Genomic DNA, 54,920 nt, shown 5'->3' with positions numbered 1-54,920 from the left:
CGAGGAACGCCGGGCCCGAGCGGGCATAGGCCAGGGCGGGGAGCCCCAGAATGCCCGGGCCCAGCACCGAGGCCACGATCAGGGCGGTGCCGAGGACCGGGCCGAGGCCGCGCGCATGGGTGGGGGAGGGGGAGGAGGCCATCCCCCTATCCTGGCGGTTTCCGCGCCCGCGATCCGCCGTATTACGTTCGGGTCGGCGGCACCGGCTACGCTCTGATCACGGGGGTAATCCGCCTCCCCGCCGATCCAGGAGATACCGCCGTGCCCTTTGCCGATGAACTGCTGGGAATGGACGCCGTACGCTCCCTGACCGCCGCGATCTCCGCCGCCGCGGGAACCCCCGTTCCCGCGCTGGAGGCCGTGACCGAGCCGGTGCTCACCCCGCTCACGCTGCGGGCGCGCACCGATCTGCTGCGCGATGCCCTGCTGAGCGATATCCCGGCGGACTATCGCACGCTCGCCGCGGTTTTTCGCGCGGCACTGGCCGCGCCCCTGCCGCCCGCCGGGTGGGCGATCTGGCCGCTCACCGAGGCGGCGGCCACCCGCGCCCTGTCCGTGGTGACCGCGGGCACGGATCCGGGGGCCTTCGAGGATGCCCTCGCGCTGCAGGCCGAACTCACGCCGCTGCTGACCGCCGAGTGGGGGATCCGCTCGCTGCTGATTTATGACCTGGATCGCGCGCTCGCCGTGATCGGCACCTGGACGGGCCACCCGGATGAGCACGTGCGCCGCCTCGCGAGCGAGGGCACCCGCGCCTATCTGCCGTGGGGCGTGCGCGTGCCGCGCATCCTCTCCGAACCCGAGGCGACGCTGCCGATCCTCGGGCGGCTCTACCGGGATGACAGCGAATATGTGCGCCGCTCGGTGGCCAATCATCTGAACGATCTGGCCCGGCATCGCCCGGACCTCGTGCTCGATACGTGCGCGGCCTGGCTCGCCGAGCCCGATGCACATACCAATAAGCTGGTGCGGCATGCGCTGCGCTCGCTCGTGAAGAAGGGTGATCCGGGCGCGCTGGCGCTCCTGGGCTTCGCCCCGGCAGCGGTCGAGGTGGGGCCCATCCGGCTCTCGGCCCCGGCGATAGATTTTTCCGGGACCATCGGATTTTCCACGACCGTGCGCAATACCGGTGCGGAGCCCGCGCGGCTCGTCATCGATTATGTGGTGCACCATCGCAAGGCCAATGGCAGCCTCACGACCAAGACGTTTAAACACAGCACGCTCTCGCTCGAGCCGGGGGAATCCGCGGTGATCGAGCGCGAGCACTCGTTCCGCCCGATCACCACCCGCCGCTACCACCCGGGCATCCACGCGATCGGCGTGCAGGTGAACGGCGTGGCCTCGGTGCCCGCCGAGTTTGAGTTGCGCGCTCCCCGCGATTAGCGGTGGCGCGCGGCGGCGGTGGCCAGGGCCGCGCGGAACTGGGCGCCGGTGCGCGGGTTTTGCAGCGGCACCCGGTGTTTGCCCGCGGCCAGCCCGAGGGCGCGGAACGCCTCGGCGCACTGGTATTCGGTGAGCAGCGGGTCCAGCGGCAGATAGATTTCGCCCACGCATGTGCCATCGGGCTGCGGCCAGCGGCGCACCTCGCGGGCGCTGCACTCGGGGGCTAGGTTTTCCAGCAGCAGCGTGTGGTCCCACACCACGATGCTGACCCCGAGCGAGCCGTAGCCGCTGAGCTTGGCGCGGCGTGCGCCGCCGCGCGCGGACGCATCGATCAGGAGGATCACACACATTTCGGCCCAGGGGATCTGACCCACGCTGTGCAGGGCGACCCCGCCCTCGTTTACAGCGAGTACCGGGGAATCCTCCTCGGCGCTGATGCGCTGGAAGCGGCGGCGGGCTGAGTGCAGCATCGGCAGCAGGCCAAAGAGGACGATGATGGCCAGCGCGAGGCATAGGCCCTGGCTGAGGAGCGAGCCCCGGGTGGTGCGCACGAGGAGGAACCCGCCGATGGCCATAAAGAGCGCACACCAGCTCAGGCACAGGACCACGGTATTGCCGCGCAGGAAGCTACGGCGCCGGCTCGGGTCAAAATGCAGGCGCAGCTTTTCCCGGGTGGGGCGTTTTGCGAAGCGCTGAGAGTGCATGACCGTGTCCAACAGAGAGAGCGGGTGCCGAAACGGCGGGCGCTGGGGGACGGGCGTTCGGCGGAGAGTATGTTGAGTTCCCGGTCGCATCGCGGGGGAGGCGGTGACTCTCGAAACGGCGGTACCGGGCCGAGAGTGGGCCGGGGGTAACGGGTGTTGTTAACGTAGCAACCGGGTGGGTGGTGGGCCCAGGCCGTGACGAAATGTGCATATACCCGTGTCGCGCCGGGGCCCGCAGATTTTCGCGGAATTTTGGGCGCGGGGCGCGGGGAAAAAACCCGGCCGGGCTGGCCGATTATGTCCGCGAAGGGGAGGGGGCGGGGCACCGCGGGTGGCTAAACTTATCGATCATGGAACACACTCAGGGCGGACCCCGCGCGGGCTGCGGCGCGGCTATTTTTCGCGAGGGGGCGCTGCTGCTCATTCGGCGGCGGCGCGCACCCGAGGCCGGGGCCTGGGGGCTGCCCGGCGGCAAGATCGATTTTGGCGAGACGGTGGCGGCGGCGATCGCCCGCGAGGTGGAGGAGGAGCTGGATATCCGGCTCGGTGCCACCACCCTGCTCTGCGTGGTGGACCAGATCGATGCGGAGGCGGGGGAACACTGGATCGCCCCGGTACATCTGGCGGAGTCTTTTGCGGGGGAGCCGCGCCTGGTGGAGCCCCAGAAGCACTCGGATCTGGGCTGGTTTGCGCTGGATCGGCTGCCCGCCCCGCTGACCGAGGCCACGATCCAGGCGGTGGCGGCGCTGCGCGCCTAGCGCGGCCCGCCCCGGGGGACGGACCGCGCGCACGGGCTAGAGCGTGCGGGTATCGATCACAAAGCGATAGCGCACATCGCTGCGGATCACGCGCTCATAGGCGGCGTTCACGTCATCCGCCCCGATGATCTCGATCTCGGCGCCGATATTATGCTTGGCGCAGAAATCAAGCATCTCCTGGGTTTCCGGGATGCCACCGATATTGGAACCGGTGATGCTGCGGCGCGCGCCGATCAGCGAGGCGCTGCGGAAGCGCTGCTTATTCTCGGGCAGGCCCACGTAAACAAACGTGCCGCCGAGCTTCAGCGTGGCCAGATAGGCATCGAGATCCAGATCGGCCGAGACGGTATTCAGCACGATATCGAAGTTTTTGCGCAGGTTGCCGAGGGTCTCGGGATCGGAGGTAGCGTAGAAGTGGTCGGCGCCGAGGCGCAGGCCGTCCTCCTTTTTGCTCAGGGTCTGGCTGAGCACGGTGACCTCGGCGCCCATCGCGTGGGCGATCTTCACGGCCACATGGCCCAGGCCACCCATGCCGATCACGGCGACGCGGGCCCCGGGGCCCGCGCCAAAGCGCTTCAGCGGGGAATACGTGGTGATGCCGGCGCAGAGCAGCGGGGCCGCAACATCCAGCGCGATGCCCTCGGGGATCGAGAGCACGTAGTTTTCATCGGCCACGATCTGCTGGCTATAGCCGCCGTGGGTGTCCTCGCCCGAGTATTCGCGGCTGTTATAGGTGGCCACAAAGCCGCGTTCGCAGTACTGCTGCTCGCCCGCGAGGCACGCATCGCACTCGCGGCAGGAGTCCACAAAACAGCCGATGCCCACGCGGTCGCCCACGGCATAGCGGGTGACGTCGGGGCCGATCTCGGAGACGATGCCGGCGATCTCGTGGCCGGGGACCATCGGGAAGATGGCCGCGCCCCACTCCTCGCGGGCCTGGTGGATATCGGAGTGGCAGATGCCGGCATAGGCGATATCGATGCGCACATCGTGGGCGCGCAGGTCGCGGCGCTCGATGGTGCCGCGTTCGAACGGGGCCCCGGCGGAGGGGGCAAGAAGGGCGGAAACGGTGGTGGACATGAGGAACTATTCCTTCCAGTGAAACTCGGGGGTCCGGGGAGCGTGCAACGCGGGCCCGGGAGATTGATCGTATACCCGACCCCCGACGACACGAAACGGCGGGGGATTCCTGTCCCGAGGGCCGTCGCGGGAGCGGGCGGGGAGCGCTAGGGCAGGCCCGGGGGCGGCGGGGGAGCCTCCCCCGCGCCGAGCCGCGCCCGGATCGCCGCATGCGGGCGGGCCCCGGGGTCCTGCCGGGATTCCTCCCCGAGCACCGTGAAACCGTGCTCGCGCAGGAGCTCACCGAGCCGCTCGGGCGCGAGCGTATAGGCACGGTGAACCCGGTGATCGAAGGGCTGCCCCCACGCGCCCTCAAAAAACCCCAGCAGCAGCCCGCCGCCCGGCGCCAGCGCCCGGGCAAAGCCCGCCAGCACCGCCGAAATCTGCGCGGGGTCGGTATGGATCAGCGAGTACCAGGCGAGGATTCCGCCGAGGTTATTCCCGAGGGCGGCGGGGTCCTCAAAGGAGCCCACCGCATAATCGGTGCCGGGATGATTATCGCGTGCCGCGGAAATAAACTCGGGTACCAGATCGATGCCGCGCGCCCGGATACCCAGCGCGCGCAGATAGGCCGTCCATTGCCCGGGGCCACAACCAGCGTCCAGCACGGGGCCGGAGAGTTCCCCGGCCCAGCGCGCGATCAGGTCGCGGTCCGCGGGGGAGGTGGCGGCGAGCGAGCCCAGCGCGGCCGTATATTCGGTGGCGCGGAGCGCATAGGCCGCCCGGATGGTTCGCGCATATGTCATGCCCGCACGCTATCGGGCGGGGTGGGCGCCGCGCTAGAGCAGGTCGCGGCGGTGGATCAGGGCGGCCGCGCCGATCAGCGGACCCTCATCCGAGAGGCCCGAACGGGATACGGTCACCTCGCGCGCATAATCAAAGATCGCGGCCTCGCGGATCGTGGCCGCGACGCGCTCGATATAGTCGGCGGCCACGTTCATGAAGCCGCCGCCGATCGCCACGTGATGCAGGTCGAGCAGGGTCGCGACGCCCGCGATGGCCTCGCCCACGGCGGTGGTGGAGCGCCGCACGGCCTCCCGCGCGAGCGGTACCCCCGCGGCATAATCGGCCGCGAGCTCCTCGCCCGATTGCCCGGCCCAGCCGCGCTCGCGCGCCCACTCCACGATCCGCGGCCCCGAGGCCAGCGCCTCCAGCGAGGCCCGGGCGGCGCTGTGTCCGGGCTCGCGCGTGGCCACCTGGACCTGGCCGATATGCCCGGCGTTGCCGCCGTCCCCGGAGAATAACCGGCCGCCCAGGATCAGCCCGCCGCCGACGCCGGTGGAGACGATCATCGCGAGCGAGTTGCGCGCCCCGCGCGTGGCCCCGAGCCAGTGTTCGGCCAGCGCGATGCAGGTTCCGTCCAGGCGCAGGGTGGTGGGTACCGCGAGGCGTTGCCCAATAAAGTCCACGAGGCCGAAGCCGCGCAGTGCGGGCAGGTTCAGGGGAGAGACGGTGCCCTCCCCGAGCGAGATGGGCCCCGCCGAGCCGATTCCACAACCCACGATTTCCGCCGCGTTCCCGGCGGTGGCGAGCGTTCCCGTGACCGCTGAATCGATAGCATGGAGCAGAGCCTCGCGCGTGGAGTCCCGTCCGGTCGCCACCCGAAACCGGCTCCCCGGGCGGAGTGCTCCCGTGTGATCCACGAGCGCCGCTTCCACCTTGGTCCCCCCGATATCGAGGGCCAATACGGTACCGGAGGGGGGTGTGGCGGACAAATTTTGCCTCCATTGGCATCAATGAATCAGATTCGATATACCCTAATACGTTAACTGCTTGAATACATAAAAAAGGATCGCGCCGTGAGTAAAGTTTTGGAGGGTTCCACAGCGGGACCGACCCGCGGGGTAAATCCCGGCTCCCAGGGCGCCCTGCGCCACCGCAATCAGCAGCGCGTGACCGATGTGCTTCTCACCACGGGTCCCGCGACCCAGGCCGAGCTTTCCCGGCAGACCGGGCTCTCCACCGCGACGATCTCCAATATCGTGAAGCGCCTCGAGGCCAAGGGCGTCCTGAAGACCTCCTCGGTCACCAGCTCGGGGCGGCGCGCCCTCCTGGTCAGCCTCGTGGACAGCGGTGCGGTGGCCGTGGGTGTGGACTTTGGCCGCCGCCACGTGCGGATCGTGCTGAGCAACCTCGGCTATGAGGTGATCGCGGAGGATCATCGCACCCTCGCGCGCGGGCATCGCGCCGAGGAGGCCATGCTGCTCGCCGTGGAGATGCTGGACGGCCTGCTGGAATCCGCGGGCATCGAGCGCTCCTCGATCCTCGGCGTGGGCGTGGGGATCCCGGGCACGCTTGAGCGCAGCACCGGCACGATCCTGCACGGCGATATCCTCCCGGAGTGGGTGGGCACCAATCGCGCGGACCTGGCCGAGCGCTTTGGGCTGCCCGTGATCATGGATAACGATGCCAACCTCGGCGCGCTCGCCGAGGTCACCTGGGGGGCGCATCGCGGCGTCTCCAACCTGGTTTTTGTGAAGGTGGGCACGGGTATCGGCGCGGGCCTGATCCTGAACGGCTCGCTGTTTTACGGCAGTCGCGGGGTCACCGGCGAGATCGGCCATACCTCCGTGGCCGAGAACGGGCTGGTCTGTTATTGCGGCAATCGCGGCTGCCTGGAGACCGTGGCCTCGGCCTCGGTCATGATCGAGTCGCTCGCGCGCGGGCATCACCGCCCGGTCTCGGCCGATGACATCGTGGCGCTGGGGATCGCGGGGGACTCCGCGACCGCGCGCGTGGTCGAGGATGCCGGCATGGCTGTGGGGCACGCCCTGGCCAATATCGCCAATGTGATTAACCCCGAGGTGTTTGTGGTTGGCGGCCCGCTTACCGGCCTGGAGGATCTGCTGCTTGACCCGATTCGGCGCGGGCTGGAGCGCAATAGTGTGCCGGTGGTGCGCGAGTCCACGGGGCTGTCGATGTCCTCGCTGGGGATGCGGGCGGAGGCCCTCGGGGCCGCCGCGCTGGTCCTGCAGGAGTCCAATATTCGCCGTGTGTAACCGAGTTGTTACGCAAAGCTTGCGTTAAACAGTTGACGGCATAGCCCTCAGTAGCGTTTACTTCATTTACGAGCTCGGGTGGACCGCCCGAACCCGGATACAGACGACGGAGTCGATCCGAGAGTGGAAGTAATGAACGTGCCGAAAAATTCACGGGATAGCCGCGCTGCCTCGCGCCGGGGGTGTGACCGTGCCCACTAGCCCGATCATCCTGGAGATGCGCTCCATCACCAAGGAGTTCCCCGGGGTCAAGGCACTGTCCAATGTGTCGCTCTCGGTGGCCGCCAATCAGATCCACGCGATCTGCGGCGAAAACGGTGCGGGTAAATCCACCCTGATGAAGGTGCTCTCCGGGGTATACCCCTATGGCACCTATGACGGCGATATCGTCTTCGAGACCGAGACCATGCGCTTTAAAGACATCCGCGCGAGCGAGGCCGCGGGCATCGTGATCATCCACCAGGAGCTCGCGCTGATCCCCGAACTCTCGATCACCGAGAATATTTTCCTCGGCAACGAGCCCGGCCGCGGCGGAGTCATCAACTGGGTCGAGGCCAAGAAGATCGCCGTGGAGCTGCTGGCCCGGGTGGGCCTGAACGAGGACCCCGATCAGCTGATTAAGCACATCGGTGTGGGCAAGCAGCAGCTGGTGGAGATCGCCAAGGCGCTGAATAAGAAGGTCAAGATCCTGATCCTCGACGAGCCCACCGCGGCGCTTAACGAAAACGACTCGCAGAGCCTGCTTGATCTCATCCTGGGGCTCAAGGGCAAGGGCATCAGCTCGGTCATCATCTCGCATAAGCTCAACGAGATCGAGCGCATCGCCGATGCCATCACGATCATCCGGGACGGCACCGTCGTGGAGACCCTGGACGTGAAGCGCGATGGCGTGAACGAGGACCGGATCATCCGCGGCATGGTGGGACGCACGCTGGAAAACCGCTTCCCCGAGCGCAACCCCAATATCGGCGAGGTCTTTTTTGAGGTCAAAAACTGGACCGTGCAACACCCGCTTACGGCCGAGCGGCTCGTGGCCAAAAACTCGCATTTCACCGTGCGCCGCGGCGAGGTTGTTGGCTTCGCGGGGCTGATGGGCGCGGGGCGCACCGAGCTGGCCATGAGCCTCTTTGGTCGCTCCTATGGCACCTATATCTCCGGCACGATTATTAAGGACGGCCGCGAGATCGTCCTCAAAAACGTCTCCGAGGCGATCGACCACGGCCTCGCCTATGTCAGCGAGGACCGCAAGGAACTCGGGCTGAACCTGCTCGACGATATTAAACGCTCCATCGTCTCGGCGAAGCTGGGCAAGATCGCCCACCGCGGGGTGGTGGATGAGGTGGAGGAGTTCCGCGTCTCCGAGGAATACCGCCGCGAGCTGCGCATCAAAACCCCCACCGTATTTGAGGGCGTGGATAAGCTCTCCGGCGGAAACCAGCAGAAGGTGGTGCTGGCCAAGTGGATGTTCACCGATCCCGACCTGCTGATCCTCGATGAGCCCACCCGCGGAATCGACGTGGGGGCCAAGAGCGAGATCTACGCGATCATCCGCGAACTCGCCTCCCGCGGCAAGGGAATCGTGATGATCTCCTCCGAGCTGCCCGAGCTCCTCGGCGTCTCCGATCGCATCTACACGATCTTCGAGGGCGCCATCACCAACGAAATTCCGGCCGAGCGGGCCGATCCCGAATCCCTCATGAGAAGCATGACTTCCGCGACACAGAGAGCCCCCCAAAAATGACCGCAGACGCACGCAAGACACCGAAGTCCGGCGGAATTCGCGACCTCAAGCTGATGTTTGGCGGGGGCCGCTCGAGTGGACGCCAGTTTGGAATCCTCGGCAGCCTCGTGGCCATCACGATCCTGTTCCAGATCCTGACCGATGGCCTCACCCTGGACCCCACCAACCTGATTAACCTCGTCAACCAGAACGCCTATGTCCTGGTGCTGGCGATCGGCATGGTCATGGTCATCATCGCCGGCCATATCGACCTCTCGGTGGGTTCGGTTGCCGCCTTTGTGGGCGTGATCGTGGCCACGTCGATGAATAGCTGGCAGCTGCCCTGGCCGCTCGCGATCCTGCTGGGCCTCGCCGTGGGCGCACTGATCGGCGCCTGGCAGGGCTTCTGGGTGGCCTATGTGGGCGTCCCCGCGTTTATCGTGACGCTCGCCGGAATGCTCATCTTCCGCGGCGGAAACCAGCTGATTGGTAACTCCACCTCGGTTCCCGTTCCCGAGGACTTCACGTTTATCGGCGGCGGCTATCTGCCCGATTTTGGCCCCGATTTTGGCTTTAGCAACCCCACGCTGATCCTCGGCCTGCTCGTGGTGCTCGCCGTGATCTGGTCCGAGTGGCGCGGCCGGAAGACCCAGGCCAAGATGGGCTCCGTGATGGTACCGCTCTGGGTCAGCGTGACCAAGGTGGGCCTGCTCTCCGCCGTGGTGGTCTGCGCCACGATCCTCTTTGCCACGGGCCGCGTGGGCACCAGCTTCCCGGTGGCCGGCATCATCCTCGGCGTATTGATCATCGCGTATTCGTTTATCACCCGGAACACCACGTTTGGCCGCCATATCTATGCGGTGGGTGGCAACTGGCGGGCCGCCGAGCTCTCGGGCGTGAAGATCAAGCGCGTGAACTTCTTTGTGATGATGAATATGTCGATCATCGCCTCGCTGGCCGGCATGATGGCCGTATCCCGCTCGGTGGCCTCGGGCCCCGGCGATGGCTCGGGCTGGGAGCTGGACGCGATTGCCGCGGTGTTCATCGGCGGCGCGGCCGTGGCCGGCGGTATCGGCACCGTGATCGGGTCGATCATCGGTGGCCTCGTGATCGCCGTCTTGAATAACGGCCTTCAGCTTTTGGGCGTGGGTACCGACCTGGTGCAGATCTTTAAGGGCCTGGTGCTGCTCGCGGCCGTGGCCGTGGACGTCTATTCCAAGCGCCAGGGCAAGCCCTCCCTGATCGGGCTGATGACCCGCCGCCGCCCGGCCGATCCGGCCGTGGCCACCCCCGCACCCGCCGTGGTGCCCACCAATCCGCAGGAGGAAACCTCGCGGTCCGAAACCACTACGCAGAACTAGCGTTCTCGTAGCCCCCGCGCGGGGCAAAGCCGCCCCGCGCAACACCAAGCAGTGCACCATTTAGACTCACAGAAAGTGAAATAAAATGCGTAAATTTGGCCTCACTCTCACGGCCGCCGCAGCCATCGCGGCACTCGCACTCTCGGGATGCTCGAGCCGTGCCGATGACTCGCCCGCCTCCTCCGGGGATGCCAAGGGTTTCCCCGCCGATTCCGTGATCGGCGTGGCCCTCCCGGCCAAGACCAGCGAAAACTGGGTGCTCGCCGGCGACCTCTTTGTGAACGGGCTTAAGGACGCCGGTTTTAAGGGCGACGTGCAGTACGCCAGCGCGACCAACGGTGCCGCCGATCAGCAGGCGCAGATCACCGCCATGATCGCCAAGAAGGCCAAGGTCATCATCATCGGTGCCGAGGATGGTGGAAAGCTCGGCGCCCAGGTGAAGGCCGCGAAGGAATCCGGCGCGACCGTGATCGCCTATGACCGCCTGATCCTGAACAGCCCCGATGTGGACTATTACGTGGCCTTTGATAACGAGAAGGTGGGCGAGCTCCAGGCGCAGTCGCTGCTCGATGGCATGGCCGCCAAGAAGCCCAGTGGCCCGTATAACATCGAGCTCTTCTCGGGTTCGGCCACCGATGCCAACTCGGCCGTGTTTTTTGACGGCGCGATGAAGGTGCTCCAGCCCAAGATCGACGATGGCACGCTCAACGTGGTCTCGGGTCAGACCGATATCAAGCAGACCGCTACCGATAAGTGGGCCGCGCAGAACGCCCAGACCCGCATGGACACGCTGCTCGCCGCAAATTACGCCACCACCGAGCTGGACGGTGTGCTCTCGCCCAATGACAACCTGGCCCGCGCCATCATCACCTCGGTCCAGGCCGCCGGAAAGCCCGTTCCCGTGGTGACCGGTCAGGACGCCGAGGCCGAGTCGGTCAAGTCGATCATGGACGGCGTGCAGTACTCCACCATCAGCAAGGACACCCGCGACCTCGTGGCCAAGTCGATCGCGATGGTCAAGGACCTCTCCGAGGGCAAGACCATCGAGGTGAATAACACCACCACGTATGACAACGGCAAGAAGGTGGTTCCCGCCTACCTGCTGGAGCCGATCATCGTGACCAAGGAGAACGCCGCCGAGGTCTTTGCCAACGACCCGAAGCTGGCCCCCCTCACCAAATAGCACGACCCGCTAGAAAACAGCCCTTCCGCCGGCCGGACCCCTCGGGGTGCGGCCGGCGGTTTCTGTATGGGCCCGCAGAAAACCTCATAACCCTTGTTCTGTGAGGTCCGGGTCGGATAGTTTGGGGGCACAGAATCAATCCACGTTGAGGTGAGGTGATATCCGCTTTTCCGCCGCAGAATCGTGCCGCGAACGGAACCCTCATTCCCCTAGTTTCGGGTCCTCCCTGGGTGCCGCTCTCGACACGGGTGCGCAGTACCGGCCGTGCGTGCGCGGCCCGCCACAGCCCCTTGAGTAGTGAGGAAGAATCTTGATCCATACCGATATTCCGACCCAAACCGATATTCTCCGCCTGGTGAATAGCCGGGAGCCCGCGAGCATTTCGATTTTCCTCGAAACCAGCCCGATCCCCGCGCAAAACGAATCAGCGCCCGTGGAGTTCACCAACCTCGCCAAAAACGCGATCGATCAGCTCGCCACCGCGGGCTTTGAGAAACGCGTGATCGAGGAGGTTGAGGAACAGATCGACGATCTGCTCACCGATGTGCCCTTCTGGCGGCACCTCTCGCATAGCCTCGCGGTATTTGTGACCCCCACCTCGGTGCGCACGTTCAGGCTTCCCAATCGGCTCAAGAACATGGTTGAGGTCTCCGACCGCTTCCATATTAAACCGCTGCTGCGCGCGGTCACCTTCCCGCAGACCGCGTTTGTGTTGGCCCTCTCGCAGAAGACCGCGCGGCTCGTGGAGGTGGCAGCGGATGCCCCGGCCCATACCCTGAACATTCCCAATATTCCGGAATCGCTGCTGCGTGACGGCGCAATCGACTCCCGCAGCGGCCGCTTCTGGAGCGGCCACGAGCAGGGCGATGAGGGCAAGAAGGTCTATATCCGGCAGTATGGCCGCGCGGTGGACTCCGCCCTGCGCCCCATCCTGGTGGGCCGCGAGGTGCCGCTGATCCTCGCGGCGGCCGAGCCCGTGGCCTCCATCTTCCGTTCCGTGAATAGCTATCCGCACCTGACCGAGCACGGCATCGACGGCAACCCCGAGGAGCTCACCGATGCCCAGCTGGACGCCCGGGTGCGCCCCATCCTCGATGAGGTTTATGCCGGGCAGCTCGCGGCCGTGCGCGCGCACTTCGAGGACCTCGTCTCCTCGGGGCGCACCGAGACCGATGTCAGCGCGGTCGCCCGCGCCGCCACCTATGGCTCGATCGAGACGCTGCTCTTTGATATGGACGAGGTCCTGCCGGGCACGGTGGACGAGGAATCCGGCGCGATCACGCTTAACGAGGTGGATGATGCCGTGAACTACGGTGTGATCGACGAGATCGTGCGCCGCGCCCTGCTCAGCGGCGCGAAGGTGCTCGCGGTGCGCCGCGAGGATCTGCCGCGCGAGAGCCCGGTGGCGGCGATCCTGCGCTTCGCCCAGGTGCGCTAACCCCGCCGCGGCGTGCCCGCCCCCGGTCCCCGCCCCGTGCGCGGGGCCGGGGGCCGGGACCGCGGCGCGGACTCCACTGACCCAGTAGGATCCCGCCGAGCACCAGGGCGAGCCCGGCGAGCTGCCGCCCGCCCAGGATCTCCCCGGCAATCAGGGTGCCCAGCAGCACGCCGGTCACCGGATTCAGCAGCCCGATCAGGCCCACGGTGCCCGCGGGAAGCCGGGCCAGCCCGGCAAACCAGAGCAGATAGGCCAGCGCGGTGGTGACCAGGCTGACATAGGCGAAGCCGAGGAGCGCCGGGGCATCCAGCGCGGGCGGTGCGCCCTCGATCAGCAGCGCACAGGGCGCGATGACCAGGCTCGCGGCGATCAGCTGCCAGGCCACAAGCGGCAGCGGCCGCACGCCCGCGGCCCAGCGCTTGGACAGCACAAAGCCCAGCGCCGAGAACAGCATTGCCGCCACCGCCGCGGCGATCCCGAGCGGGCTGAGCGCGCCCGTGCCGGTCAGGAGCAGCAGCGCGACCCCGAGCAGCCCCAGCACCGCCCCGATCAGCTGGGTGAGCCGGGGGCGCTCGGCGATCAGGGCCCAGGCGCAGAGCATCATCGCAATAGGGGAGGCGGCCATCACGGTCGAGGCCACGCTTGTGGGTAGCAGCTGGGCGGCCAGATAGATCAGCACAAAAAACGAGCCCATGTTCAGCGTGCCCAGGACCGCCGCGCGCCACCACAGGGCGCCGCGCGGTAATTCGCGCGCGATCAGCAGCAGGAGCAGGCCCGCGGGCAGGGCGCGCAGCAGCGATCCATAAAGCGGATACTCCGCGGGCAGCACCTGCCGGGTCACAAAATAATTGGTGCCCCAGGCGATCGGGGCGAGTGCCGTGAGGGCGATCCACCGCCATTTAGTTTCCATGGAAGCTAGTATAGCTTCCGTGGAAGGTATGCTGGGGTGATGACCCTGCCGCGCGATCACGTCACCCGTATCCGCGAGGAGTGGGCGCGCGAGCGCCCCGACCTCGATACCTCACCCGTGGGGGTGATCGGCCGGCTGCACCGCCTCGCGGGCCACCTCACCGAGCGGCTCGAAACGGTCTATCGCCGCTTTGGCCTGAGCGAGGGCGAATTTGATGTGCTCGCGGCGCTGCGCCGCGCGGGGGCGCCATTCGAGCGGGCGCCCGGGGAGCTCGCCTCGTTCACGATGGTCACCACGGGCGCGGCCACCAAGCGCGTGGATCGGCTCGAAAAAAACGGCCTCGTGACCCGCCGGGTGAGCGAGGCCGATGGCCGCGGCCGGGTCGTGGCGCTCACGCCCGCGGGACGCGACCTGATCGACCGCGCCTTCGCCGAGCATATGCGCAATGAGCGCGCACTCCTGGACGCGCTGGACCCCGCCGATGCCCGCGCCCTGGAACTGCTCCTCGCCGGATGGCTCGCGGAGTTTGAGGAGCCCGATCCGGCGTAAACTACCGGGAAACAAGGGAGCATCATGCTGGGCGAGGACGCGGTCACTTTTTTAAAGGGCACCACCGAGGGGACGCGGGTGGTTATCCGCTATCTGATCGAGGATGGCCGCGCCACCGATGCGCTCGGCTGGTTCTTTCGCGCCGATGATACCCACTGCGTGATCTCCACGATGCGCGGCCTGGAGACCATCGCGCTTGCCACCGTGGTGGCCGCCAAGGAGGTTCCGCCCCCGCCGGCACCGCGCCGCCGCCGCGAGGGCACGGCCTAACCGGCGCTGTCGGACCCGCGGGGGATAATCGGCCTATGGACACTCAGAGGGACATACTGCACGGCTATCTTGCGGCCCGCCGCGAAAACCTGCTGGCCAAGCTCCACGGTCTTGACGATTATGCGGTGCGCCGCCCGCTCACCCCCACCGGCACCAATCTGCTGGGCCTGGTCAAGCATGTCGCGCTTGTGCAGCTCGGCTATCTGGGCCTGGTTTTTGGCCGGCCCACCGCGTTTGACGAGGTGGGGATGGATATCCCCGACGCCGATCTCTGGGCCGGTCCCGAGGAGTCCCGCGCGGATATTTTGGAGCTCTTCCGTTTCTCCAGCGAGCACGCCGATACCACCGTGCGCGAGCTGCCGCTGGATGCCCGCGGCCGCGTGCCGTGGTGGGGCCCCGAGCGCGCCGATGTCTCGCTGGGCCAGATTCTTGTGCACCTCGTGGCCGAGGTCGCGCGCCACGTGGGGCAGGCCGATATCCTGCGCGAGGGCCTCGACGGAGCGGTGGGGGATTCCCCGGGGGATGCCAATATCACCGATCGCACCCCCGCGGAGTGGGCCGAACACGTGGCGCTGCTGGAGGCCGTGGCCCGCGCCGCCGGTCAGGGGGCGAGCGGTTCCCCCACCGGCCCGTAGAGCGCGTGCGGGGCGCTCGTAAGGTGCGCCCAATAGCGGTCGCCATAGCTCCAGTGCCACCACTCATGGGGATAGTTTTCCAGCCCGGCCGCGCCCAGCACCCGCGCAAGAAGAATGCGATTGCGGCGGGCAAGCGGCGAGATATTGGCCGCGCCAAATACGCAGGCCCCCGCGCTCTGCTCGGGGGTGGTATCGATCTCGGTGCCCAGGTCCAGGGGGGTGCCGGCGGAGTCCATCAGCGTGAGATCCACGGCGGCACCCGCGACATGTGGGGCCACGTTTACGGGGGCCACAAAGCGGGCGCTGAGCTCCAGCAGGCGCTCGGGCGAGGCCTCGGGATAGCCCTCGCGCAGCTGCACCAGATAATCGGCGATGATCGCCTCCTGGAGCGCGCGCGGGCGCAGGCCCTCCACGATGAGCAGGTGGATTCCCTCGGGAAGCGCGGCCTCGGCGGCGAGGAGCCGGGTGGCCAGCCCCTCGCGCACGAGCGCGGCCGCACCAATATTGGGGGCGCAGTGCAGGCCGCGGGAGGCCAGGTCGATGAGGGGTTCGCCGGAGTCAATCACGGGGATGCGGGCCACGTCCGGGTCGGAGATCAGGGTCATCATGGTCACCACTCTAGGGCCGGCGCGCGCGTGGCACATCGGCCCGCGGGTGGGGGGAATCTCCGTCCCGGGGATGATGTTTCCGTCGCGGTGGCGATCCCGCGCCCGCCAGCGCGGGAGGCTGGGTCCCCGCACCGTGAATACAATAGGATTTATGACTTCGCTCGATTCCCCGCTCCGCACCATCGCCACCCCGGGAGTCGATGATCTGCATGTGGTCCCCACCGATCCCTCCTGTCCGGCCGCGACCGAGATTCTGCACGAGTACTTCACGGATATCATCACGCGCTGGGATGCCACCACCGCGACGCCCGCGTTTATCGCCGAGGTGATGGCGGGAGCCCCCAGCGATAACCTGATCGGCGAGAGCGGCATCTTTGTGATCGCCTATCGCGGGGACGAGCCGGTGGGCTGCGGGGGCATGCGCTATCTGGACTCCGAGCTGGGTGAGCTCACGCGCATCTATACCCGCTCCTGCGCGCGCGGCCTGGGCGTGGCCGCCCGCGTGATCGGCGAGCTGGAGCTGCGTGCCCGCGCCTCGGGCCGTGCGCGCCTGCGCCTGGATACCCGCGAGGACCTGGTGGAGGCCCAGCGGCTCTATGCCCGGCTCGGCTTCACCCCGATCGCCCGCTTTAACGACGACCCGTTCTCGCACCGCTGGTTTGGCAAGGAGCTCGCGGACTAACCGCCACGCTGCCGCCGGGCCCCGCGCCCGCGGCCTAGACTGGCGGGGCAGCGCCCCCGCATCGGGTGCCGGAAACGGAGAACCATGCCCCAGAACCACGCCCCGGGCTCGCCCCGCAACGGCCTGTTCCGCCGCCGCCCGAGCCCCGATACTGCCGTGGCGGGTACCACGCGCCGCACCCGCTATTTTCATGACGGGCAGCTCGTGGAGGTGCCCGTGAATGCGAGCATCGCCGATACCGTGCATTTTGCGGCGGCCTCCCCGGAAAATATGGCGCTGTGTTTATTTCCCCGGCCCACCGCGGAGGACGTGGAGGAGCTGGCCGCCGCCTGGGATCTGCATCCGATCCTCGTGGAGGATCTTCAGCATGCCGGGCAGCGCCCCAAGCTGGAGCGCTATGGCGATGTGCTCTTCCTCGTGGTGCGCTCGGCCCGCTATCTTGACGAGACCGAGGACGTGGACTTCTCCGAGTTTCATGTGCTGCTGCGCCCCCGCGCCATCTCCGTGCTGTGCCAGGACGGGCGCTGGATCGACGGCACCGATGAGACCACGCTGCCCGATAATGCGCAGGACGTGGCCGATCGTGGCGACTCGGCGCTGCTAAATGATCGGCACCTGCTGCGGCTCGGGCCCGAGGCCGTGCTCTACCGCCTGCTGGATTCCATCGTGGATGGTTTTGCCCCGGTCTTGCGGGGACTGGCAGTCGATAAGGAGCAGATTGAGCGCCAGGTCTTCAGCGGGGATAAGGCTGTGACCGAGCGGATCTATCGGCTCAGCCAGGAGGTCATTGATCTCCAGCACGCCACCAATTCGCTCACCGATGTGGTGCAGGCCCTGCGCGGCGGCTTTGAGCGCTATGGCATCTCCGAATACTTGCGCTCCTATCTTCAGGATGTGGCCGATCACCTGACCCGGGTGGATACCCGGGTGACCGAGCTGCGGGATGCGCTCGCGCAGATCCTGAACGTGAACGCGACCCTCGTGGCGCAGCGCCAGAACGAGGATATGAAAAAGATCTCGGGCTGGGCGGCCATCCTCTTTGCGCCCACGCTGATCGGCGCGATCTACGGCATGAACTTTGACGATATGCCCGAGCTGCACTGGAGCCTGGGCTATCCGCTGGCGATCGGGGCGATGCTGGCGCTGGCACTGGTGCTCTATGCGGTATTCAAGATGAAGAAGTGGATGTAACCCAAACTCCTTACTTGCGCGGATAGCCCGCGTGTGCAACTATTATTGACGTGGCCAATCCGGCCACGCTCTTTGATAGTGAGGACATCCACCGATGACCACCCCCGTTCCCTCCCTCACGCTGAATAACGGCGTAGCCATGCCCCGCCTCGGCTTTGGCGTCTTCCAGGTCGCCGATGACGAGGCCACCGCCGCCGTCGCCACGGCGCTCGACGCGGGCTATCGCAGCATCGATACCGCCACCATCTACGGCAATGAGGCGGGCACCGGCCGCGCGCTCGCCGCCTCCGGGATTGCCCGCGAGGAACTCTTCCTGACCACCAAGCTCTGGAATGCCGATCAGGGCCGGGCCGAGACCCTCGCCGCCTTCGACGCGAGCCTGGAGCGCCTGGGCCTGAACTATGTGGATCTCTATCTGATCCACTGGCCCGCCCCCGCCAATGATCGCTATCTGGCGAGCTGGGAGGCGCTCGAGGAGATCTACGCCTCGGGCCGGGCCCGCGCAATCGGCGTCTCCAATTTTGAGCCCGAATACCTCGACCGCATCCTCGCGACCGGCGGCACGGTGCCCGCGGTGAACCAGGTGGAGCTGCATCCCGCGTTCGCGCAGTCCCGCGTGCGGGCCGCCAATGCCGCGCACGGCATCGCCACCGAGGCCTGGAGCCCGCTCGCCCAGGGTGGCGCGGTTCTCCGGGACCCGGCCATCGAGGCCATCGCCCGGCGCCTGGACCGCACGCCAGCGCAGGTGGTGCTGCGCTGGCATGTGCAGCAGGATCGCATCGCGATTCCCAAGTCCGTCACGCCGGCCCGCATCCGGGAAAACCTCGCGATCTGGGATTTTGAGCTTTCCCCCGCGGATCTCCTGGCGATCGACGCGCTGGACTCCGCTGGCCGGATCGGCCCGCACCCCGCGGATGTGAACTAAAAAAATGGCCGGGCCCCGCGGGGCCCGGCCATTTTGGTTTAGTCCACCAGGTAGGTGCGCAGATCGTCGAGGACCAGCCCCGCACCGATCGGGCCCAGCCCGAGGAACCAGACATCATCGTTGACCCGCTGCACGTGCCCGGCTTTAACCGCGCCGAGCGTGGGCCAGACCGGGCCGTTGAGCGCGGCGGTCTCTCCCGTGGCCTCGGGTGTGCCATAGCTGGTATAGAAGATCCAGTCGGAATCGGCCTCGGCGAGGGTCTCGGAGGAGATCTCCACCGCGAGGTCATCCACGTTCTGGTTTTCGGGACGCGCGAGCCCGGTGTCCTTGAGGATCACGCCGAGCAGCGAGGAGTTGGCATAGAGGCGGGTCTTCTGCGGCATAAACCGTAGCAGGGAAATCTTGGGATCGCCCTTAATATCGGCGCGCAGGGCATCGGCCTTATCCTGATACTCGTTCAGCAGCGTGACAGCGGCGTCCTCCTCGCCCAGGGCCGCACCCACGAGGCGCAGGTTTTCCTTCCACGGATAGCCCGGGCGGATCGAGAAGACCGTGGGGGCGATCTCGGAGAGCTGGGGGTAGAGCTTATCGGCGCGCAGCTGCGAGCCGAGGATCAGGTCCGGGTGCAGCGCGGCGATGGCCTCGGTATTCAGCTCCTGGATCGTGCCGATCGGCTTGGCGTCCTTGACGCGGTCCTCCAGATAGCTGGGGATCGCATTGGCCCCCTCGGTGGAGGGGATGCCCACGGGGGTCAGGCCCAGGGCGAGCACATCGTCCAGCTCGCCGGTATCCAGTACCACCACGCGGGTGGGCTTTTTGGGGATGCTGGTCTCGCCATTGGCGTGGGTAACCACGCGCGGGAAAACGCCGGGCGCGGCATCCGAGCCGAGCTTCGCTGTCTCCTGATCGGCGGTGGAGAAGCGCTCCCCGCCGATGGCCACATCGGTATTTCCCGCCTGGGAATCGAGGGAGGCGCTCTCGGAGCTGCACCCCGCGGCGGTCACCGCGAGGGCGAGGGCGAGGGCGGCGGCACCGAGGGTGCGCAGGATACGGGGCTGCGGGGTCTGGGGGAGGTTCACCCCTTAAAACTAGCATAGGCTTTGGTTAGGCTAGCCTTGCTCGCCGCGGCGCTGTATGCCGCCGCCCGCGTGCCGTAAGCTGGCTTGCATCCCTATTTTTCCTCAGGTCGAACGGAGACCGCCGCCCGTGGCCGAGCCGAGAGTATCCCGCGCGATATCGCGCCAGGAGGGGTCCGGCATCCGCGCGCACTCCTCCGGGAGGCGCTGGGCGCTGCTGCTGGGTTCGCTCCTGCTCCTGCTGATCGTGGCCGCGCTCTCGCTGGCCGTGGGCTCCAAGCCCATCCCTCCCGGAGTGGTCTGGGAGGCCCTGGTCTCCCATGATCCCGCGCAGGCCGATCATGCGATCATCATCGGCTCGCGTCTTCCCCGCGCCGTGCTGGGGCTGCTCGCGGGGGCGGCGCTGGGTGTGGCCGGGGCGCTGATTCAGGCGATGACCCGCAATCCACTCGCGGAGCCCGGGATCCTGGGCGTGAACGCGGGGGCCTCGCTGGCCATCGTGATCGCCGTGGGAACCCTCGGTGTCACGTCCTTTAGCGGTTATGTCTGGTTTGCCTTCGCCGGGGCCATCGCCGCGAGTGCAATCGTTTATCTGGTGGGGGCCTCGGGTAGGCGCGGCATGGACCCGGTGCGTCTTGTGCTCTCCGGGGTGGCTCTCGGCGCGGTGCTCTCGGGTATCGGCACGGGCCTTGCCCTCCTGCAACCCGCTGCCTTTGATCAGCTCCGGGCCTGGACCATCGGCTCGCTTGCGGACCGTAACCCCGAGATCCTGGGCCCGCTCGCCGTGACCCTGGCGGTGGGGTTGATCCTGGCCGCGCTGACAGGCCGCGACCTGAACGCGCTCGCGCTGGGCGAGGATACCGCCGCGAGCCTGGGCACCTCGGTGCGCCGCTCGCGCATCCTGATCCTGATCGCCGTCACGGTGCTCGCGGGTGGGGCCACCGCCGCGGTCGGGGCAATCGGCTTTCTGGGATTAATGGCCCCGCATCTTGCGCGCCGCTTCAGCGGCCAGGATCAGCGCTGGCTGCTGGCCTTCAGCGCGATAGCGGCACCCCTGATCCTGATCCTCGCCGATGTCCTGGGCCGGGTGGTGATTCCGGGCGAGCTGGAGGCCGGGGTCACCTGCGCGTTTATCGGTGCGCCCGTGCTGGTTTATCTGGCCCGGCGCCGGAGGGTGGCGGCGCTATGAGCGCGCCCCGGCTCCGGCTCGGCGGCGGCAGGCGCGAGGCGCTGATCTGCCTGGCCCTGATCTGTGGCGCACTCGCCGTCGCGGTTGTGGTGATCGGCAGCGGCGATTATCCGCTGAGTTTTGCGCGCGTGCTGCGCGTGCTTTTTGGCGGCGGGGAGGGTCTGGAAAACTCGATCGTCCTGCAGTGGCGCGCCCCCCGCGCGGCCGCCGCCCTGATCTTTGGGGCGGCGCTGGGCGTCAGCGGCGGTGTTTTCCAATCCCTCACCCGCAACCCGCTGGGAAGCCCGGATGTGATTGGCTTCAGCACGGGGGCCTATACCGGGGCCCTGATCGCGCTGGTTCTCTTTGGTGGCAGCTACCTGAATACCGCGGTTGGCGCGCTGATCGGCGGGCTGCTCACGGCCCTCGCGGTATATCTGCTCGCGTGGCGGCGCGGTTCCCACGGCTTCCGGCTGATCCTCGTGGGTATCGGCATCAGCGCGGCCCTCGCGGCCTTTAACCAGTGGCTGGTGCTGCGCGCGGAGATCGAGGTGGCAATGGCCGCCGCGGTCTGGGGTGCGGGCTCGCTCGGCGGGGTGTCCTGGGCGCAGGTGCTGCCGGCCGCCGCGGTGCTTATTCCGGTATTAATCCTCACCCTGGCCTCGGCCCGTACCCTCGGGATGCTGGAGCTCGGGGATGACTCCGCGGCCTCGCTCGGCGTGCGCACCGAGCGCAGCCGCCTGCTCCTGGTGGTGCTGGCGGTTCTGCTGACGGCCGCGGTCACCGCGGTGGCCGGGCCCATCGCGTTTATCGCGCTGGTGGCCCCGCAGCTGGCCAAGCGCCTGACCGGCGGCGCGGGGATTCGGTTGCTGCCCGCGGCCTGCATGGGGGCATTTTTGCTGGTGCTGAGCGATCTGATCGCCCAGCGCGCGTTTGCCCCCGTGCAGCTGCCCGTGGGGCTGGTCACGGTCTGTGTGGGCGGTATCTACCTGATCTGGTTACTCGCGCGCGAGGGGCGGCCCGGCTCCGGCCGCTAGCCGAAAATAACACCGCGGGCCCCCGGAAATCCGGGGGCCCGCGGTGCGCTTGGGGTGCGGTGGCCTAGGCCGAGGGGTACTTATAAAATCCCTCGCCCGTGCTGGTTCCCAGCTTGCCCTTATCGATATAGTTTTCCTTCAGGTACTCGGCGAATTTCTTCTGCTCGGGTCCGCCCGCTGAAGAGATGTTATAGGCGGTGGTGAGGCCCACGATATCGTAAATCTGGAATGGTCCCAGCGGTGCGCCGGTGCCGATGCGCCAGGTCTTATCGATCGTCTCGGGCTCGGCATAGCCGCCGGCCACCAGGGCGCCCGCGGCGTCCAGGAACGGTACCAGCAGGGAGTTCAGCAGATAGCCCGCCTTCTCCTTCTTGATCTCGATCGGGACCATTCCGATCCGCGAGGCGAAGTCCACCACCTCGGCGAAGATCGCGGGATCGGTATCCGTGGTGCCCATCACCTCGGCGGTATTCTGCTTCCATACGTGGTTGGCAAAGTGCAGCGCGAGGAATTTCTCCGGGCGGCCGGTGAAGCCCTTGAGGTCGCTCGGCAGCAGCGTGGAGGAGTTGGTGGCAAAGATGGTCTTGGCGGGGGCGACCTCGCCGAGGGTGGTATAGATCGAGCGCTTCAGCTCGAGGTTCTCCGGGACGGCCTCGATGACAAGATCGGCGTCGGATACGGCCGCGGCCAGATCGGCGGAATAGGAGATATTGGCCAGCGCGGCATCGGCCTGTTCGCGGGTCGCGCCGGGCAGTTCGGCCACGTAGATGGTGGCGAGTTCGGCGAAGCGCTTCTTGGCCTTCTCGAGTACCTCATCGTTGATGTCATAGGCCACCACGGAGAAACCGTGGAAGGCGGTCTGATAGGCGATCTGGGAGCCGAGGACTCCGGTGCCGAGGACGGTTACATTCTTCATGGTGGAAAAAGACCTTTCTTACCGCACAAGTTATGTAGGGCAAATGCTAATCCACTACATCTGTAATCTCTAGACTCCTCCGACCCCCAGAGCGAGTCAAGCGGTATTCGCTCGCGGCCGCCCTGACCGGGGCTTTTAGGCTCCGATCGGGGCGGTTCCGGGGGGAATCCCGGGCGTGGCGGGGTGCTAGGCCGGGGTCACCGGGAGCAGCACGGGGTGCGGATAGGCGGCCGAGCGATTCTGGAACTCGGTGATCGCCGGGTTCAGGATGACCCCGTCGCGGATCTCGATCGCCCGCGCCACGGTGTCCTCCGCGGCCCAGGCCTCGGGTCCGCCCAGGATCGTATCGAGGAACGGCAGGACGGCCTCGCTGATCTCCCAGGTGGCGGAGTTCCAGAGCCAGGAGGGGCTGTGATCCACCGCGTAATAGCCAATATTTGATCCCACCCGGAACATGGGGTCCCTAAAGGACGTGGGCCGGGCCCAGGAAAAGCCCATGCCCTCATCGCAGGACACATCCACGATCAGGCTCCCGGGGCGGAAGCGTTCCAGATCGGCATCCTCCAGGAACATCAGCGGGGAGTTGGGGTCCTGCAGGATGCAGTTGACCACGATATCGCTCTCGGCGAGGAACGCCGCGAGCGGCACCCGGCCGGCGTCCTCGGTGAGGACCTCGCCGTGCAGCGGCTCCTCATCGTGGTCAAATTGGAATATCTCGGCCGAGTGGATCGGTGCGGCCACGGCCGCCACGCGGCGATGGGTGAGCACCCGGACATCGTGGATGCCCTGCGCCTTCAGCGCGGTCACCGCCCCGCGCGCGGTGGAGCCAAAGCCGATCACCGTGGCCGAGAGCCGCCGGCCATAATCGCCGCTGACCCCGATCAGGCTGAGTGCATGCAGCACCGAGGAATATCCGGCCAGCTCGTTATTTTTATGAAATACATGCAGCCCGCCGGGCTCGCTGCCGTGATACATCGCCTCAAATGCGATCAGCGTAAGGCGGCGATCAATCGCGATCTGGGTGACCTCGGGATCCTGCACGCAGTGTGGCCATCCCCAGAGCACCTGGCCCGGGCGCAGCTCGCGCAGGTCCGCGGCCTGGGGTTTGGGCAGCAGGATAATATCGGCCGCCGCGATGAGTTCCTCGCGCGGGGCCACGCGCAGGCCATAGCCGCGCAGATCGGCATCGTGCAGACCAAACTCGGCGCCATAGCCGGTTTCGATGATCATCCGGGCGCGCAGGCCCGGGTCGATCCGCTCAAAATGCTCGGGGTGGAGGGGGAGTCGGCGCTCATCGGTTTTTCCGGAACGGCCGATCACCCCCAGGAGGGCAGGGTGACTGTGGACAGTCATAGTGGTTCCCGTCTTTGGGGTCGGGAGGCGACCCCGTAGTCCCGACACTACACGCCCGCGCCCCGATCGCCGCCCGGGAGAAAAAAGACCGGCCCCCGCTCCCCTCAATACGAGGGGAGCGGGGGCCGGTCCGGGGGAAAACCGGGCGCTAGTTGGCGGCGTAGTTTTCGAGGTCGCGCGGGCCAAACGCATCGGGCAGGAGCGCCTCGATGGTGACGGGCCCGGTGCTGGATTCGATCAGCATTCCGGGGGCGGAGTGCTCAAAGAGCAGCTGGCGGCAGCGGCCACAGGGCATCAGTGCGTTGCCCGAGCCGTCCACGCAGACCATCGCGAGCAGCTTGCCGCCGCCGGTCATCATGAGGCCCGAGGTGATCGCGCACTCGGCACACAGGCCGATGCCATAGGAGGCATTCTCCACGTTGCAGCCGGGAACGATGCGACCATCGTCCACGAGTGCCGCGGCGCCCACCGGGAAGTGCGAGTACGGCACATACGCGTTTTCCTTGGCGGCAATTGCGGCGGCGCGCAGCGCGGGCCAGTCCACGTCCTCGGTGCGGACCTGCGGGGTGATATTGGTGGTCATTGCTTTACGTATGCCTTTCCGGCCGCCGCGGGACCCACCGATTTGCCCACAAAACCGGCAACGGCGATCAGCGTGACCACATAGGGGATCATTTCGATGAAGTCGGCGGGAATGGCCGACCCCGACTGTCCCGCCCATACCTGGAAGATACGGGAGAAACCAAAGAGGAGTGCGGCGATCGATGCGTACCACGGGTTCCAGCGGCCGAGGATCACACAGGCGAGGGCGATATATCCCTGGCCGGCGCTCATATCCCGGACGAAGGGCCCCACGCTACCGATCGTGAGCGCGGCACCACCCAGGCCGGCCAGCAGGCCGGAGAGGGTCATCACCCAGAAGCGGGTGCGGTTCACGTTGATACCCACGGTATCGGCGGCGAGCGGGTGCTCACCCACCGCGCGCAGGCGCAGGCCGATGCGGGTGCGGTAGAGGATGAAGCCCACCACCGGCACGAGGATAAACATGGCATAGGTGGTGATGCGGTGATCAAAGAAGATCGGACCGATCACGGGGATCTGCGAGAGGCCCGGGATCGGCAGGAACGGCAGGGTTCCCGGGAAGTTGGTCTCCTTGGAGTTCTGCGTGAGCACGGCCGAGTAGAAGAAGCTCGTGATGCCGGCCACCAGCACGTTCAGCACCACACCCACGATGATCTGATCCACCAGATAGCGGATCGAGAACGCTGCAAGCACCATCGCCACGAGCGCCCCGGCCACCATGGCCGCGGCGATGCCGAGGAACAGGTTGCCGGTGATCGAGCCGATCACGGCCGCGAGGAACGCGCCCATCAGCAGCTGACCCTCGATCGCGATATTCACCACACCCACGCGCTCACCGAGCACGCCGGCGAGAGCACCAAAGACCACGGGCACCGCGAAGGACAGCGCACCGGTGGCCAGATAGATCACGGGAACCGTGCCATCCGCCCCGACCGAGGCGAGCAGCGCGGTGATAAACAGCAGGCCAAAGAGCACAATCGCCCAGACCGGGGTCTTCACCCGGTTCCAGGTGCGCCAGACCGAGAAGGCGGTGATCGCGAGCATCAGGATGCCCGTGACCACGCCGAGGGTCTGCGAGTTCGCGACCGTCTCGGGCAGCGTGACACCGGTATCGCGACCGGTCCAGGTGAATGTGACGGGCTTGGAGGCTCCGAGCACACCGAAGGCGATCAGCCCGAGCAGGGCAAAAACGGCCAGCGAGATGGCGGTCTTCCAGGTGCGCGGTACCGGGCGCGTGGCCTGGGCCGGCTCGGTGGACGGGGTTACGGTCGTGGCGCTCATTTGCCGTCACTCTTCCTGCTGGTCAGGCCGCGCCAGAAGGACCTGATCGGTCCGTCCGGGCTGGCGCTCGGGAGTCTAAAGATGGCCCGCACGAGCGGCGGGGCGGCGATGAACAACACGATCACGCCCTGAACCACCAGCAGAACCTCGGGGGAGACCTCGGCGATCTGCATCGTGGGGCTACCGGCCTTCATCGCCCCGAAGAGCAGGCCGGCGAAGAAGATACCCACCGCGCCACCGCCACCCAGCAGGGCCACGGTGATGCCGTCGAAGCCGATACCGGCGTCGATCGTGGGGGTCACACCGGTCGAGCGACCGAGGGTCTGGTTCACGCCGGCGATACCAACAAACGCGGCACTCGAGGCCATCGCGAGCACATAGATGCGCGGCACGTTCATGCCGGCTGTGCGCGCGGCATCGGGGTTGATACCCACGGCACGGAAGCGATATCCGATGGTCGAGCGCTCCATGAGCCACCAGTAGAAGATGGTGGCGGCGAGCACAATCAGGAACCCGGCGTGCAGCGGATACTCGGGGCCGAGGATCTGCGGCAGCTGGGCGCTGGGCAGCGGGGCGGTGGTCTGCGCGTGGCCGCCGGCGGCGGGATCGTGCAGGAAGCCCGAGCGCATCAGATAGGTCACGAGGTTAAAGGCTACGTAGTTCAGCATGATCGTGACGATCACCTCGTGGGCGCCGGTGGTGGCCTTGAGCAGACCCACGATCGAACCCCAGAGGGCGGCACCGAGGATACCAAAGACCACGGCCACGATCAGGTGGATGCCATAGGGCAGGGGCCACGCAAACGAGGCATAGCTGGCGAAGGCCACACCGATCAGGAGCTGGCCCTTACCACCGATGTTAAACAGGCCCACGCGGAAGCTCAGCGAGATGCCGAGGCCGGCCGCGATCAGCGGGGCACCCAGGCGCAGGGTCTCGGTGAACGGGCGAATGGCGCGCGCAAAATCGGGGGCGTCGGCGTTATAGATCGAACCGCGGAACAGGGCACCATAGCCGTTGCTGATCGCGGTCCAGGCGGCACCGAGGGTATCCCCGGGGCGCTGGAAGAAATAGCCCGCGGCCTCGATGACGTCCTCATTGGTTGCGGCGATCAGGATCGCCCCGACCACAAATCCGCAGAAGATTGCGAGGATGGTGCGCACGGCACCGCCGCCCATGATCTCGCGCAGGATCTGCGAGACGAGGTGCGATTCGTGGACGTGGGGGGCGCCGCGGCGGCCGCGGCGCTTCTCGGGTGCCGGGCCGGTCGCCTCGGCGACGGTGCCCGGGACGGGGTTATTCTCGGTCATGCTGGGATACCCGCTGTCTGGATTCCGGGGACGGGGGAGGTGGAGTGGCTCATGCGGCGATTCCCGCCATCATTTCGCCGAGGGTCGCGCGCGAGGTATCGGCCGGGACGATGCCCACGATCTTTCCGCGATACATCACGGCGATGCGGTCGGCCAGGCCCACCACCTCGTCGAGCTCGGTGGAGACGATCAGCACGGGGCAGCCGGCATCGCGCGTGGCGATAATGCGGTCGTGGACAAATTCAATCGAGCCCACGTCGAGCCCACGCGTGGGCTGCGAGGCGATAAACAGGCGCAGATCGCGGGCCAGCTCGCGGGCGAGCACCACCTTCTGCTGGTTACCACCACTCAGGCGTCCGGCAAGCGTCTCGGTGCCCTGCGTGCGGATATCAAATTCCTTGATCGCATCGCGCGCGAAGGTCTGCAGATAACCGCCCTTGATGGTTGCGGCCTTGGAGAAGGGCTCGCCATAGCTGCGGTCGAGCATGAGGTTCTCGGCCACCGAGAACTCGGCCACCAGGCCGTCCTTCTTGCGGTCCTCGGGCACAAAACCCACGCCGGCCTCGAGGACCTCGCGCACGGACTTGCCGAGGATCTCGCGATCATCAAGCTTAATCGAGCCCTGCACGCCGTGGCGCAGGCCCAGGATCGACTCGGTGAGCTGGGTCTGGCCATTGCCCTCAACACCGGCAATCGCGAGGACCTCGCCCGCGCGGATGGTGAAGGACACCTTATCCAGCAGCGGAACACCGTCGGCGTCCACGATGGTCAGATCGCTGACCACCAGCGCATCGGCACCCGGCTTGGCCGGTTCCTTATGCACGGTCAGGTCCACCGCGCGGCCCACCATGAGGGAGGCCAGCTCGGTGGAGGAGCTCTTCGGATCGGCGGTGCCCACGATCTTGCCGAGGCGGATCACGGTGATCCGGTTGGCCACCTCGCGCACCTCGCGCAGCTTATGGGTAATAAAAACGATGGAGGTACCGGCCGCGGCGAGCTGCTTCATGATGTTCATGAGCTCATCGGTTTCCTGCGGCGTGAGCACGGCGGTGGGCTCATCCAGTACCAGGATCTTGGCGTCGCGGGCGAGTGCCTTGATGATCTCCACGCGCTGCTGGGCGCCCACGGGCAGGTCCTCGACCACGGCATCGGGGTCGATTTCAAAGCCGAAGCGTCCGGAGATCTCGCGCACGAGGGCGCGGGCGGCGGGGAGGTCGAGGCGGCCACCGGATTTGGTGGGCTCGTGTCCGAGCATCACGTTCTCGGCGACGGTGAAGACGGGGATCAGCATGAAGTGCTGGTGGACCATTCCGATTCCGGCGGCCATGGCATCGCCCGGGCCCTCGAATTTCACAACGGTATCGTCGAGGAGGATATCGCCTTCCTCGGCACGGTATAGGCCGTACAGTACGTTCATCAGCGTCGATTTACCGGCGCCGTTCTCTCCAAGCAGACAGTGGATTTCCCCGGGCTCAACGGTCAAATTGATGTGATCGTTGGCGACGAGGGCCCCGAAGCGCTTGGTTATGCCGCGCAGTTCAAGTTTCATGCTCATCCGTATTTCTCAAGCGGGTGGGTGGGGGGAGGGAGAAAAATGGAGGGTTTAGCCAGGTGTTGCGGGGCGCGATTACTCGCACCCCGCAACCTTCAGGCTTAAACCGGCCGAAAGAAATACTACTTCAGGGGGTCGATGCTTCCGTCGATGATGCCCTCTTCGATCTTCTTCAGCGAGGCAACGATCTCGGGGGAGACCTTATCCTCGAACTTGTGGAAGGAGGAGAGCACGGTTCCCTTATTGGCGAGGGTTCCGAGGTAGGGCTCCGAGTTGAAGCCCTTATCGAGGGTCTCCTTGATGACGTCGTAGACGGCGTCGGTCATGCGCTTCTCAACCGAGACGAGTACCTGATCGGCGTACTCGGGGCTGGTGACGGCGATGTCCTTATCCACACCGATGAATACGGCGTCCTTACCGGACTCCTTGATGGCCTCCGAGGTGGCGCTGAACAGGCCGCCGGCCACGGGGTAAATCACGTCGGCGCCCTTTTCGAGCTGACCGGCGCTGATCGACTTGGCCTTACCGGAGTCGGCGAAGTTTCCGACGTAGTCTCCGGCGTCCTTATTGGCGGGGTCATAGCCGACGACGGTGATCGGCGTGCCGGTCTCCTTCTCCCAGGCCTTGGCTCCGTAGTAGTAGCCGTCCATGAAGATGGTGACGGCGGGGACGTTCAGTCCGGCATAGGTGCCGATGACCTTGGTCTTGCTATAGGCGGCGGCGAGGTAGCCGGCGAGGTAGCTGGACTGGTCGGAGGCGTACTCAACGGGCTTGAGGTTATCGTTGCCCTCGGAATAGCCGTCCACGGAGACGAAGTTCAGCTCGGGGTTGGCCTTAGCGGTGGCGTTAACCGGTCCGATCAGGTCGAAGCCCACGGCGAAGGTGATGTCACAGCCGGCGTTGACCATGGCGGTGAGGTTGGTATCGAAGTCCTCGGTGGAGTGCGACTCGGCATCGCTGAGCTTAATGCCCAGCTCGTCCTTGGCCTTGATGAGGCCACCCATGGCCGCCTCGTTGAAGCTCTTATCGTTCCAGCTACCCTCGTCCGAAACGGCGCAGGCCAGGAAGTTCTTCTTCTCGCCCGATCCCTCGGACTTTTCGGGGGCGGCTCCACAGCCGCTGAGGAGCAGCATGGCTGCGCCGGTGAGGGCTACGCCGGCAAGGGCGCGCTGACGGGTACTAATCTTCATTGAAAGTCCTCCAGGGGGGGTGGGGCTCGGGACACTTCCCGAATTGCTGTGTAGTCGTAATCGTATTCGCTTGAATACGGGTCCGGGCGCCATTGCCCAGGACCGAGTCCGATTCGTAAGAATCGGACCCGGTACGACGACCTAGATGAAGGGTCGGTTAGGCACGGTTTCCTGGCTGATCAGGCCCGTAATGTACTCATAAAAACCGTCCTCGCTCACGCTCTCAATAACGCGCGCGTTATTTTTGAGTCCGTGGACGCCCCAAGACATCGCGGAGTAGCCACGGGTGAGTTCGGAACCGGTCTCCACGTCAACCGCGTAATCCGAGGCGGCGGTGACCAGCTCGGGGTGCAGCAGAACGGCGGCGGTGAGGGAGTCGGGGTGGGTCGAGCCGGCGATGCCCACGCTCTCGTCGAAGTCGAGGGTGCTTCCCACGACGCGGCTGAAGAACGCGGCCAGCGGGGTGGTGATCTCGGCGATCTGCGCGAGGCGCTCGCGCGAGAACACGGCATCGCGCAGGGTCAGCGGGTCCCAGGGGATGATGGTGATATCAAAGCCGGCCTCAAATACGGTGCGGGCGGCCTCGGGGTCCACGTAGAAGTTGTACTCGGCGGCGGCGGTGATATTGCCGCGACCGTTATTGGAGCCGCCCATGATGTACAGGCTCTTTACGTTCTTTACGAAGTCGGGGTCCTTGACCGCGGCCATGGCCACGTTGGTGAGCGGGCCGATCGCCACGATGTTGACCTCGCCCGGGTTCTCGGCCACCACGCGAATCATCGCGTCCACGCCGTGCTCGGCCTCGGGGGCCAGGCCGGTGAAGTCCATCGAGAGTCCGCCGGCACCGTCGCCGTGGACGTTCTCGGCGGAGACCCACTCGCGCACCATGGGGCGGCGGCAGCCGAGGTAGATGGGAACCTCGCCGAGCTTGCCGGCGGCGTTCAGCGTGAGGTTGGCGTTCTGGAACTGGCGGTCAAAGCCGACGTTTCCGGCCACCATGGTGATGGCGCGCAGATCCGCGGTGGGATCAAGCAGGCCCACGAGGAGTGCAACGCAGTCATCCTGTGCGGTGTCCGTGTCGATGATCAGGGGGATACGGTTAGCGGTCATGAATATCAGTTCCGTTCAGGCGGGTCCGGGGAGAGTAAAGAGAGCTCCGGCCTGGAACGCCCGATTCCAAAAAGAATCCGGACTCAGCACCGTTGCGTAACTCATCGTATAACAGGTACGGTCTAGTTGTACATAAATGTATATAGACATAAGGGTCCCAATGAACATTGCGGTTGTGGGTAGTTATGGTGTTGGCCTCAGCATGCGCGTGGACGCCGTCCCCGGCGCCGGCGAGACGGTCGCCGGCGGAGTTTTTTCGGCCGGACACGGCGGAAAGGGCTCCAATCAGGCGGTCGCCGCCGCCCGGCTCGGCGGTTCCGTCAGCTTCCTCACGGCACTGGGCGATGACGCCTATGGCCGCGAGGCACGCGAACTCTGGGCCAGCGAGGGCATCGACGCCCACGTCGTGACCGGCGAGGGCGCCACGATGGTTGGCGTCATCCTGGTCGAGCCCGACGGGGAGAACCGCATCATCGTGGCCCCCGGGGTGCTGAACGAGCTGGTCCCCGAGGACGTCGAGGCATTCCGCCCGGCCCTCGCCGCCGCCGATATCGCCGTAATCTCGCTGGAAATCCCGGTGCCCGTGGCCATCGCCGCGCTGCGCATCGCCCACGAGGAGGGCACCCGCACCATCCTCAACCCCGCCCCCGCACACGTCCTCCCCGACGAGGCCTGGCTCTGGGTAGACGTGGTCACCCCGAATAACTCCGAGCTCAAGACGATGCTCGGCGTGACCCAGGAAGACCCGCGCTCGGTCGAGGAACTCGCCGAACTCTTCCAGGCCTATACCGCCGCCGATGTGGTGGTCACGCGCGGGGCCGATGGCGCCCTCATCGCCACCCCCGCCGGGCTGACCCCGATCGCCCCGATCCCCCCGAAAAAGCTCGTGGATACCACCGGGGCGGGCGATTCCTTCACCGGCGCGCTCGCCGTGGCCCTCACCGAGGGCAAGAGCCTCGCGGAGGCCGCGGGCTTCGCCTCGGTTGTGGGATCGATCACCGTGAGTGGCCCCGACGTGATCCCCTCGCTGCCGCACCGCAGCGACCTGCCCTAGAGTTTCTCCCCCCAAAAAATTACCCATCAGTAACACCGCACCACATACACAAAGGACAAAGCACATGACCGTTGACTTCCGTAGCCTCGCCCCCGCCGAGCTGGCCCCCTATATCCAGCACACCAAGATCGGCACCGGAATCACCCGCGACGAGATGACCGCCCACGTTCAGGAGGCCGTGCAGTACGGCTTTAACGCCGCGATGGTCCCCGGCTCCTGGGTCAAGCTCACCGCCGATATCCTCGCCGGAACCGGCATCGAGGTCGCCTCGGCCCTGGACTTCCCCGCCGTGGGCTGCATGACCAGCGCCGGCAAGGCCGCCGAGGCCGCCGAGCTCGTGCGCCTGGGCGCCACCCAGATCGACATCGGAGTCCAGGTGGGCTGGCTTAAGAGCGGCGACTTCGACGGATTCCGCGAGGACATCGCGGGCGTCGTGCGCGCCGCCGGCGTGCCGATCAAGGTCATGCTGGAGCTGCCCCTGCTCAACGACCAGGAGAAGGAAACCGCCGTGGAGCTGGCCATCGAGGCCGGAGCCCGCTACCTCAAGAACGCCTCGAGCGGCGCGGTGGAGACCGCATCCCCCGCCTCCGTGCGCTACCTTGTTGAGCGTGCACCCGAGGGTGTTCTGGTCAAGGCTTCCGGTGCCATCACCGGTTATGAGCAGACCATCTCGCTGCTCGAGGCCGGCGCCGTATGCGTGGGCACCAGCGCGGGAATCCAGATCATGCAGAACATCGACGGCGCCAAGAGCTACTAGTCGTCACCGTTTTTTAGTCGCAAGGGGGCGCGGAGCCAGTGAGTCCGGACAGTTTTGAGTTTGACCGGTCCCTGCCCGCGCCCCTACACGTCCAGGTCAGCGAGGAAATGCGTGCGCGCATCGCCTCGGGACGCTGGCAGCCGCACTACCGGCTGAAGGCCGAGCCCGATCTCGCCGTGGACCTCGGCATCAGCCGCGGCACGCTGCGCCGCGCCATCTCGACCCTCGTGGACGAGGGGGTCCTGGTGCATACCCGCGGGCGCGGAACCTTTGTCACCTCCGCCACGATTGAACCCGCGATCGCGCAGAGCCTGCGCAGCCTCGCCGAGGATTTTGCCGCGCAGGGCATCCCCTGGCATACCCGCGTGATCGGGGCCGAGGTGATCGATCCCCCCACCAATGCGGCCTCGCTCCTGGACTCGCCCACGGACTCCCGCGTCTTCCGGCTTACCCGGCAGGGCCTCACCGGGGACGCCCCCGTGGCCTATCTCGTGAACTATGTGCGCCTTGACCTCGCGCCGGGCATCCAGGACACCGATTTTGCCCACTCCACCCTCTTTGGTGCCCTCGAGGGCGAATTTGGCCTGCGCATCGGCTCCGGCCGCCGCACCTTCGCCGCCGTTGCGGCACCCGCCGAGGTGAGCGAATCGCTGGGACTGCCGGCCCATATACCGATGCAGCACCTCGAGCAGATCACCTATCTGGTGGACGGCACCCCCGTGGAGTTCTCCGAGGTCTGGATCAACTCGGCAAAGCTCCGGGTGTCCTCCCTGCTGTCCCGCGGATAGTATTTCTGGGGCGACACGCCGCGCCGCGCCCGATGTCCACCAAAAGGACGACTTGTGCGCCCGCCCCAAAGGGCCGATGGTGGAATCATGACCCAACACCTGGACACCCTGGAACCGGCGCGCACCAGCGCCCCGGTCGCCGCGCTGTCCGTGGACGGGTCCACCACCGCGAGGGTGCGCCGGCTGATCGTCATCAGCGCCGCCACGCTCTCGTTTGTGCTCATCCTCATGGTGCTCCTCGACCCGGGCCGCGCCTACGCGCGCCTCTACCTGGGTATCGCCCTGGTGCTCGCGCTCGGGGGAACCGCACTGCTCGTCTGGATCTCCCGCACCGATGTTGCGGCCGCCGCGGAGGAAGACGCCACCCAATAACCTGCAGCGCCGCGGGCCCGCCCTCCGTGGGGACGGAGGATGTACGGGCCCGCCGCGCGCACTTCTTTTTCTCTCAGTACCCTTCGGGGAGTTCGGGGCCGTGTCTCGTTCGGCGCGCGCACTTCTTTCCCCTACCCCTGCCTTCGGAGAGTTCGGGGGCCGTGTCTCGTTCGGCGCGCACTTCTTTTTCTCTAAGTACCCTTCGGGGAGTTCGGGGCGGTGACTCGTTCGGCGCGCGCACTTCTTTCCCCAACCCTGCCTTCGGGGTCGTAGCGTGTTCGGTGAGCGCACGTCTTTTCCCCGAGTGCCCTTCGGAGAGTTCGGGGTCATAGTGGGTTTAGTGCGGGCTCATCCCGTCCCGAGTCGCCCCTCGACCGGGCCGGGTGGGGCCGCTATGTGTTCCGCGCACGCCGGGGAAACCCGCTCATACCCGCATAAATCCACCTGGCCGACCGAGGCCGGGTCTGAAATTCGCAACCGTCATCTCCACCGGGCACACCGCCGGACGCTAGGAGGATTGGGGAGACTGGTTCAGGATCCGCGGCACCGTGGAGGTACGGCGCAATACCGACTCCAGGTCGCGATCGGGCATGCCCGCCAGCCGGAGACAATCCGCCGCCGCCTCGCCCACGGAAAGCCTGCGGCGCTGACCGCTCAGGGGAAACCCGTTGACGAGGGGCTCATGGTGGGCCACCCGATTGCGCAGATCATTCACGCGCGAGACCACCCCGTGGGCATAGTCCCGGTTCCAGCGGGCCGCATCCACCTGCGAAATGGCGCGACCACCCGGGAAAGCACGATCCAAAACCCCGCGCCACAGCACCTCATAATCGCAGCGCGCGCGGCGCGGAGGGCGGCCCACATGATCGCCCCGGTCCAGGAGCCCGCGCCAAAACCCCAGCATGCACGAGGACACCACCCGGCCGGGGGTGCGTTCCCCCGGCACCTGCGCCCAGGCCCGGGACAGCGCCGCCAGGGAGCGATCATCAAGCGGCATTTCCCTATTGTGATACCAGGTATCTTCCCAGCGCAGCGCGAGCTGTCTATTCATCGCATTACGCAATGCCACCTCCAGGAGGCCCAGATCGGCCAGGAACGCCCCCGCAAGCCGGCGGTCCCGGAGATAAAGCTCGCGGGCACGGCCGGGATCGCCCGCGGCGGCCGCGCGATACGCGCCCATCCGGGCCGGGGTGATCGACCGGTCCAACGCAAAAATCTCTTGCTCGGTAAAATCCACTGGACTATTTCCCTTCCTCTATGTACGCTTAAACACGAAGTCCCCGGTATATGCCTCTGTCGAACTTGAGTCGGCATGCTACCGGGGTTTTTTCTGCCCTCCCCATCCCTCGACACTAGATCCGCCGAGCCCGCCCGAGGCTGGCAGGTCGCTGTTTTTCGGGGCCGCCCTGCCCCGCGCGGCCCGGGCCCCACCCCCGGCGGGGCCGCCCGCAGCGTTTCCGTAGTGGGTCCTGGCCACATCGCGTGCATAACGGTAGGTTTGTCTTCGGGTTATTGCGGGGGCGCACCCGGCGCACCCCAACCGGTACGAGGGGGACGGACACATGATTCGCTATGTCCCGCGCCTGCCCACCCATCTCCTTACCCGCGATATTCCGCTTGGTGAGGCCGGACTCATCCTGCTCGAAGCCGGCCCCGGAGCGGGAAAAACCACGCTCGCCGCCCAGTGGGCAGCCCGGAACCGCGAGCTCGAGGGGGCCTGGATCGGCATCGGCCCCGGGCTCCACCGCCAGGAATTTTGGCGGATGATCGCGCGCCTCGTGGACCATCCCGAGCATCCCGGATTCGCGGGTGACGGCCCGGGCCGGGAGGCCCTGGTGCGCTGGGCGGGGGACCGCGGCGAGCTCACCCTGATCCTGCGCGATGCCCAATACATCCGCGAGCCCGAGTGGATCGCGGACCTGGTGGCCGTGGTGCGCGGCTGCCCCGGGCTGCGCGTGATCGCCCTCGGCAGCGATCTGGGCGGCCTGGCCCGGGCGGCGGACGATGCCAATCTGGATTTCTCCCGGCTCCGCGCCGGGGATCTCCACTTCAGCCCGGAACAGACCCGCGCCTATTTTGCCCTCCTGGGCGTGGCCGATCCCGCCGCCGCCGAGGCCGAGCTCCGCACGGTCCTCGGCGGCCACCCCGGGGCCATCCGGCTCGCCGCCCGCGCCCTGGCCGAGGGGGGACAACACGCCCCGAACGGCCGCGATGCCCTGATCGAATTTTCGCTCCTGCGGGCGCGCAGCGAGAGCTCCTCCACCGAGGAATACGCGCGCTTCCTCTCGCTTGCCCTCCCCGAGAAGCTGCCCCTCGCCCTCGCCGAGGTGCTGGTGGACGGGAGGGCGGGCGCCCTGGCGCTGCTGCCCGGCCTGACGCAACCCGGGAATCGGCCCGCAACGGGTCCGATGCAGGAGGATATTCTGGTCCTCGATCCCGCCGCCCGCGCCCGAATGACCACGGAACTCCAGCGTGATCACCGCGTATTCGCGGAGGAGGCCTCGCGGCGGCTGGTGGTCTGGAAGATGACACATAACCTGCCGGGGGAGGCCCTGACGCGCGCGGTATCCTCGGGCAATTATGAGTTGGCCTCCGAGGTGGTCTGGCGCAATTTTAACGAGCTGACCGCCGAGCACGGCGCCCTCCTGCGCGATCGTCTCCGCGAGATTCTGCTGCTGCGCATCCGCCGTTTCCCCGTGCTCTGTATGGCCCTCGCCCTCGTGTATAACGCCAACGGGCATACCCGCCTGCGTTCAGCCGAGTATTTCACCCTCGCGGTCACCGGGGTACGCGGGCGCTATGAGCGGGCCTCGATCAGCGAGAAGGTGATCCTCTCCTCGATCCAGGCGGCGGCCTACCGGGTGCTGGGTCGCTTCCCGCAGGCATTGCGCGCGGTGCGCGAGGCGGATGTGCGGATCGCGGAGCTGCCCGCCGGATCGGCCGAGAGCCTCGGCAGCATCCTCCCGCTCCTGTTTAACCATAATGCGATCACGCATCTCTACGCCGGGGATACCGCCCGCGCCCTGGAGCTCCTGGCCGCGTCGCTCGCGGCCACCCCGCCGCGCCAGCTCAGCGATCCCTATCATGGGCTCTCGCTGACCGCGGGGGTCTATGCGGTGCTGGGGGATATGGATGCCGCCGCGGCCTCCCTGCGCGAGCTGGATGCACTCCCTCCCTTCACCGGAAATACCCGGATCTATCTGACCACGCTGGGCGCTGTGGCCCGCGCGGCGCTGGAATTGGAACGGTTTGATACCGCGGCGGCCCGCGAGCATATCCACGAATACCTGCCGGAGATTGAGACGAGTGAGCACTGGGGTGGGCTCGTGGAAATCCTGGTGCTCTGTGATCTGATCGACGGGCGGCGGTCCGATGCGCTCCTTCGCCTGGAGACCCGGATGGGTGCGCGCCGCCAACCCGCGATCACCCGGGTCCTGCGCACCCGGCTGAGTGTGCTCCAGGCCGATCTGGAACTCGGCGCGGGCAATGTGGCGCGCGCGGATCGGCTCACCGAAAGGCTCGACCGCGGCCTGTCCTGTGTGGTCCTGTTTCATGCGCGCCGCGATCTCCTGATGGGTGAGCATCGCCGCGCCGCGGTCGCCCTGGCCGGGCTAAACTCCGCCGAGCTCTCCCCGCGCGAGCGGGCACTCTGCCACCTGCTATTTGCGGTGGCCCTGGCCGGGAGTGAGGAGGCTGAAAGCGCGGTTGCGGAACTCGGCAATGCGCTCCTGACGCTGCGCGAATGGGGCCTCTCCCTGCCGCTGCTGCAGGTGCCGCGCGGGGGCCTGGAGCGGCTCGTGGATCTCGCGGCCGAACACTCCGATCCCGCATCCGCCGCCGCGCTGGCCGCGCTGCTGGACACCCTGCCCGCGGTCTGGGCGCGCGAGACTCCCCGCGTGCAGCTCTCCGCGCGCGAGCTCCTTGTCCTGGAACATATCGCCCGCGGGCTGAGCGTGGCCGAGACGGCCGCCGAACTCACCGTCTCCCAGAACACCGTAAAAACCCAGACCCGTTCGCTGTTTCGCAAGCTGGATGTGGGCAATCGCCGGGACGCCGTGATGCGCGCCGCGAGCCTGGGAATCCTCACCCCGGAGGACCCCGCCTAGCCCGCCCACTCGCGCGGGGGTGAACCCCGGGGTGAAGTTCCTCTCACCCCCGGATCGGCGCCCGCCCGCCGCCCCTAGGCTGGGGTCAGACGCCGCACGTCGACGGTGGGAGCGGGCCCGAACCCGCTCCCACCACAGCGCGGTTGCGGACGGAGCCAAGGCCCGTCCCGCACCCTTCCTCCCCCCGAAGACCGGTTCCCCTTGCCCCGATAACCCGAATGTTGCGGTGAGGGGAGCCACCCGCGTGCCGCGGGTGTTCTAGGATGCTGTCACGCCAGGATTTGGCGTGGAAGGTGAGTGCCCGATGAGCGATCAGATTCTCGACCCGCGCCAGGAGCGCGTCATAGCCGAACCGGTGGAGACCGAGGGGCGGGAATCTCGCCCCTATCGCATCGATCTGGAGCGGCTGCGCTTCTCCCCGTATTTTTCCCGCCTCTCCGCGGTGACCCAGGTGATTCCGCAGGCGAGCGTGGGCCCGGTAATTCATAATCGGCTGACCCACTCGATTAAGGTCACATCGGTCGCGCGCGAGATCGCCGTTTCGCTGGTCCACTCCGATCCGCAGACCCGCGCGATCCTCGACTCCCTCGGCGGCTGCGATCCCGTGGTGGTGCAGGCCGCGGCCAGCGCCCACGATCTGGGGCATCCCCCGTTTGGTCACCTGGGTGAGCAGGTCCTGGACCGGGTGGCCCGCGAGCGGCTGGGGCTGCCCGAGGGATTTGAGGGCAATGCGCAGACGTTCCGCATCCTCACCGAGCTGGATACCCACGGTGCCGCACAGCCGGGCCTGAACCTCACGGCCGCGGTGCGTGCGGCGGTCCTGAAATATCCCTGGACGCGCCTGCCCTGGGCCACGGAAAATACCGAGCTGGCACCCGAGTTGCGCCCGCGAGGCGTGGGGGACGTGCTGTCCACGGGTGCCCATAAATTCTCGATTTATAGCCTGCATGAGCGCGAGATTGCCCGCGTGCGCGCCGCCTATCCCGCGATCGCGCCGTGGCAGCAGACGGTGGAGTGCTCGGTCATGGACATCGCCGATGACATCGCCTATTCGCTGCACGACCTGGACGATTTTTATCGCGCCGGTGTGCTCCAACACGCATCGGTGTCCTCCGAGCTGCGCACGTGGCTGCGCTCGCGCTCAGCGCTTGCAGCGCTGGACCGGCGCGAGCTGGAGGCCGATACCCGCACCCCCGGCAACGCGCTGGAGCTGCTGCGCCGGCGGGCGCTGTCCCGGGACTCCTGGATCGCCGATGACGAGGCGTTCCGCAATGCCGTGGACCGGGTGAACCGGGAGCTCGTGGACGGACTGCTCGCGGTGCCCTTCGACGGCGGCATTAATAGCGAACGCGCTCTCTCCGCCTTCATCCGGCGCTGGCTGGACCGTTTCCAGCGTTCGATCGTGGTCGAGGCCACCCCGCATGTGCGCAGCGGCCACGTGCGGCTGGAACGCCAGGCGTGGCATGACGTGATGGTGCTGAAATTTGTGCACTCCCGGTTTGTCTTGGATAACCCCGATCTGGCCACCGCCCAGCGCGGACAGGCCCGGCTCGTGGAATCGCTTGTGCTGGGCCTGGACGAATGGCTGCGCGATCCGCACGATGCCTTCCGTGCCCCGCGCCGGCTCCTGGAATCGGCCGAGGACGCCACCGAGAGCTATTTTGAGCTGCGCGAGAGCACCCCGGAATCGCTGTCAGGTCCCACCGATGACCTCAGCATTCACCGCCGCGGTCGGGGGCGCGCAATCGTGGACTATGTTGCCTCTCTCACCGATGCGCAGGCGCAGTCGATGGCCGCGCTGATGGGCACCTCCCGCGTCTAGCCGGGTACGGAAAAACCGCCGCCCTGCGATGCCGGGCGGCGGTTTTTAACGGGCCGGGGAGTTAGCGGCGCGCCTCAAGCTCGCGGGCGCAGTGGATGCACAGCTCGGCCTCGGGGCGCGCCTCGAGCCGCGCGGCACCGATCGGTGCCCCGTCGCGCGTGCAGATTCCATAGGTGCCCGCGGCGATCTTGGCGAGTGCCCCGTCCACGGTTGCAAGCTTGGGGGCGAGGTCATCGCGCAGGCCCGATAGCCGCGACCACTCATTGGTGAGAGTGGGGCCCTCGGGGTCGTGTTCATCATCCGTGGTGGAATCCTCGCGGGCCACACGAACGGCCTCCAGCGCCTCCTCGATGCGGGCGCCGTCCTCCTCCAGCTCGGTCCTGCGGGCGCGCAAAAGCGCCTCGAGATCAAGCAGCTCGGCCTCGCTGAGAGGCGCGACACCGTGTGTCTGTGTATTCATCGTTACCCCCGTCTGGTGACGTGTTGCCGTGCGGCTCCCCGCCCGCCCCGATTATCGGGGAGGGCACCGCATCTTCTGGCTCAGATCATATCGCGCAGGAGCGCCTCGGGGGTGATGCCGCGACTTCTTGCACGCTCGGCGAGTCGCGCATGCTCCCCGGGGGTTAGCGTGAGGCTCAGGGTGATGGGCTCGGCGGGCTCGTCAAAATCGAAGAGTCCCGGCTGCGCGGCGGGGGCCTCGGGCTCGGAAAACGCGGGGGTGCGCGGGGAACGTTCCGCCCGAGCCGTGCCCGGTGCGTCCACCCAGCCGGGGCCCGAGGGGATCGGCCGGCCGGCCTGATAGGCCTCGGAGACGGCGCGGGCGCGGGAATCGGCGGCCTCGTTCAGCGGATGGTTGGCGTGACCCTTGACCCACTCAAAGCGGTAGCGGCGGCCCACGAGTGCCTCGTCGATCTCGCGCAGCAGGTCCACGTTCAGCACCGGCTTTCCGTCGGCCTTGCGCCAGCCCTTCTTTTTCCATCCGGGCATCCACTTGGTCACCGAGTTGATCACATACTGGCTATCGCAGAGCACCAGCAGGTCCTCATCGAGGTGGGCGGTGGCGCGGAAGAGCTCCAGGACGGCCTTAAGCTCGCCCTGATTATTGGTGGCGTATTTCCATCCACCGGCGCCCCAGCAGGAATCATTGACGTACCAGGCCCAGCCGGCGGGGCCGGGATTGCCGAGGGCGGAACCATCGGCGGCGGCGGTGATCGTCATGGGGTGATCCTTTCGGGCGGGAACGCGGGCGCGGGGTAAACCCCGTACCTTAGTGTGGCATCCCGGGCCCCGGGAGGCGCCCGGGGCGCGGCCTAGAGTGGCGCGGGGCCGTCCGGGTCCTGAGCCTCGGGCGCGTCGTCCTCCACGTTTTTGCGGCGCTTCCGGGTGACCAGGAAGGCGGCGATTCCGCCGAGTACCAGGACCGCGGCGATGCCGATCAGGAACGGAACCCCCTCGGCACCGGTATCGGCGAGGACCCCGCCGGTATCGGCCCGGGCGGCGGCGGGCGCAAGCAGAACCAGGCCGCCGGTCGCGAGGGCGGTGAGTACGGTGGCACCCGGGCGGTGTGATCCGGGGGTGGGATTTTTAAGGGCCATGGGTTCCTCCACTGTTGATACCCACACGCTAACCCGCGTCCCCCCGGCAGGTCAAGAATCCTGACCGGCCCCGATGTCCGCCGGGCGGAAGCCCCGCCCGGCGGAGTGCTTAGGCGGCGAGGGCGGGATCCTCGGACACGCTCAGCACGCCGTCGTTCATGACCAGCACGCTGTCCATCCGCGGCAGGTGTCCGCGGTCGTGGGTGACCAACAGCGTCGCGGTTTCGCGGGTGCGGGTGAGGGTGATGATCAGGTCGATGATCGCGGAACCGCGCGCATGGTCCAGGGCGCTGGTGGGTTCATCCACGATCAGGACCTCGGGATCATTCATGAGTGCGCGGGCGATATTCACCCGCTGCCGCTGGCCACCCGAGAGCTGATGCGGACGCTTATTTTCCTGCCCCTCCAGGCCCACCTCGGCGAGCAGGCCCAGGGCCCGCTCGCGCACGGCCGCGCGCCGGGAACGGGAATGACCGCCCAGCTCGTTCATGACCGCGAGCTGATCGAGGCTCGTGAGCGAGGGCAGGAGGTTGGCCTGCTGGAAGACGATGCCGATCCGGGTGCGCCGCACCTCGGCTGCCTCCGCCCGGCTCAGGGTTCCCACGTCCACCCCGGCGATCAGGGCGCTGCCGCTATCGGGCCGGATCAGCGTGGAGGCCACCGCGAGTAGGCTCGACTTTCCCGAGCCCGAGGGGCCGGTGAGTGCGGTCACCGTGCCGCGCGGCACCTGCAGGGAGGCATGATCCACGGCGGTCACCACGGAGTCGCCATCGGGAAAGGTCAGCGTAATATCGGTCAGGTCAATCATCGGGTGCCTCCCAGGGCTGTCAGGGGATCGGTGGATAGGACGGAGCGCAGGGCAAATCCGGCGCCGGCCAGGCCGAGCAGGATCATCGCTAGCGCGGGGAGCAGCGTGGTGAGGGGGCTCAGCACAAAGGGCAACACGCTTCCGGCGAGGAGGCCGAGGCCCACGGTCACGAGCATGCCCAGGCCCACGCCGGCCAGGAGCACCACGAGGGCCTGGCCCAGCGCATCCCGGACGAGCCGGCCGGTGCCGGCGCCGAGCGCCTTCAGCACGGCGATATCGCCCGAGCGTTGGATGGTCCAGACGGTGAAAAAGGCGCCGATCACGAGCGCTGAAATGCCAAAGAGCATCCCCACCATGAGCAGCAGCGAACCGATCTCGGAGCGGAACGAGCCGATATTCAGGAGCGAGCCGAGCACATCCGCGGAAACCGTATCGGTGGCGGAGTCCAGGGCGGTCCAATCGGGCGAGCCGGAGGCGCTCACGGCGAGCACGCTCGCGAAGGGGGCCTCGCCGCCGCGGGCCATGGCCGAGCGCCAGTCCTCGATATTCAGCCAGGCCACGGAGGTATGGCTGAACCACTGATCGGGGACCACCGCGGATACCGTGAGGTCGTGACCCGAGAGCGCCACCGCATCCCCGGGCTCCACGGCCAGGTCCCGGGCGATGCTCTCCCCGAGCGTGACGGATCCGGCCGCGGGGGCGAGCTCACCAAACGAGGGCTGCACCCCAAAGAGCGAGACGCCCGAGACGCGGGCGCCGGCGGTGAGCCGGGACTGCACGATACCCAGCGGCTCCACGCGGGAGATGCCCTCGGCCCGGGCCCAATCCTCGGCCTGTGCGGCGGTGACCGAGGAATCGGCGAAGCTCGGATCGGCCGAGCTATCGGCGGGCTGGGAGAAAACGATGCGATCGGCATCGAGGCCGGTGATCGCGGAGATATTCTGATTGGCCAGCCCCGCGGTCAGGCCGCTGAGGAAACCGACCAGGATGGTGATCAGGGTGACCACGCTGCCGATCAGGACAAATCTGCCCGTGGCAAATCGAATATCGCGCCAGGCTACAAACATGGGTTGCGGCTCGCTTTCTCTGGAGGGGATCTGGCAAAGTGGCCAGGATTCCACTCTCCGCGCTTTTCCCCGTTCCCTCATCGGCCACCCGGGCATACCCGGAAGCGATGGATGTAATCCCGGTTACACCTTTTGAGGGATACGCGCGGGCGGCCGCGGAGCGTAGGGTGGGGGCATGGCCAATACGGTGAGTAGACCGGTCTCGGCGGGGCTGCGCACCGGGCTGCACCTTCTTGTTGTGGCGCTGAGTGTATTTGTGATCCTCCGCGCCGCGTTTGGTGTGGGCCGCGCACCCGTTCCCGTGCTGATACTGGGCATCCTGTTTCTGGGCCTCTATCTCGCGGGGATCTGGTGGGGCAGGCCCGAGGGCTATTCGGTGGCGGTGGCCGCCTGGCTGGGCACGCTCACCGCGCTCTGGGCCACCCTGATCTGGCTGAGTCCGGATGCCGCCTATCTGGTGTTCCCGCTGTTCTTTTTATATCTCGCGCTGCTGCCGCGCACCGGGGCGCTGAGTGCCGTGGCCGTGTCCGCGGTGGTGTCGATCCTCGCGATAGCGGTGCACGGTTCCTTCTCGATTGCCGGGGTGGTGGGCCCCCTGATCGGTGCGGGCATTGCCGTGGCGATTGGGCTGGGCTATCAGGGGCTTGTGCGCGAGGGGGAGAACCGGGAGCGGCTGATCGGGGAGCTCATGGCCGCGCGTGAGCGCCTGGCCGCAACCGAACGCGAGGCCGGGAAACTTGCCGAGCGCGAGCGGCTGGCGCGCGATATTCACGACACCGTGGCGCAGGGGCTCTCCAGCATTCAGCTGCTCTTGCATGCCGCGGAGCGCGAGGGCAGCGCGCAGCCGGAGCGCGCGATGACGCATGTTCGGCGTGCGCGCGAGGCGGCGGCGCTAGCGCTCGCCGAGACCCGCGGGTTGATTGATGAGTTGGCGCCCCCGGCGATGACCGGGGCGAGCCTGTCCGAGGCGCTGACGCGGCTGGCGGATACCACCGCGGCGCAGTCGGGGATCGCGGTGAACCTGCATGAATCGGGCGAGCCGAGCGATCTGAGCACGGTGGTGAAAACCGGCCTGTTGCGGATTGCGCAGGGTGCGCTGGCCAATGTGGTGCGGCATGCGCGCGCGGGGCGGGCCGATGTCACCCTCACGTATCTGAATGACGAGGTGATCCTCGATGTGGTGGACGATGGTGTGGGCTTTGACCCGGATGCCCTGGCCGAGCGGGCCGCGGGCGGCTCCTTTGGGTTGATCGCGATGCGGCAGCGCATTGCGGAGCTCGGCGGTACACTCACGGTGGAGAGCGCGCCGGGCGAGGGGACCTCGGTCACGGCGCGTTTTGGGGAATCCGAGTGAACGGGGAGAGCGTGGATCCACAGATCCGGGTGGTGATGGCCGATGATCACCCCATCGTCCGGGCGGGGCTTGCCGCGGTGCTGGGCACCGCCCCCGATATTCAGGTGGTGGCCGAGGCCGCCACGGTGCGCGAGGTGCTCGCGCATGCCGCACGCTTCCGGCCCGATCTGGTGCTCCTGGACCTGAGCTTCGGGGAGGGGCAGCCCACGGGGATCGACGCCACCCGGGAGCTTGCGGCGCTGGAGAATCCGCCGCGCGTGCTAATCCTCACCAATTATGATTCCGATGCCGATATTCTGGGCGCGATTGAGGCGGGGGCCGCTGGTTATCTCCTGAAGGATGCCCCTCCCGAGGACCTGCTGAGCGCGATCCGCAATGCCGTGCGCGGCCAGACGGTGCTGGGCCCCGCGGTGGCCGGGCGGCTCGTGGCGCGCGTGAGTGCGCCGCATTCGGCCCCGAGCACCCGCGAGATCGAGGTGCTTACGCTGGCCTCGGAGGGCCTGTCCAATCGCGAGATCGGCCGCGCCCTGCATATCAGCGAGACCACCGTAAAATCCCATCTGGCCCATATCTTCACCAAGCTCGGCGTGAGCAACCGCCAGGCCGCGGTGGTGGCGGCGCAGCGCGCGGGACATATCCGCCGCGCCTAGGGGTGGGGCGCGCCGACGGCGCTAGGTGGTGGGTTCCGCGGGCTCGCGCGATTCGCGATACGCGGCCAGGGCGGCCTCGCGCGAGGCCCGTAGATCCACGATCGGAGGGGTGCGCAGCCCGGCGTCCCACTCGGGGAGCCAGCGCCGCAGATAGGCCTCGTTGGGGTCGAATTTTTGGCGCTGAAGCTCGGGGTTGAAGATCCGGAAATAGGGGGCCGCATCGGCCCCGCTGCCGGCGACCCACTGCCAGTTAAACGCATTGGCCGCGGGATCGGCATCCACGAGGGTGTCCCAGAACCACTCCTCACCGTGCCGCCAGTGAATCAGGAGGTTTTTGGTGAGGAAGGAGGCCACGATCATCCGCACCCGGTTATGCATGGTCCCGGTCTGCCAGAGCTCGCGCATTCCGGCATCCACGATCGGGACCCCGGTGGTCCCGGTCTGCCACGCGCGCAGCAGCTCGGGATCCACCTCGGGCCACGGGAAACGGGCGAAGCTGGGCCGCCAGTTACGCACGGCAAGATCCGGGAAATGGGTGAGCTGATAGTGCGCAAACTCGCGCCAGCCGATCTCGGTCAAAAACTCGGTACCCTCGCCGGGATGAGCGCGCCGGTGATGCTCTACGGCCTCCCACACCTGGTGCGGGCTGATCTCACCAAACGCCAGGTGCGCCGAGAGCCGCGACGTGCCCGCACGAGCGGGTCGGTCACGATCCACCCGATAGGCGGCCACGCGCTCGTCGAGGAAATCCTCGAGGCGCTCGCGCGCACCGCGCTCACCCGGGCTCCAAATATCTTCCCAACCGGAGGCCCAATCGGGGCGGCTCGGGCGCAGACCCCAGTCCTCCAGCGCATCACCGGTCACGCGCGGTGCCGGGCCCACTACCGGGGGCGGCACGGGCAGCGGGGTGCGCGGCGGGTGGGCCGAAAGCTCCTCGCGGGCACGCCGCCAAAACGGCGTAAAGACCGAATAGGGGCGTCCCTCGCCAGTGCGCAGCACCTCGGGCTCCAGCAGGAGGTGTGCTGAATACTCCCGGCTCGCGATCCCGGCCGCGGAGAGCGCGGCGGCGACCGCGGCATCGATGCGCGCCTCGGCGGCCCCGTAGCGGCGGTTCCAGGCCACACCCGAACAGCCCAGCGCGGCGCAGAGCTCGGGAACGATCTGCACCGCCTCACCCCGCCGCAGGATCAGCGGAATATTCAGTTGTTCCAGCTCGGCGCGTAGCGCCCGCAGGCTGCCCTCAAGCCACCAGCGGGAGGCCCCACCCGGGGTGCGCGGGGCATCGCCGGGGGTATAACGGAGCCCACGCAGCGCCTCGGGATAGGGCTCGTCCGCGGCGGACGCGGGTGCGCCCGGGGCCGATTCGTCCAGATACAGGGCCACCACCGGGCCGCCGCGGCGAATCGCCTCGGTCAGTGCCGGGTTATCGGAGACCCGCAGGTCCTTCCGAAACCACAGCAGCGTGACGGGGCCCATTATTCGCAGGCCTCGGCAGACTCGGGGCAGCGCAGTCGATCGGTCAGCCCGCGCAAAACATGCAGCTCGGCGGGGGACAGCGCGGAGCCCAGAAGCTCACGGATGGTCTCCATATGGGCGCGCGCCGCCGGAACGTACGTGCGATAGCCCAGATCGGTCATGGCGATGATCGCGCCGCGCTTATCTTCCGGATCGATCACCTTGGTGACCAGCCCCTCACCCACGAGCTTTTCGATGAGCCGGCTCATGCTGGGCTGGCTCAGGAGCACCAGCCGGTTCAGGTCCCGCAAACGGGCGGTGCGCCGGGGCTCGCGCGAAAGCGTAAACAGCACGTCATAGGAGTTAAAGCTCAGCCCGTTCAGCGGGAACTCCTCCGCGAGGCGGCGCATGATGCCCACCTGCGCGCGGAAGAGTGACTCCCACGCCTCAACCGCGGGATCCTCGGGTGTACCCACGACTAGGCCTCCGGTTCGGTCGCGGGGGTGCGCGGAATCGCGGCGGTCAGCCCCCGATAGAGGAGGATCATGCCGTAGAGAGCGGTGCCCAGGCCCACGATGATCGCCAGAATACCCACCAGTAGAAGGGGCCACGGCCCGTTCAGGATCCCGAGCAAAATGAGCAGGATACCCACCGCGGTGATCAGCAGGCCGCCGCCAAAGCAGGCGGCACCCAAAAACTTCAGGGGTCGCGATTCGCGGGCTGCGCTCTGTTCGGTGGACATTATCTAAGGGTACCGGCTTCCGGGGGCGCCGCGGACATGCATAAGGGCCGGTCGTAGAGGCATACGACCGGCCCTTCCCCTTGCACCAAGAGTGTCCTGCAATCACATTTCGCGTGTCGTTGTCACAGCAAAACAACTAACGCTCTTTGAATATATAACGTCCCGGTAACGATTGCTAGGCCGAAGTGGTGTTTTCGGCTGAGAGTTCACCCAGTGTTTGCTCGTAGTCGTTTCGGGGCCGCGCGGGCGGCCGCCGGGGGCGGTGTTGCGCGGGGTGGGCCGGGGCCGGTCCGTGTGGTGGGCGCGAACGCGGGTGGCCACCCCCGTTTGGGGCAAAACAGGCGTTTCTTAAGGCCGAATCCCTTGTGTTTCCTCGGACCGGGGCCACAATTGACCTGTGGGGCCGTCCTCCCGCGACGACAGGGTGTCGCCGCAGGCCCGCCGCAAAGCGAGGTTTGAGATGAAAAAGAAAAACACTCCGCTCGCGTCCGGGTCTCCGGCGTCGAGCGCGGCGCCCGGGGTGGGTGACGTGCACGTGCTGGAGGAGCACGGATCCTCGGGTGTTCGGGTGAACTCCTTCCGTATCGGTCTGGTGGGCACCCTGGGTGTGCTTGTTGCACTGGTGATCGGCGGGGTCGTGACCCAGCTCAGCACGGTGCTGATCTATATCGGTATCGCCCTATTCCTCGCGCTTGGCCTGGACCCGCTGGTGTCCTGGCTGGAAAAGAAGATGCCGCGACCGGCCGCGATCTCCGTGGTGGTGCTGGTGGTACTGGGTGCCTTCGCCGGGCTGCTGCTGGCCGTGATCCCGCTGCTCGTGGAGCAGGCCTCCAATCTGATTCGCGATTTTCCGTCCATCGCGAATGAGTTCCAGAAAAATGACTTTGTGAAAAATATCCAGCAGCTGCTGGGTGACTCGGTGGATATTAACGAGGCCATTAAGGGAGTCACCGAGTTTCTGAAGGACCCCAAGAATCTGGTGGCCATCGGTGGCGGCATCGCACAGGTGGGCGCGGGAGTGGCCAGTGGCGTGACCGGGTCGATCATCGTGATGATCCTGACGCTGTACTTCATGGCCTCGCTGCGCTCGATGAAGCAGGCCGCCTACCGGTTTATCCCGGCCTATCAGCGCGCGGGCTTCGCCAAGATCTCGGATGACATCACCGGCGCGGTGGGCCGATACGTGGTGGGGCAGGTATCGCTGGCCCTGATCAACGGTATCCTCAGCCTCATTCTGTTCTCGGTGATCGGCGCCCCCCTGCCGTTCCTGCTGGCGTTCTTTGCGTTTATCGGCTCGCTGATTCCGCTCGTGGGTACGCTGAGTGCCTCGGTGGTGAATACCCTGATCTGCCTGGCCGTGGAGCCGCGGCTCGCGATCATCGCGGGTATTTACTACCTTATTTATCTGCAGGTCGAGGCCTATGTGCTGAGCCCGCGCATTATGAGCCGTGCCGTGGCCGTGCCCGGCGCAATCGTGGTGATTGCGGCGGTGGCCGGTGGAAGCATCGGCGGTGTGCTCGGAGCGCTCGTGGCCATCCCGGTGGCGGCCTCGGCAATTATTATCGTGCAGAAGGTGGTGTGGCCGCGTCAGGATAAGAAGCTGACATAGGGCACAACACACGTTCCACGGGGCGGTCGGGCCGGCATTTGGGGATGCCGGCCCGGCCGCCCCTGGCCTTTGCCGGGCGGCCGCGGGGCGCCGGGCTGCTACGGGTCATCGGGCGGCTAAGCGGCGTCGGGCGGCTCGCCGCCGGGCCCCGGTGGGAGCGGCGGACCCTCGGGTGTGCCCGGCCCCTCCACGCCCCCGGCGGGCGATTGCGTGCGGGAGGCACCCGCGGGGGGAACGGCCGGAGACTCGGCCGGCACCGGCACCGGCACCGGCACCGAACCCGGCACCGATACCGAGGACAACTCTGAATCCGATACCGGTACCGATGCGGGTGCGCGGGCGGCGACCGGGGGAGCGGCGGCATGAAGCGCGCGGCCCAGGCGGAGCGCGCTCTCCGGGGTGAGCTCCAGGAGCACCCCCAGTTCATCGGTATTGAGCACAACGGTGCCCTCGCCCGGGGGCTGGGCGGGCTGATGGAGGAGGTCTATCTCCAGGGCCGCGAGCTGCCGCGTGAGCGGGGAACGGGCGACAACCGGTACGGTGTCGAGCCACCGCGCAGCCTCGGGGGAGGCCTCGGGCGGGGCTTCGGAATCGACGGGCCGGGCGGCGCTGGGCGCTACCCGGGTGGTGCGGGACTGCGGGTGGTTCCGTGGTGAATTCATCATTGCCCTTCACCGGCACGGTTCCAGGATAGGGCGAACCCCCGACACTCGGGCCGGGCGGTGCGCCGGGGGCTACCTATCGCTGAGGTCGGGGGCCGCGGCGGGCAGGAGGTCAACCAGGTGCACCTGAAATACCTGGCAGAGCGCGAGGACGTTTTGGAGCGAGGGATTTGCCGGAGTGCCGGGCCTTGACTCGCCCTTTTCGAATTTTTGATAGGTATAGCGACTGAGGCCGGCGGCATAGGCCACCTGCTCCTGGCTGAGGCCACGCTCCATGCGTAGCCTGTGCAACGAGGTGCCCAGCTCGATGACATATTCCTGCCACGAGATCTGCTTCTTTTTCCTTGGCTTTTCCATGCCTTCAGCATGAAAGCCATCCTGACATGGTGAGGCCATATAGATGTGGCTTTATCCTTTGAGTTCGGTGCGAGAGACCGCCGTCGGCGAGCCTATAGTGCCACTCTAGTGTGACATTTTGAGAAGACCATCCAAGTCAATAAACCCGCGAAGATCGTTGCCGTCACGCCTGTCGGGGGTTCTGAAAAGTCTCATTAAGAAGTAACTCGCGCGCGCGTCATTGCCGCGATGGCGGGCGTATGGCGCCGGGGTGGGCTGGCGCAAATTGACGTAGATTCCTGGCGTACCGGACAGAGCCGTCCAGGTGAAGGCCGGGGGCACGCCCGCGGTGGATCCCTATTTGCCGGGTGGACGCAGCCGTGCGCCCGCGGGGCACGGTGTCCAGGTTGCCCGTGGGGGAGGAGCCGGGAGGGGTTTAGAACAGGTCGGGGCTCGGGGCGGTGGCGTAGCGGATGGTGACATCGGCGTGACGGTCAAATCGGTAGCCGACGCCGCGCACGGTGCGCACGATGTCCTCATAGCGGTTCAGCTTGGCGCGCAGGCGGCGAATGTGCACATCGATCGTGCGCTCGTTCGGGGCGGCCTCCTCGTCATCCGCGCTCCACAGTGCCGAGATGAGTTCGGTGCGCTCGATCGTGCGCCCCTCGCGCAGGACCAGGTACTGCAGCAGCTCAAATTCCTTGAAGGTCAGCGCAACCGAGGCGTTGTCCAGTGCGAGGCGCTTGCGGGAGAGATCGATGACCACACCGGCATGGGCGCGGTCGAGCTCCTCGTCCACCTCCTCGGCGTCGCGGTGGCGGGCCAGGGCCGCGGGCTCCTGCAGGGCAAGACGCACCACATCGATATCGCGGCCGCCGGCACCCTCGGGGGCGAGGGCCACCGCGGCATAGGTTTCCGAGGACGGGGCGAGCTGGGCGGCCAGGTCCTTCAGGGCCTGTACTACCGCGCCGAGGCTCGAGCCCTCGGCGAGGGCCTTGGCCTCATCCAGGCCAACGTAGAGGACAAAGCCGCGGGCCTCGGTGCCCTCGGGTACGGCGCGCAGTCGGGGTGCGGTGGGGGCCTGGGCCGGGGCAACCCGGGCGGCGGTGCGCGGGGCGGTGATATCCGGGGCGGCGATCACGGCGGGGCGGGTGGCGAGGTTCTGGGTAGCGTGAGCGAGAGACATGATGATGCGTCCTTTAAGGGTTTGTGTTGCCCGCGGGGTCCGGTAACGGGTTCCCGAATGGGCGAAATATTGTGAGAATGCCCGTCCGGCGGTGCTATGGCCGGGGCGGGGGGAGCGCGGGCTCTACGCGGAGTGCGGAGCGGCTGGCTCTTCTGGTGCTAGGAGACTAGCGACACATTCGACAACACATGACAGCGCTGCGGGGCATCATCATGCCCACAGTCCCATGAGACTCAACGGAGCTCCGGGTACGCGCGATATCAGTCATGGAACAGATTCAACCCGATACGGGTCCATATGTCAAGATATGACGAAATATTGCAAGAAAAAGGCGGCACATCCCGTAACCGGGATGTGCCGCGCAAGATTTATGACGGGACGTATCGCCTAGGCGAGGCCGTAGAGGCGGTCGCCCGCGTCGCCCAGGCCCGGCACGATATAACCGTGCTCGTCCAGGCGCTCGTCGATCGTGCCGAGGACAATATTTACATTGCGCCCCTCGGTCATCTTCTCGAGTGCGGCCACACCCTCGGGGGCTGCCAGGAGGCAGATCGCCGTAACGTCCTCGGCCCCGCGCTTAAACAGGAACTCGATCGCGGCGCCGAGCGAACCGCCCGTGGCCAGCATCGGGTCCAGGACAAAGCACTGCCGGCCGGAGAGGTCATCGGGGAGGCGCTCGGCATAGGTGACGGGTTCAAACGTCTCCTCATCGCGTGCCATGCCCAGAAAGCCCACCTCGGCGGTGGGAAGCAGCTTCACCATGCCCTCCAGCATGCCGAGGCCGGCGCGCAAGATGGGCACCACCAGCGGGCGGGGCTGGCTGATCGCCAGGCCCGTGGTGGTGGTGACGGGGGTCTCGATGGTCACCGTTTCGGTGCGCACCTCGCGGGTGGCCTCATAGGCGAGCAGGGTGACCAGCTCCTCCGTCAGGGCCCGGAAGACGGGGGACGGTGTGGTTTTATCCCTCAGCACCGTGAGTTTATGGGTGATCAGGGGGTGATCGGCTACGTGCACTCGCATAGGGTTAACAATACCTGCGTAATGAGGGGAAATGATCGTGATCTTAAACGTTCCCGAGGAGTATCGTCGCTGGATGGCCCTTGCCATCGAGCAGGCGCGGCTCACACAGAGCACGGCCGATGTGCCAGTGGGCGCGATATTGGTGGACCCCGCGGGGAATGTGGTGGCGGTGGGGCGCAATGAACGCGAGGCCCGGCACGACCCGAGCGCGCATGCCGAAATCGAGGCAATCCGGGCCGCGGCCGCCGCGCGCCGCGACTGGCAGCTCGCGGATCTCACGCTGATCGTCACGCTGGAGCCCTGCGTGATGTGTGCGGGAGCGATCGTGGCCGCCCGGATTCCACGCGTGATTTTTGGTGCCTGGGAGGAAAAGGCCGGGGCGGGCGGAAGCGCCTTTGACCTGCTGCGCGAGCGCCGCCTCCCGCATCGTGCCGAGGTGATCGGCGGGGTTGAGGAGGAGGCCTGCGCGGCTCTGCTCGTGGATTTTTTCCGCGAGACCCGCGCCGCTACATCCTAGGCCGGTGTGAGCGCGCGGATTGCCCCGCGCATCATCGAGTGCACCACCACCGGATGGGCCAGCCGCACGGGCCCAAAATAGAGCCGCCCGCGCCGGCCGTGCAGCGCGACCGTGGTGGTGACGCGGACGGTGCGGGTGAGTGTGTCCACGCCGACGGCCGCGCGAAACGAGAGGTGTTTTTCCTCGGCCGCGATCAGCGCCTCCTCTCCCTCCCGCTCCCGTACCGCAAATATCGTGGAGGGGGAGGGCTTGAGTCCAAGCAGGGGCACCAGCGCCTGGCGCAGGCCGAGGGCCGCCCTCACCCACAGCGGTGCGGCGGCGGGGCCAAAGATGGTTTCCGCCCAGAGCCCGGGGTCGGTGGGTGCCCCCGCGGGAATGGGCAGCAGGATGACATCGGCATAATCGGGTGCTGGGATATCGCGCAGGGCAAGCGAGGTGAAGCCCGGCGCGGTCATGCCAGCGGCCCGGGAACGCGGGGAGCGATCGCCTCGATGGTATCGGCGAGCCCCTGAATATCCACGGGGGTACCGGAGGTGGCGGAGGTCATGATGATGCCGTCCAAGAGGGCCAAAATCTGTGTGGCGCCCCATTCAGCGCGTTCGCCCAGGTGCGGGGTGAGGACCCGGATTCCCCAGTCCCGGAAATACTCGCGGTGGGCGCGGAAGGCGGCCCCGCCCTCGCCCTGCGTATGCGGATCGAGCAGCAGGATATAGCGGGCCCGGGCCGCGGCGGAGTGGGCGCTGGCCGAATTGGCGGCAAAATGCGCGAGGGTCAGCGGGAAATTATCGGGCGCCTGCGTGGCGATGTCCTCGATCGTGATGCGGTCCAGCTCGGCGAGGTGTGCCCCCAGGGCGTCCAGGAGCGCCTCCCGGGTGCGGTAGCTATTGGAGGTGGAACCGGGTGGGATGCCTGCCTCGGCATCCACGGCGCGGTGGGTGAGGCCGCGCGCTCCCTCGCGGGCGAGAATCCGGATGGCGGCCTCGGCGATGCGTTGTTTGCGTTCCATACCCAAACACTACACCTGTAGTGTTTGGGTGTCTAGTCCGCGCTCTTCAGTATGATCGTATCCGTGGCGGGTGCCGGATTACGCGGGACGCGATAAACATCCGGCTCCAGATAGATGCTGCGGGCCATCGGCTCGGCGGCCCGAATGCGCGCCTCCACCGCATCGATATCGGCCGCAACCTGGGCCAGGGAATTATCGCGCGGAAAGCCGATCTTTGCCGCGATGAGCAGTTCCTCCGGGCCCAGATACAGGGTCTTGATATGGATCAGCTTCTCGACCTCGGGGCCGGCCTCGATCGCCGCAATGATCGCGGCCGTCTGCTCCTCGGTGGCGCCCTCGCCCACGAGGAGGCTCTTGGTCTCGATGCCCAGCACGATCGCCACCAGGACCAGGAGCGTGCCGATAAACAGCGTGCCAATCGCATCCCACACCGCATTACCGGTGACCACGGTGAGGCCCACACCGATAAACGCGAAGACCAGGCCGATCAGGGCGGCCACATCCTCGAGGAGGACCACGGGCAGCTCGGGGGCCTTGGCCCGGCGCACAAACTGGATCCAGGACTGCGAACCGCGCGTGTGATTGGACTCGCGCACTGCCGTGCGCAGCGAGAAGCTCTCCAGCACGATCGCGATCGTGAGGACCACCATCGGAAGCCACCACATCTCCAGCTCATGCGGATGCTGCAGCTTATTAATTCCCTCGTAGATCGAAAATACGCCACCCACGGAGAACAGAATGATCGACACCACAAACGCATAAACATAGCGTTCGCGGCCATAGCCGAAGGGATGCTCCACATCGGCCACCCGCTTGGCCTTGCGGGCCCCCAGCAGCAGGAGCAGCTGATTGCCGGAATCGGCGAGGGAGTGCACACCCTCGGCGAGCATCGAGGCGGAGCCCGAGAAGAACCAGGCGATGAACTTCGTCAGCGCAATGCCGGTATTGGCCAGGAACGCCGCGATGATTGCCTTATTACCGCCGGAGGTGCTCATGAATCTCCCCTT

Annotated in this window: 57 protein-coding genes (1 of these 57 running past the window's edge); 25 read left to right on the top strand and 32 right to left on the bottom strand. The window is 66.9% G+C overall.

All coding sequences use genetic code 11. The annotated features are described in order from the left end of the window. On the bottom strand, positions 1 to 142 hold the 5' end (the start) of the coding sequence (locus KXZ72_RS08560; protein ID WP_226080237.1) for an APC family permease. Its footprint begins 1,094 nt before the window's first position; 142 of the gene's 1,236 nt are visible here — the first part of the coding sequence; its start codon is at positions 140 to 142; its stop codon lies beyond the left edge, outside the window. Between the two features lie 119 nt (positions 143 to 261). Between KXZ72_RS08560 and KXZ72_RS08555 the strand changes: the two genes are divergently transcribed. After that, positions 262 to 1,383, top strand: a complete 1,122-nt coding sequence (locus KXZ72_RS08555) for a DNA alkylation repair protein (RefSeq protein ID WP_226080236.1) — start codon at positions 262 to 264, stop codon at positions 1,381 to 1,383. On the opposite strand, the gene KXZ72_RS08550 is transcribed toward KXZ72_RS08555, so the two are convergent. After that, a complete protein-coding gene (locus tag KXZ72_RS08550) occupies positions 1,380 to 2,087 on the bottom strand; it encodes a hypothetical protein (RefSeq protein ID WP_226080235.1) in 708 nt (235 codons plus the stop codon). The genes KXZ72_RS08555 and KXZ72_RS08550 overlap by 4 nt on opposite strands. Positions 2,088 to 2,437: 350 nt before the next feature. On the opposite strand from KXZ72_RS08550, the gene KXZ72_RS08545 reads away from it, so the two are divergent. Further along, complete coding sequence (locus KXZ72_RS08545) at positions 2,438 to 2,845, top strand: NUDIX hydrolase (protein WP_226080234.1); 408 nt, start codon at positions 2,438 to 2,440, stop codon at positions 2,843 to 2,845. Between the two features lie 36 nt (positions 2,846 to 2,881). On the opposite strand, the gene KXZ72_RS08540 is transcribed toward KXZ72_RS08545, so the two are convergent. The 3 genes from KXZ72_RS08540 to KXZ72_RS08530 all read right to left on the bottom strand — a co-directional run bounded on the left by KXZ72_RS08540 (position 2,882) and on the right by KXZ72_RS08530 (position 5,679). Continuing rightward, positions 2,882 to 3,925, bottom strand: coding sequence for an NAD(P)-dependent alcohol dehydrogenase (locus KXZ72_RS08540; RefSeq protein WP_226080232.1), 1,044 nt, complete (start codon positions 3,923 to 3,925; stop codon positions 2,882 to 2,884). Between the two features lie 146 nt (positions 3,926 to 4,071). Next, positions 4,072 to 4,710 (bottom strand): methyltransferase domain-containing protein, encoded by a 639-nt coding sequence (locus KXZ72_RS08535; RefSeq protein ID WP_226080230.1) that lies wholly within the window; start codon positions 4,708 to 4,710, stop codon positions 4,072 to 4,074. A gap of 33 nt (positions 4,711 to 4,743) precedes the next feature. Then, positions 4,744 to 5,679 carry an ROK family protein gene (locus tag KXZ72_RS08530; RefSeq protein ID WP_226080228.1) on the bottom strand — a complete coding sequence of 312 codons (936 nt, stop codon included), beginning with the start codon at positions 5,677 to 5,679 and terminating at the stop codon, positions 4,744 to 4,746. 84 nt (positions 5,680 to 5,763) lie between these two features. Here KXZ72_RS08530 and KXZ72_RS08525 point away from each other — a divergent pair, with 84 nt between their 5' ends. From KXZ72_RS08525 to KXZ72_RS08505, 5 genes are all read left to right on the top strand, one after another. Then, positions 5,764 to 6,963, top strand: a complete 1,200-nt coding sequence (locus KXZ72_RS08525; RefSeq protein ID WP_226080226.1) for an ROK family transcriptional regulator — start codon at positions 5,764 to 5,766, stop codon at positions 6,961 to 6,963. A gap of 217 nt (positions 6,964 to 7,180) precedes the next feature. Then, on the top strand, positions 7,181 to 8,704 hold the full coding sequence (gene mmsA / locus KXZ72_RS08520; protein WP_226083490.1) for a multiple monosaccharide ABC transporter ATP-binding protein: 1,524 nt from the start codon (positions 7,181 to 7,183) through the stop codon (positions 8,702 to 8,704). After that, positions 8,701 to 10,044: a multiple monosaccharide ABC transporter permease gene (mmsB, locus tag KXZ72_RS08515; RefSeq protein WP_226080224.1), complete on the top strand. Its 1,344-nt coding sequence runs from the start codon at positions 8,701 to 8,703 to the stop codon at positions 10,042 to 10,044. Before mmsA ends, mmsB begins: the two co-directional genes overlap by 4 nt. A gap of 85 nt (positions 10,045 to 10,129) precedes the next feature. Next, complete coding sequence (locus KXZ72_RS08510; RefSeq protein WP_226080222.1) at positions 10,130 to 11,227, top strand: substrate-binding domain-containing protein; 1,098 nt, start codon at positions 10,130 to 10,132, stop codon at positions 11,225 to 11,227. A gap of 310 nt (positions 11,228 to 11,537) precedes the next feature. Next, complete coding sequence (locus KXZ72_RS08505; protein WP_226080220.1) at positions 11,538 to 12,665, top strand: baeRF11 domain-containing protein; 1,128 nt, start codon at positions 11,538 to 11,540, stop codon at positions 12,663 to 12,665. On the opposite strand, the gene KXZ72_RS08500 is transcribed toward KXZ72_RS08505, so the two are convergent. Continuing rightward, positions 12,574 to 13,575, bottom strand: coding sequence for a DMT family transporter (locus KXZ72_RS08500; RefSeq protein WP_226080218.1), 1,002 nt, complete (start codon positions 13,573 to 13,575; stop codon positions 12,574 to 12,576). The genes KXZ72_RS08505 and KXZ72_RS08500 overlap by 92 nt on opposite strands. A gap of 39 nt (positions 13,576 to 13,614) precedes the next feature. Here KXZ72_RS08500 and KXZ72_RS08495 point away from each other — a divergent pair, with 39 nt between their 5' ends. The 3 genes from KXZ72_RS08495 to KXZ72_RS08485 are packed head-to-tail and all read left to right on the top strand — an operon-like array spanning position 13,615 to position 15,029. After that, the gene (locus tag KXZ72_RS08495) at positions 13,615 to 14,124 is read left to right on the top strand and encodes a MarR family winged helix-turn-helix transcriptional regulator (protein WP_226080216.1); all 510 of its coding nucleotides are present in this window, start codon (positions 13,615 to 13,617) and stop codon (positions 14,122 to 14,124) included. Between the two features lie 24 nt (positions 14,125 to 14,148). Next, the gene (locus KXZ72_RS08490; protein ID WP_226080214.1) at positions 14,149 to 14,394 is read left to right on the top strand and encodes a hypothetical protein; all 246 of its coding nucleotides are present in this window, start codon (positions 14,149 to 14,151) and stop codon (positions 14,392 to 14,394) included. Positions 14,395 to 14,429: 35 nt separating this feature from the next. Continuing rightward, on the top strand, positions 14,430 to 15,029 hold the full coding sequence (locus KXZ72_RS08485) for a DinB family protein (RefSeq protein ID WP_226080212.1): 600 nt from the start codon (positions 14,430 to 14,432) through the stop codon (positions 15,027 to 15,029). Here the strand turns inward: KXZ72_RS08485 and KXZ72_RS08480 are convergent. After that, positions 14,996 to 15,637 (bottom strand): M15 family metallopeptidase, encoded by a 642-nt coding sequence (locus tag KXZ72_RS08480; protein ID WP_226080210.1) that lies wholly within the window; start codon positions 15,635 to 15,637, stop codon positions 14,996 to 14,998. The genes KXZ72_RS08485 and KXZ72_RS08480 overlap by 34 nt on opposite strands. Positions 15,638 to 15,788: 151 nt before the next feature. Here KXZ72_RS08480 and KXZ72_RS08475 point away from each other — a divergent pair, with 151 nt between their 5' ends. The 3 genes from KXZ72_RS08475 (at position 15,789) to KXZ72_RS08465 (ending at position 18,435) form a co-directional block, all read left to right on the top strand. Then, on the top strand, positions 15,789 to 16,319 hold the full coding sequence (locus KXZ72_RS08475) for a GNAT family N-acetyltransferase (protein WP_226080209.1): 531 nt from the start codon (positions 15,789 to 15,791) through the stop codon (positions 16,317 to 16,319). 84 nt (positions 16,320 to 16,403) lie between these two features. Beyond that, positions 16,404 to 17,510 (top strand): magnesium and cobalt transport protein CorA, encoded by a 1,107-nt coding sequence (locus KXZ72_RS08470; protein WP_226080207.1) that lies wholly within the window; start codon positions 16,404 to 16,406, stop codon positions 17,508 to 17,510. Between the two features lie 94 nt (positions 17,511 to 17,604). Continuing rightward, positions 17,605 to 18,435, top strand: coding sequence for an aldo/keto reductase (locus tag KXZ72_RS08465; protein WP_226080205.1), 831 nt, complete (start codon positions 17,605 to 17,607; stop codon positions 18,433 to 18,435). 38 nt (positions 18,436 to 18,473) lie between these two features. Here KXZ72_RS08465 and KXZ72_RS08460 read toward each other — a convergent pair whose 3' ends face one another. Next, on the bottom strand, positions 18,474 to 19,514 hold the full coding sequence (locus KXZ72_RS08460) for an ABC transporter substrate-binding protein (protein WP_404823647.1): 1,041 nt from the start codon (positions 19,512 to 19,514) through the stop codon (positions 18,474 to 18,476). Between the two features lie 127 nt (positions 19,515 to 19,641). On the opposite strand from KXZ72_RS08460, the gene KXZ72_RS08455 reads away from it, so the two are divergent. Further along, positions 19,642 to 20,700 carry an iron chelate uptake ABC transporter family permease subunit gene (locus KXZ72_RS08455; RefSeq protein ID WP_226080200.1) on the top strand — a complete coding sequence of 353 codons (1,059 nt, stop codon included), beginning with the start codon at positions 19,642 to 19,644 and terminating at the stop codon, positions 20,698 to 20,700. After that, positions 20,697 to 21,716: a FecCD family ABC transporter permease gene (locus KXZ72_RS08450; protein WP_226080199.1), complete on the top strand. Its 1,020-nt coding sequence runs from the start codon at positions 20,697 to 20,699 to the stop codon at positions 21,714 to 21,716. Before KXZ72_RS08455 ends, KXZ72_RS08450 begins: the two co-directional genes overlap by 4 nt. A gap of 64 nt (positions 21,717 to 21,780) precedes the next feature. Here KXZ72_RS08450 and KXZ72_RS08445 read toward each other — a convergent pair whose 3' ends face one another. From KXZ72_RS08445 to KXZ72_RS08410, 8 genes are all read right to left on the bottom strand, one after another. Further along, positions 21,781 to 22,632: a 3-hydroxyacyl-CoA dehydrogenase gene (locus KXZ72_RS08445; protein WP_226080196.1), complete on the bottom strand. Its 852-nt coding sequence runs from the start codon at positions 22,630 to 22,632 to the stop codon at positions 21,781 to 21,783. A 186-nt stretch (positions 22,633 to 22,818) separates the two neighbouring features. Further along, positions 22,819 to 23,985, bottom strand: coding sequence for a N(5)-(carboxyethyl)ornithine synthase (locus KXZ72_RS08440; protein WP_226080194.1), 1,167 nt, complete (start codon positions 23,983 to 23,985; stop codon positions 22,819 to 22,821). 148 nt (positions 23,986 to 24,133) lie between these two features. Beyond that, on the bottom strand, positions 24,134 to 24,568 hold the full coding sequence (locus KXZ72_RS08435) for a cytidine deaminase (RefSeq protein ID WP_226080192.1): 435 nt from the start codon (positions 24,566 to 24,568) through the stop codon (positions 24,134 to 24,136). Beyond that, on the bottom strand, positions 24,565 to 25,848 hold the full coding sequence (locus KXZ72_RS08430; protein ID WP_226080191.1) for an ABC transporter permease: 1,284 nt from the start codon (positions 25,846 to 25,848) through the stop codon (positions 24,565 to 24,567). Before KXZ72_RS08430 ends, KXZ72_RS08435 begins: the two co-directional genes overlap by 4 nt. Continuing rightward, positions 25,845 to 27,155, bottom strand: a complete 1,311-nt coding sequence (locus KXZ72_RS08425) for an ABC transporter permease (protein ID WP_226080189.1) — start codon at positions 27,153 to 27,155, stop codon at positions 25,845 to 25,847. Before KXZ72_RS08425 ends, KXZ72_RS08430 begins: the two co-directional genes overlap by 4 nt. A 49-nt stretch (positions 27,156 to 27,204) precedes the next feature. Further along, complete coding sequence (locus KXZ72_RS08420) at positions 27,205 to 28,704, bottom strand: ABC transporter ATP-binding protein (protein ID WP_226083486.1); 1,500 nt, start codon at positions 28,702 to 28,704, stop codon at positions 27,205 to 27,207. Between the two features lie 125 nt (positions 28,705 to 28,829). Beyond that, entirely contained in the window at positions 28,830 to 29,897 is a 1,068-nt protein-coding gene (locus tag KXZ72_RS08415) for a BMP family lipoprotein (protein ID WP_226080188.1), read from the bottom strand. Positions 29,898 to 30,038: 141 nt separating this feature from the next. After that, complete coding sequence (locus KXZ72_RS08410) at positions 30,039 to 31,007, bottom strand: nucleoside hydrolase (RefSeq protein ID WP_226080187.1); 969 nt, start codon at positions 31,005 to 31,007, stop codon at positions 30,039 to 30,041. 160 nt (positions 31,008 to 31,167) lie between these two features. On the opposite strand from KXZ72_RS08410, the gene KXZ72_RS08405 reads away from it, so the two are divergent. From KXZ72_RS08405 to KXZ72_RS08390, 4 genes are all read left to right on the top strand, one after another. After that, positions 31,168 to 32,061 carry a ribokinase gene (locus tag KXZ72_RS08405; protein ID WP_226080185.1) on the top strand — a complete coding sequence of 298 codons (894 nt, stop codon included), beginning with the start codon at positions 31,168 to 31,170 and terminating at the stop codon, positions 32,059 to 32,061. 64 nt (positions 32,062 to 32,125) lie between these two features. Continuing rightward, positions 32,126 to 32,818, top strand: coding sequence for a deoxyribose-phosphate aldolase (gene deoC, locus KXZ72_RS08400; RefSeq protein ID WP_226080182.1), 693 nt, complete (start codon positions 32,126 to 32,128; stop codon positions 32,816 to 32,818). Between the two features lie 38 nt (positions 32,819 to 32,856). Further along, a complete protein-coding gene (locus tag KXZ72_RS08395; protein WP_226080180.1) occupies positions 32,857 to 33,606 on the top strand; it encodes a GntR family transcriptional regulator in 750 nt (249 codons plus the stop codon). A gap of 87 nt (positions 33,607 to 33,693) precedes the next feature. Further along, on the top strand, positions 33,694 to 33,978 hold the full coding sequence (locus KXZ72_RS08390) for a hypothetical protein (RefSeq protein ID WP_226080178.1): 285 nt from the start codon (positions 33,694 to 33,696) through the stop codon (positions 33,976 to 33,978). A gap of 508 nt (positions 33,979 to 34,486) precedes the next feature. Here the strand turns inward: KXZ72_RS08390 and KXZ72_RS08385 are convergent. Further along, complete coding sequence (locus KXZ72_RS08385) at positions 34,487 to 35,215, bottom strand: hypothetical protein (protein ID WP_226080176.1); 729 nt, start codon at positions 35,213 to 35,215, stop codon at positions 34,487 to 34,489. A 325-nt stretch (positions 35,216 to 35,540) separates the two neighbouring features. Here KXZ72_RS08385 and KXZ72_RS08380 point away from each other — a divergent pair, with 325 nt between their 5' ends. Together KXZ72_RS08380 and KXZ72_RS08375 are read left to right on the top strand one after the other, a co-directional pair. Next, a complete protein-coding gene (locus KXZ72_RS08380) occupies positions 35,541 to 38,084 on the top strand; it encodes a LuxR C-terminal-related transcriptional regulator (protein ID WP_226080174.1) in 2,544 nt (847 codons plus the stop codon). A gap of 304 nt (positions 38,085 to 38,388) precedes the next feature. After that, positions 38,389 to 39,906, top strand: a complete 1,518-nt coding sequence (locus KXZ72_RS08375; RefSeq protein ID WP_226080172.1) for a deoxyguanosinetriphosphate triphosphohydrolase family protein — start codon at positions 38,389 to 38,391, stop codon at positions 39,904 to 39,906. 61 nt (positions 39,907 to 39,967) lie between these two features. Here KXZ72_RS08375 and KXZ72_RS08370 read toward each other — a convergent pair whose 3' ends face one another. From KXZ72_RS08370 to KXZ72_RS08350, 5 genes are all read right to left on the bottom strand, one after another. Next, positions 39,968 to 40,366, bottom strand: coding sequence for a TraR/DksA family transcriptional regulator (locus KXZ72_RS08370; protein ID WP_226080170.1), 399 nt, complete (start codon positions 40,364 to 40,366; stop codon positions 39,968 to 39,970). A gap of 80 nt (positions 40,367 to 40,446) precedes the next feature. Next, positions 40,447 to 41,124, bottom strand: a complete 678-nt coding sequence (locus KXZ72_RS08365) for an RNase H family protein (protein WP_226080168.1) — start codon at positions 41,122 to 41,124, stop codon at positions 40,447 to 40,449. Between the two features lie 92 nt (positions 41,125 to 41,216). Continuing rightward, positions 41,217 to 41,501, bottom strand: a complete 285-nt coding sequence (locus KXZ72_RS08360) for an LPXTG cell wall anchor domain-containing protein (RefSeq protein WP_226080166.1) — start codon at positions 41,499 to 41,501, stop codon at positions 41,217 to 41,219. Positions 41,502 to 41,610: 109 nt separating this feature from the next. Further along, complete coding sequence (locus KXZ72_RS08355) at positions 41,611 to 42,309, bottom strand: ABC transporter ATP-binding protein (protein WP_226080164.1); 699 nt, start codon at positions 42,307 to 42,309, stop codon at positions 41,611 to 41,613. Then, positions 42,306 to 43,376: an ABC transporter permease gene (locus KXZ72_RS08350; RefSeq protein ID WP_226080163.1), complete on the bottom strand. Its 1,071-nt coding sequence runs from the start codon at positions 43,374 to 43,376 to the stop codon at positions 42,306 to 42,308. The genes KXZ72_RS08355 and KXZ72_RS08350 overlap by 4 nt, the downstream gene beginning before the upstream one ends. A 175-nt stretch (positions 43,377 to 43,551) precedes the next feature. Here KXZ72_RS08350 and KXZ72_RS08345 point away from each other — a divergent pair, with 175 nt between their 5' ends. Both KXZ72_RS08345 and KXZ72_RS08340 read left to right on the top strand, forming a co-directional pair. Continuing rightward, entirely contained in the window at positions 43,552 to 44,730 is a 1,179-nt protein-coding gene (locus tag KXZ72_RS08345) for a sensor histidine kinase (protein WP_226080161.1), read from the top strand. 35 nt (positions 44,731 to 44,765) lie between these two features. Then, positions 44,766 to 45,380: a response regulator gene (locus KXZ72_RS08340; RefSeq protein WP_226083482.1), complete on the top strand. Its 615-nt coding sequence runs from the start codon at positions 44,766 to 44,768 to the stop codon at positions 45,378 to 45,380. 21 nt (positions 45,381 to 45,401) lie between these two features. Here the strand turns inward: KXZ72_RS08340 and KXZ72_RS08335 are convergent, their stop codons facing one another. Genes KXZ72_RS08335 through KXZ72_RS08325 form a run of 3 tightly spaced genes read right to left on the bottom strand, consistent with a single transcriptional unit; the run spans position 45,402 to position 47,577 of the window. Beyond that, positions 45,402 to 46,856, bottom strand: coding sequence for a cryptochrome/photolyase family protein (locus KXZ72_RS08335; protein WP_226080159.1), 1,455 nt, complete (start codon positions 46,854 to 46,856; stop codon positions 45,402 to 45,404). Continuing rightward, complete coding sequence (locus KXZ72_RS08330) at positions 46,856 to 47,311, bottom strand: MarR family winged helix-turn-helix transcriptional regulator (RefSeq protein ID WP_226080157.1); 456 nt, start codon at positions 47,309 to 47,311, stop codon at positions 46,856 to 46,858. The genes KXZ72_RS08335 and KXZ72_RS08330 overlap by 1 nt, the downstream gene beginning before the upstream one ends. Before the next feature lie 2 nt (positions 47,312 to 47,313). Beyond that, positions 47,314 to 47,577 (bottom strand): hypothetical protein, encoded by a 264-nt coding sequence (locus KXZ72_RS08325; protein WP_226080155.1) that lies wholly within the window; start codon positions 47,575 to 47,577, stop codon positions 47,314 to 47,316. Between the two features lie 460 nt (positions 47,578 to 48,037). On the opposite strand from KXZ72_RS08325, the gene KXZ72_RS08320 reads away from it, so the two are divergent. Next, complete coding sequence (locus tag KXZ72_RS08320; RefSeq protein ID WP_226080153.1) at positions 48,038 to 49,186, top strand: AI-2E family transporter; 1,149 nt, start codon at positions 48,038 to 48,040, stop codon at positions 49,184 to 49,186. A gap of 116 nt (positions 49,187 to 49,302) precedes the next feature. Here KXZ72_RS08320 and KXZ72_RS08315 read toward each other — a convergent pair whose 3' ends face one another. From KXZ72_RS08315 to upp, 4 genes are all read right to left on the bottom strand, one after another. Then, entirely contained in the window at positions 49,303 to 49,851 is a 549-nt protein-coding gene (locus KXZ72_RS08315) for a hypothetical protein (RefSeq protein WP_226080152.1), read from the bottom strand. Positions 49,852 to 49,920: 69 nt separating this feature from the next. Further along, on the bottom strand, positions 49,921 to 50,205 hold the full coding sequence (locus KXZ72_RS08310) for a helix-turn-helix domain-containing protein (protein ID WP_226080151.1): 285 nt from the start codon (positions 50,203 to 50,205) through the stop codon (positions 49,921 to 49,923). A 415-nt stretch (positions 50,206 to 50,620) separates the two neighbouring features. After that, entirely contained in the window at positions 50,621 to 51,370 is a 750-nt protein-coding gene (locus KXZ72_RS08305) for a winged helix-turn-helix domain-containing protein (RefSeq protein WP_226080150.1), read from the bottom strand. Between the two features lie 387 nt (positions 51,371 to 51,757). After that, positions 51,758 to 52,390 (bottom strand): uracil phosphoribosyltransferase, encoded by a 633-nt coding sequence (gene upp / locus KXZ72_RS08300; protein ID WP_226080149.1) that lies wholly within the window; start codon positions 52,388 to 52,390, stop codon positions 51,758 to 51,760. Positions 52,391 to 52,463: 73 nt separating this feature from the next. On the opposite strand from upp, the gene KXZ72_RS08295 reads away from it, so the two are divergent. Further along, the gene (locus tag KXZ72_RS08295; RefSeq protein ID WP_264159501.1) at positions 52,464 to 52,907 is read left to right on the top strand and encodes a nucleoside deaminase; all 444 of its coding nucleotides are present in this window, start codon (positions 52,464 to 52,466) and stop codon (positions 52,905 to 52,907) included. Here KXZ72_RS08295 and KXZ72_RS08290 read toward each other — a convergent pair. Genes KXZ72_RS08290 through KXZ72_RS08280 form a run of 3 tightly spaced genes read right to left on the bottom strand, consistent with a single transcriptional unit; the run spans position 52,904 to position 54,908 of the window. Further along, positions 52,904 to 53,362: a DUF2867 domain-containing protein gene (locus KXZ72_RS08290; protein WP_226080147.1), complete on the bottom strand. Its 459-nt coding sequence runs from the start codon at positions 53,360 to 53,362 to the stop codon at positions 52,904 to 52,906. The genes KXZ72_RS08295 and KXZ72_RS08290 overlap by 4 nt on opposite strands. Next, positions 53,359 to 53,913 carry a TetR/AcrR family transcriptional regulator gene (locus tag KXZ72_RS08285; RefSeq protein ID WP_226080146.1) on the bottom strand — a complete coding sequence of 185 codons (555 nt, stop codon included), beginning with the start codon at positions 53,911 to 53,913 and terminating at the stop codon, positions 53,359 to 53,361. Before KXZ72_RS08285 ends, KXZ72_RS08290 begins: the two co-directional genes overlap by 4 nt. 32 nt (positions 53,914 to 53,945) lie before the next feature. Next, entirely contained in the window at positions 53,946 to 54,908 is a 963-nt protein-coding gene (locus KXZ72_RS08280) for a cation diffusion facilitator family transporter (protein WP_226080144.1), read from the bottom strand. Between the last annotated feature and the right edge of the window lie 12 nt (positions 54,909 to 54,920).

This window comes from Mycetocola spongiae, from assembly GCF_020424085.1.
GTDB lineage: Bacteria > Actinomycetota > Actinomycetes > Actinomycetales > Microbacteriaceae > Mycetocola > Mycetocola spongiae.
This window is presented reverse-complemented; position numbering and strand designations above follow the sequence as displayed.

Bases quoted from the DNA above. Each gene is read 5' to 3' on its own strand.
- KXZ72_RS08550 (WP_226080235.1), bottom strand. From the start codon at position 2,087: ATGCACTCTCAGCGCTTCGCAAAACGCCCCACCCGGGAAAAGCTGCGC.
- KXZ72_RS08545 (WP_226080234.1), top strand. From the start codon at position 2,438: ATGGAACACACTCAGGGCGGACCCCGCGCGGGCTGCGGCGCGGCTATT.
- KXZ72_RS08540 (WP_226080232.1), bottom strand. From the start codon at position 3,925: ATGTCCACCACCGTTTCCGCCCTTCTTGCCCCCTCCGCCGGGGCCCCG.
- KXZ72_RS08535 (WP_226080230.1), bottom strand. From the start codon at position 4,710: ATGACATATGCGCGAACCATCCGGGCGGCCTATGCGCTCCGCGCCACC.
- mmsA (WP_226083490.1), top strand. From the start codon at position 7,181: ATGCGCTCCATCACCAAGGAGTTCCCCGGGGTCAAGGCACTGTCCAAT.
- mmsB (WP_226080224.1), top strand. From the start codon at position 8,701: ATGACCGCAGACGCACGCAAGACACCGAAGTCCGGCGGAATTCGCGAC.
- KXZ72_RS08510 (WP_226080222.1), top strand. From the start codon at position 10,130: ATGCGTAAATTTGGCCTCACTCTCACGGCCGCCGCAGCCATCGCGGCA.
- KXZ72_RS08500 (WP_226080218.1), bottom strand. From the start codon at position 13,575: ATGGAAACTAAATGGCGGTGGATCGCCCTCACGGCACTCGCCCCGATC.
- KXZ72_RS08495 (WP_226080216.1), top strand. From the start codon at position 13,615: ATGACCCTGCCGCGCGATCACGTCACCCGTATCCGCGAGGAGTGGGCG.
- KXZ72_RS08490 (WP_226080214.1), top strand. From the start codon at position 14,149: ATGCTGGGCGAGGACGCGGTCACTTTTTTAAAGGGCACCACCGAGGGG.
- KXZ72_RS08485 (WP_226080212.1), top strand. From the start codon at position 14,430: ATGGACACTCAGAGGGACATACTGCACGGCTATCTTGCGGCCCGCCGC.
- KXZ72_RS08480 (WP_226080210.1), bottom strand. From the start codon at position 15,637: ATGATGACCCTGATCTCCGACCCGGACGTGGCCCGCATCCCCGTGATT.
- KXZ72_RS08475 (WP_226080209.1), top strand. From the start codon at position 15,789: ATGACTTCGCTCGATTCCCCGCTCCGCACCATCGCCACCCCGGGAGTC.
- KXZ72_RS08470 (WP_226080207.1), top strand. From the start codon at position 16,404: ATGCCCCAGAACCACGCCCCGGGCTCGCCCCGCAACGGCCTGTTCCGC.
- KXZ72_RS08465 (WP_226080205.1), top strand. From the start codon at position 17,605: ATGACCACCCCCGTTCCCTCCCTCACGCTGAATAACGGCGTAGCCATG.
- KXZ72_RS08450 (WP_226080199.1), top strand. From the start codon at position 20,697: ATGAGCGCGCCCCGGCTCCGGCTCGGCGGCGGCAGGCGCGAGGCGCTG.
- KXZ72_RS08445 (WP_226080196.1), bottom strand. From the start codon at position 22,632: ATGAAGAATGTAACCGTCCTCGGCACCGGAGTCCTCGGCTCCCAGATC.
- KXZ72_RS08440 (WP_226080194.1), bottom strand. From the start codon at position 23,985: ATGACTGTCCACAGTCACCCTGCCCTCCTGGGGGTGATCGGCCGTTCC.
- KXZ72_RS08435 (WP_226080192.1), bottom strand. From the start codon at position 24,568: ATGACCACCAATATCACCCCGCAGGTCCGCACCGAGGACGTGGACTGG.
- KXZ72_RS08430 (WP_226080191.1), bottom strand. From the start codon at position 25,848: ATGAGCGCCACGACCGTAACCCCGTCCACCGAGCCGGCCCAGGCCACG.
- KXZ72_RS08425 (WP_226080189.1), bottom strand. From the start codon at position 27,155: ATGACCGAGAATAACCCCGTCCCGGGCACCGTCGCCGAGGCGACCGGC.
- KXZ72_RS08420 (WP_226083486.1), bottom strand. From the start codon at position 28,704: ATGAAACTTGAACTGCGCGGCATAACCAAGCGCTTCGGGGCCCTCGTC.
- KXZ72_RS08415 (WP_226080188.1), bottom strand. From the start codon at position 29,897: ATGAAGATTAGTACCCGTCAGCGCGCCCTTGCCGGCGTAGCCCTCACC.
- KXZ72_RS08410 (WP_226080187.1), bottom strand. From the start codon at position 31,007: ATGACCGCTAACCGTATCCCCCTGATCATCGACACGGACACCGCACAG.
- KXZ72_RS08405 (WP_226080185.1), top strand. From the start codon at position 31,168: ATGAACATTGCGGTTGTGGGTAGTTATGGTGTTGGCCTCAGCATGCGC.
- deoC (WP_226080182.1), top strand. From the start codon at position 32,126: ATGACCGTTGACTTCCGTAGCCTCGCCCCCGCCGAGCTGGCCCCCTAT.
- KXZ72_RS08390 (WP_226080178.1), top strand. From the start codon at position 33,694: ATGACCCAACACCTGGACACCCTGGAACCGGCGCGCACCAGCGCCCCG.
- KXZ72_RS08380 (WP_226080174.1), top strand. From the start codon at position 35,541: ATGATTCGCTATGTCCCGCGCCTGCCCACCCATCTCCTTACCCGCGAT.
- KXZ72_RS08375 (WP_226080172.1), top strand. From the start codon at position 38,389: ATGAGCGATCAGATTCTCGACCCGCGCCAGGAGCGCGTCATAGCCGAA.
- KXZ72_RS08370 (WP_226080170.1), bottom strand. From the start codon at position 40,366: ATGAATACACAGACACACGGTGTCGCGCCTCTCAGCGAGGCCGAGCTG.
- KXZ72_RS08365 (WP_226080168.1), bottom strand. From the start codon at position 41,124: ATGACGATCACCGCCGCCGCCGATGGTTCCGCCCTCGGCAATCCCGGC.
- KXZ72_RS08360 (WP_226080166.1), bottom strand. From the start codon at position 41,501: ATGGCCCTTAAAAATCCCACCCCCGGATCACACCGCCCGGGTGCCACC.
- KXZ72_RS08355 (WP_226080164.1), bottom strand. From the start codon at position 42,309: ATGATTGACCTGACCGATATTACGCTGACCTTTCCCGATGGCGACTCC.
- KXZ72_RS08350 (WP_226080163.1), bottom strand. From the start codon at position 43,376: ATGTTTGTAGCCTGGCGCGATATTCGATTTGCCACGGGCAGATTTGTC.
- KXZ72_RS08345 (WP_226080161.1), top strand. From the start codon at position 43,552: ATGGCCAATACGGTGAGTAGACCGGTCTCGGCGGGGCTGCGCACCGGG.
- KXZ72_RS08340 (WP_226083482.1), top strand. From the start codon at position 44,766: ATGGCCGATGATCACCCCATCGTCCGGGCGGGGCTTGCCGCGGTGCTG.
- KXZ72_RS08335 (WP_226080159.1), bottom strand. From the start codon at position 46,856: ATGGGCCCCGTCACGCTGCTGTGGTTTCGGAAGGACCTGCGGGTCTCC.
- KXZ72_RS08325 (WP_226080155.1), bottom strand. From the start codon at position 47,577: ATGTCCACCGAACAGAGCGCAGCCCGCGAATCGCGACCCCTGAAGTTT.
- KXZ72_RS08320 (WP_226080153.1), top strand. From the start codon at position 48,038: ATGAAAAAGAAAAACACTCCGCTCGCGTCCGGGTCTCCGGCGTCGAGC.
- KXZ72_RS08315 (WP_226080152.1), bottom strand. From the start codon at position 49,851: ATGATGAATTCACCACGGAACCACCCGCAGTCCCGCACCACCCGGGTA.
- KXZ72_RS08310 (WP_226080151.1), bottom strand. From the start codon at position 50,205: ATGGAAAAGCCAAGGAAAAAGAAGCAGATCTCGTGGCAGGAATATGTC.
- KXZ72_RS08305 (WP_226080150.1), bottom strand. From the start codon at position 51,370: ATGTCTCTCGCTCACGCTACCCAGAACCTCGCCACCCGCCCCGCCGTG.
- upp (WP_226080149.1), bottom strand. From the start codon at position 52,390: ATGCGAGTGCACGTAGCCGATCACCCCCTGATCACCCATAAACTCACG.
- KXZ72_RS08295 (WP_264159501.1), top strand. From the start codon at position 52,464: ATGGCCCTTGCCATCGAGCAGGCGCGGCTCACACAGAGCACGGCCGAT.
- KXZ72_RS08290 (WP_226080147.1), bottom strand. From the start codon at position 53,362: ATGACCGCGCCGGGCTTCACCTCGCTTGCCCTGCGCGATATCCCAGCA.
- KXZ72_RS08285 (WP_226080146.1), bottom strand. From the start codon at position 53,913: ATGGAACGCAAACAACGCATCGCCGAGGCCGCCATCCGGATTCTCGCC.
- KXZ72_RS08280 (WP_226080144.1), bottom strand. From the start codon at position 54,908: ATGAGCACCTCCGGCGGTAATAAGGCAATCATCGCGGCGTTCCTGGCC.